The sequence below is a fragment of the Actinomadura miaoliensis genome, from assembly GCF_039536785.1.
In the GTDB taxonomy this organism is placed as follows: Bacteria; Actinomycetota; Actinomycetes; order Streptosporangiales; family Streptosporangiaceae; genus Spirillospora; species Spirillospora miaoliensis.
On record NZ_BAAAZG010000061.1, the window covers coordinates 112,431 to 160,166 of the forward strand.

General features: G+C 67.3%; 47 protein-coding genes and 2 pseudogenes (1 of these 49 cut by a window edge). 24 read left to right on the top strand and 25 right to left on the bottom strand.

Annotation, left to right across the window (positions count from 1 at the left end):
• The 11 genes from ABD811_RS38445 to ABD811_RS38495 all read right to left on the bottom strand — a co-directional run.
• Nucleotides 1-911: the 5' portion of a DUF932 domain-containing protein gene (locus ABD811_RS38445; protein WP_344957670.1), read on the bottom strand. 118 nt of this gene lie to the left of the window's left edge; only the first 911 of its 1,029 coding nucleotides appear in the window; its start codon is at nt 909-911; the stop codon falls past the left edge of the window.
• 259 nt (nt 912-1,170) lie between these two features.
• The gene (locus ABD811_RS38450; protein WP_344957672.1) at nt 1,171-1,440 is read right to left on the bottom strand and encodes a hypothetical protein; all 270 of its coding nucleotides are present in this window, start codon (nt 1,438-1,440) and stop codon (nt 1,171-1,173) included.
• Nucleotides 1,441-1,569: 129 nt separating this feature from the next.
• Complete coding sequence (locus tag ABD811_RS38455; protein WP_344957674.1) at nt 1,570-1,923, bottom strand: ParB N-terminal domain-containing protein; 354 nt, start codon at nt 1,921-1,923, stop codon at nt 1,570-1,572.
• A gap of 31 nt (nt 1,924-1,954) precedes the next feature.
• Nucleotides 1,955-2,341 carry a hypothetical protein gene (locus ABD811_RS38460; protein ID WP_344957676.1) on the bottom strand — a complete coding sequence of 129 codons (387 nt, stop codon included), beginning with the start codon at nt 2,339-2,341 and terminating at the stop codon, nt 1,955-1,957.
• Between the two features lie 130 nt (nt 2,342-2,471).
• A complete protein-coding gene (locus ABD811_RS38465; protein ID WP_344957678.1) occupies nt 2,472-3,092 on the bottom strand; it encodes a hypothetical protein in 621 nt (206 codons plus the stop codon).
• 178 nt (nt 3,093-3,270) lie between these two features.
• Nucleotides 3,271-3,657 carry a hypothetical protein gene (locus ABD811_RS38470; protein ID WP_344957680.1) on the bottom strand — a complete coding sequence of 129 codons (387 nt, stop codon included), beginning with the start codon at nt 3,655-3,657 and terminating at the stop codon, nt 3,271-3,273.
• Nucleotides 3,658-3,813: 156 nt separating this feature from the next.
• A complete protein-coding gene (locus tag ABD811_RS38475; RefSeq protein ID WP_344957682.1) occupies nt 3,814-4,272 on the bottom strand; it encodes a hypothetical protein in 459 nt (152 codons plus the stop codon).
• On the bottom strand, nt 4,269-4,613 hold the full coding sequence (locus ABD811_RS38480) for a DUF8033 domain-containing protein (RefSeq protein ID WP_344957684.1): 345 nt from the start codon (nt 4,611-4,613) through the stop codon (nt 4,269-4,271). Before ABD811_RS38480 ends, ABD811_RS38475 begins: the two co-directional genes overlap by 4 nt.
• A gap of 318 nt (nt 4,614-4,931) precedes the next feature.
• Complete coding sequence (locus tag ABD811_RS38485) at nt 4,932-5,111, bottom strand: hypothetical protein (protein ID WP_344957686.1); 180 nt, start codon at nt 5,109-5,111, stop codon at nt 4,932-4,934.
• Between the two features lie 81 nt (nt 5,112-5,192).
• Nucleotides 5,193-5,531 carry a hypothetical protein gene (locus ABD811_RS38490; RefSeq protein WP_344957688.1) on the bottom strand — a complete coding sequence of 113 codons (339 nt, stop codon included), beginning with the start codon at nt 5,529-5,531 and terminating at the stop codon, nt 5,193-5,195.
• 1,104 nt (nt 5,532-6,635) lie between these two features.
• A complete protein-coding gene (locus ABD811_RS38495) occupies nt 6,636-7,478 on the bottom strand; it encodes a hypothetical protein (protein ID WP_344957689.1) in 843 nt (280 codons plus the stop codon).
• 685 nt (nt 7,479-8,163) lie between these two features.
• Here ABD811_RS38495 and ABD811_RS38500 point away from each other — a divergent pair.
• From ABD811_RS38500 to ABD811_RS38530, 7 genes are all read left to right on the top strand, one after another.
• Complete coding sequence (locus ABD811_RS38500) at nt 8,164-8,574, top strand: HIT family protein (RefSeq protein WP_344957691.1); 411 nt, start codon at nt 8,164-8,166, stop codon at nt 8,572-8,574.
• A 116-nt stretch (nt 8,575-8,690) separates the two neighbouring features.
• Nucleotides 8,691-9,230, top strand: coding sequence for a hypothetical protein (locus tag ABD811_RS38505; RefSeq protein WP_344957693.1), 540 nt, complete (start codon nt 8,691-8,693; stop codon nt 9,228-9,230).
• A gap of 484 nt (nt 9,231-9,714) precedes the next feature.
• Nucleotides 9,715-10,059 carry a VOC family protein gene (locus ABD811_RS38510; protein WP_344957695.1) on the top strand — a complete coding sequence of 115 codons (345 nt, stop codon included), beginning with the start codon at nt 9,715-9,717 and terminating at the stop codon, nt 10,057-10,059.
• Between the two features lie 650 nt (nt 10,060-10,709).
• Entirely contained in the window at nt 10,710-10,943 is a 234-nt protein-coding gene (locus tag ABD811_RS38515) for a hypothetical protein (protein ID WP_344957697.1), read from the top strand.
• A complete protein-coding gene (locus ABD811_RS38520) occupies nt 10,937-11,317 on the top strand; it encodes a hypothetical protein (protein WP_344957699.1) in 381 nt (126 codons plus the stop codon). The genes ABD811_RS38515 and ABD811_RS38520 overlap by 7 nt, the downstream gene beginning before the upstream one ends.
• 138 nt (nt 11,318-11,455) lie before the next feature.
• Nucleotides 11,456-13,894 (top strand): tetratricopeptide repeat protein, encoded by a 2,439-nt coding sequence (locus ABD811_RS38525; RefSeq protein WP_344957701.1) that lies wholly within the window; start codon nt 11,456-11,458, stop codon nt 13,892-13,894.
• A gap of 124 nt (nt 13,895-14,018) precedes the next feature.
• Entirely contained in the window at nt 14,019-14,144 is a 126-nt protein-coding gene (locus ABD811_RS38530) for a hypothetical protein (protein ID WP_344957703.1), read from the top strand.
• A 125-nt stretch (nt 14,145-14,269) separates the two neighbouring features.
• On the opposite strand, the gene ABD811_RS38535 is transcribed toward ABD811_RS38530, so the two are convergent.
• A complete protein-coding gene (locus ABD811_RS38535; RefSeq protein ID WP_344957705.1) occupies nt 14,270-17,290 on the bottom strand; it encodes an OmpA family protein in 3,021 nt (1,006 codons plus the stop codon).
• A 222-nt stretch (nt 17,291-17,512) separates the two neighbouring features.
• Here ABD811_RS38535 and ABD811_RS38540 point away from each other — a divergent pair, with 222 nt between their 5' ends.
• The 13 genes from ABD811_RS38540 (at nt 17,513) to ABD811_RS38600 (ending at nt 29,935) form a co-directional block, all read left to right on the top strand.
• Nucleotides 17,513-18,076 (top strand): hypothetical protein, encoded by a 564-nt coding sequence (locus tag ABD811_RS38540; RefSeq protein ID WP_344957707.1) that lies wholly within the window; start codon nt 17,513-17,515, stop codon nt 18,074-18,076.
• Nucleotides 18,077-18,507: 431 nt separating this feature from the next.
• Entirely contained in the window at nt 18,508-18,897 is a 390-nt protein-coding gene (locus ABD811_RS38545; RefSeq protein ID WP_344957709.1) for a hypothetical protein, read from the top strand.
• A 157-nt stretch (nt 18,898-19,054) separates the two neighbouring features.
• Entirely contained in the window at nt 19,055-19,651 is a 597-nt protein-coding gene (locus ABD811_RS38550) for an SAF domain-containing protein (protein ID WP_344957711.1), read from the top strand.
• Nucleotides 19,648-20,448, top strand: a complete 801-nt coding sequence (locus tag ABD811_RS38555) for a P-loop NTPase family protein (RefSeq protein ID WP_344957713.1) — start codon at nt 19,648-19,650, stop codon at nt 20,446-20,448. Before ABD811_RS38550 ends, ABD811_RS38555 begins: the two co-directional genes overlap by 4 nt.
• 161 nt (nt 20,449-20,609) lie before the next feature.
• Nucleotides 20,610-21,893, top strand: coding sequence for a TadA family conjugal transfer-associated ATPase (locus ABD811_RS38560; RefSeq protein ID WP_344957715.1), 1,284 nt, complete (start codon nt 20,610-20,612; stop codon nt 21,891-21,893).
• Complete coding sequence (locus ABD811_RS38565) at nt 21,890-22,759, top strand: type II secretion system F family protein (protein ID WP_344957717.1); 870 nt, start codon at nt 21,890-21,892, stop codon at nt 22,757-22,759. Before ABD811_RS38560 ends, ABD811_RS38565 begins: the two co-directional genes overlap by 4 nt.
• Nucleotides 22,756-23,634: a hypothetical protein gene (locus ABD811_RS38570; RefSeq protein WP_344957719.1), complete on the top strand. Its 879-nt coding sequence runs from the start codon at nt 22,756-22,758 to the stop codon at nt 23,632-23,634. Before ABD811_RS38565 ends, ABD811_RS38570 begins: the two co-directional genes overlap by 4 nt.
• A gap of 41 nt (nt 23,635-23,675) precedes the next feature.
• On the top strand, nt 23,676-23,870 hold the full coding sequence (locus ABD811_RS38575; RefSeq protein ID WP_344957721.1) for a hypothetical protein: 195 nt from the start codon (nt 23,676-23,678) through the stop codon (nt 23,868-23,870).
• Between the two features lie 48 nt (nt 23,871-23,918).
• The gene (locus ABD811_RS38580; protein WP_344957722.1) at nt 23,919-24,323 is read left to right on the top strand and encodes a TadE family protein; all 405 of its coding nucleotides are present in this window, start codon (nt 23,919-23,921) and stop codon (nt 24,321-24,323) included.
• Between the two features lie 74 nt (nt 24,324-24,397).
• Nucleotides 24,398-24,826 carry a TadE/TadG family type IV pilus assembly protein gene (locus ABD811_RS38585; RefSeq protein WP_344957724.1) on the top strand — a complete coding sequence of 143 codons (429 nt, stop codon included), beginning with the start codon at nt 24,398-24,400 and terminating at the stop codon, nt 24,824-24,826.
• Nucleotides 24,823-25,281, top strand: a complete 459-nt coding sequence (locus ABD811_RS38590; RefSeq protein WP_344957726.1) for a pilus assembly protein TadG-related protein — start codon at nt 24,823-24,825, stop codon at nt 25,279-25,281. The genes ABD811_RS38585 and ABD811_RS38590 overlap by 4 nt, the downstream gene beginning before the upstream one ends.
• 651 nt (nt 25,282-25,932) lie before the next feature.
• On the top strand, nt 25,933-27,948 hold the full coding sequence (locus ABD811_RS38595) for an ATP-dependent nuclease (RefSeq protein WP_344957728.1): 2,016 nt from the start codon (nt 25,933-25,935) through the stop codon (nt 27,946-27,948).
• Nucleotides 27,935-29,935 carry an ATP-dependent helicase gene (locus ABD811_RS38600; RefSeq protein ID WP_344957730.1) on the top strand — a complete coding sequence of 667 codons (2,001 nt, stop codon included), beginning with the start codon at nt 27,935-27,937 and terminating at the stop codon, nt 29,933-29,935. Before ABD811_RS38595 ends, ABD811_RS38600 begins: the two co-directional genes overlap by 14 nt.
• A gap of 28 nt (nt 29,936-29,963) precedes the next feature.
• Here ABD811_RS38600 and ABD811_RS38605 read toward each other — a convergent pair whose 3' ends face one another.
• Both ABD811_RS38605 and ABD811_RS38610 read right to left on the bottom strand, forming a co-directional pair.
• Nucleotides 29,964-30,731: a transposase gene (locus ABD811_RS38605; RefSeq protein WP_344957732.1), complete on the bottom strand. Its 768-nt coding sequence runs from the start codon at nt 30,729-30,731 to the stop codon at nt 29,964-29,966.
• A gap of 3 nt (nt 30,732-30,734) precedes the next feature.
• On the bottom strand, nt 30,735-31,190 hold the full coding sequence (locus ABD811_RS38610) for an ATP-binding protein (RefSeq protein WP_344957734.1): 456 nt from the start codon (nt 31,188-31,190) through the stop codon (nt 30,735-30,737).
• A 583-nt stretch (nt 31,191-31,773) separates the two neighbouring features.
• Here ABD811_RS38610 and ABD811_RS38615 point away from each other — a divergent pair.
• From ABD811_RS38615 to ABD811_RS38625, 3 genes are all read left to right on the top strand, one after another.
• A complete protein-coding gene (locus tag ABD811_RS38615) occupies nt 31,774-32,643 on the top strand; it encodes a helix-turn-helix domain-containing protein (RefSeq protein ID WP_344957736.1) in 870 nt (289 codons plus the stop codon).
• Between the two features lie 24 nt (nt 32,644-32,667).
• Nucleotides 32,668-32,958, top strand: coding sequence for a DUF397 domain-containing protein (locus ABD811_RS38620; RefSeq protein WP_344957738.1), 291 nt, complete (start codon nt 32,668-32,670; stop codon nt 32,956-32,958).
• A gap of 95 nt (nt 32,959-33,053) precedes the next feature.
• Nucleotides 33,054-33,854, top strand: a complete 801-nt coding sequence (locus ABD811_RS38625; protein ID WP_344957770.1) for an SIS domain-containing protein — start codon at nt 33,054-33,056, stop codon at nt 33,852-33,854.
• A gap of 3 nt (nt 33,855-33,857) precedes the next feature.
• On the opposite strand, the gene ABD811_RS38630 is transcribed toward ABD811_RS38625, so the two are convergent.
• The 10 genes and pseudogenes from ABD811_RS38630 to ABD811_RS38675 all read right to left on the bottom strand — a co-directional run.
• The gene (locus ABD811_RS38630) at nt 33,858-34,685 is read right to left on the bottom strand and encodes a phosphotransferase (protein ID WP_344957740.1); all 828 of its coding nucleotides are present in this window, start codon (nt 34,683-34,685) and stop codon (nt 33,858-33,860) included.
• A gap of 38 nt (nt 34,686-34,723) precedes the next feature.
• Nucleotides 34,724-35,800 (bottom strand): thiopeptide-type bacteriocin biosynthesis protein, encoded by a 1,077-nt coding sequence (locus ABD811_RS38635; protein ID WP_344957742.1) that lies wholly within the window; start codon nt 35,798-35,800, stop codon nt 34,724-34,726.
• Nucleotides 35,782-37,020, bottom strand: a complete 1,239-nt coding sequence (locus tag ABD811_RS38640) for a lanthionine synthetase C family protein (RefSeq protein ID WP_344957745.1) — start codon at nt 37,018-37,020, stop codon at nt 35,782-35,784. The genes ABD811_RS38635 and ABD811_RS38640 overlap by 19 nt, the downstream gene beginning before the upstream one ends.
• Complete coding sequence (locus ABD811_RS38645) at nt 37,017-40,148, bottom strand: lantibiotic dehydratase (protein WP_344957747.1); 3,132 nt, start codon at nt 40,146-40,148, stop codon at nt 37,017-37,019. Before ABD811_RS38645 ends, ABD811_RS38640 begins: the two co-directional genes overlap by 4 nt.
• 109 nt (nt 40,149-40,257) lie before the next feature.
• Nucleotides 40,258-40,446 (bottom strand): FxLD family lanthipeptide, encoded by a 189-nt coding sequence (locus ABD811_RS38650; protein ID WP_344957749.1) that lies wholly within the window; start codon nt 40,444-40,446, stop codon nt 40,258-40,260.
• 31 nt (nt 40,447-40,477) lie between these two features.
• Nucleotides 40,478-41,719 carry a methyltransferase, FxLD system gene (gene fxlM, locus ABD811_RS38655; protein WP_344957751.1) on the bottom strand — a complete coding sequence of 414 codons (1,242 nt, stop codon included), beginning with the start codon at nt 41,717-41,719 and terminating at the stop codon, nt 40,478-40,480.
• A gap of 553 nt (nt 41,720-42,272) precedes the next feature.
• Nucleotides 42,273-43,133 carry a helix-turn-helix domain-containing protein gene (locus ABD811_RS38660; protein WP_344957753.1) on the bottom strand — a complete coding sequence of 287 codons (861 nt, stop codon included), beginning with the start codon at nt 43,131-43,133 and terminating at the stop codon, nt 42,273-42,275.
• A gap of 4 nt (nt 43,134-43,137) precedes the next feature.
• The gene (locus ABD811_RS38665) at nt 43,138-43,650 is read right to left on the bottom strand and encodes a DUF6879 family protein (protein ID WP_344957755.1); all 513 of its coding nucleotides are present in this window, start codon (nt 43,648-43,650) and stop codon (nt 43,138-43,140) included.
• On the bottom strand, nt 43,619-43,894 hold the full coding sequence (locus ABD811_RS38670) for a hypothetical protein (protein ID WP_344957758.1): 276 nt from the start codon (nt 43,892-43,894) through the stop codon (nt 43,619-43,621). Before ABD811_RS38670 ends, ABD811_RS38665 begins: the two co-directional genes overlap by 32 nt.
• Before the next feature lie 479 nt (nt 43,895-44,373).
• Nucleotides 44,374-45,153 (bottom strand): annotated as a pseudogene (locus tag ABD811_RS38675) (IS256 family transposase); the annotation flags it as partial.
• Nucleotides 45,154-45,292: 139 nt separating this feature from the next.
• Here ABD811_RS38675 and ABD811_RS38680 point away from each other — a divergent pair.
• The gene (locus ABD811_RS38680; RefSeq protein WP_344957760.1) at nt 45,293-46,795 is read left to right on the top strand and encodes an ISL3 family transposase; all 1,503 of its coding nucleotides are present in this window, start codon (nt 45,293-45,295) and stop codon (nt 46,793-46,795) included.
• Between the two features lie 23 nt (nt 46,796-46,818).
• Here ABD811_RS38680 and ABD811_RS38685 read toward each other — a convergent pair.
• Nucleotides 46,819-47,400, bottom strand: a pseudogene (locus ABD811_RS38685) (transposase); the annotation flags it as partial.
• Between the last annotated feature and the right edge of the window lie 336 nt (nt 47,401-47,736).

A 47,736-nucleotide genomic window follows, 5' to 3' on the forward strand; every position in this document is an offset into this window, starting at 1 on the left:
CCGGCACCACGGACGGTCTGCTCGTGGTGGGTGTAGGTGTTGACCGCCTGGATCACGCCCCAGGCGGTGTTGCGCCAGGGAGAGACCCGGTTGTCGTGATGCCACAGCTTGGTCAGGGTGTCGCGCTTGTTCTCGGCGAGTGTCCGCTTGCGGCCCGGCTCGTCGGGCAGCGGCGCGTGGGCGTCCAGGAAGGCGTTCCATTCGGTGTCGCTGACCGTTGTGCGGCACAGCGCTGCGACCTCGGCGGCGAAGTCGTCGGCGACCTGGTAGATGATGTTGAGCGCCTGGCGGGCCTCGCCGATCCGCACCTTGCTGTTCCGCGAGTGCTTGATCTTGATCTGCTGGCCGGCCTCGGCGAGCCCGGCCGCCATGGTGTTGTCGCACACCACGTTTGTGACCGCTCGCTTGAAGGTCGTGGCCAGCGACCCGTCGAAACTGGTGGCACCGAACAGGTGCGGCCGGAACTCCACGCCTTCAGGGGTGGTGACGTTCTCGGGCACCTCCACCGACACCCAGGCGACCGCTCCGCCGCGCAAAAGCCCGGCCGACCCGATCGACAGATCGTCCTCCAGGAGCGTCGCGATGGTGTTGATCAGCCACTCGACGTAGGGATGCTTCTCGTAGCCATCGGTGAAGATCCCCATCACGTGGCCGTTGTCGCCGCGGAGGATCGCCTGGCGTCCGGGCACCTCGGCCAATCCGCCGGTGACCGGGCTTTCCACATACACCGGGCTGGAGACCGCCTCCCAGCCGAAGAGGCGCCGCTTGACGTCTTCGACCGGGATCGGCCCGGGGTAGTGGTTGGGTTCTTCCGATTGCAGGTCTGCCCGGTAATGCCAGGCCTTGCCGCGCTTCTCGGTGAAGCCGATCAGCGTGTTACGGTTCAGCCATTCCAGCGCCTCTTTGGACATGGCAATGCTCTCCTTCCGTTTGGATGTGAGAGGCAGGCGCCGCGCCCACGTGGCGCGAACATCCCGAAAGTCAGCAGCCTGAAAAACAAGGCCGGGAGGCGTAGATCGCAGCCGAGCGGGAATCGCGTCGAGTCGGCTCTATGGATCCAGAGCGGAACGCCAAGCCCCCCGACTGCGTCGGGACTTCCTGACGTGCTGGTCGTCACCGCTTGCTACTAGCAACCATGACGGTCACTGTCTACCGGACGGGCAGTCCAGGCTAGCCGTCTATGGCTGCGCAGTCCTCACACTCGTCACCCGGCGGGCATATCTTGACTGGCCTTGCTCTGGCTGATTCACCGAGAATGTCCTGCACTTGGCGAACGATGGCTACGGCCCGGTCATCCGAGCCATGCCATTCACTGAAGGCGCCACCTTCGTGATTTTCCTTGTGGGAGATGCGCCAGCGCTCTGCGTCCCACTCTCTGATGTCACCAGCAAGGCCGTTGAGCTGTTCTCTCAGACGATCCAGCCGCATACCTTCGCCCATTGATTCACCTCTTGCTCGTCTGAACAACTCCCCTTTGTTCCGATCTTGCTTTTGCATCTGCGACTGTCCTGGAAGGACAAACCGATCGCTCCCTGATGGAGGATAGGTCTACACGTTTCGGGGACGCCTTCATGACCCGTGCTTGCCAGGCTTGTCGCCGCCGAAGATCCTCACCTGATACTCCTGGTCCTCGCTCAAGACAACGATCGGCAGTGCGGTGACGCCTTCCCGTTGGGCTCGTGCGATCCGGTGCCAGCCATCGATGATCATTGCATTGCCTTCGGCTTCCCGGAGTCTCACCGCGATGATTGGACGGTCCAGGTCGACCGTTGAAATGTGCTCCTCGTTCAGGGCCACCGCATTCAGCCAGCCGAACCAGGGCTGTGGGTCGAAGCGGTGGACCGGCAGGGTCGCGGCGATCTGCTGTGCTTTGGTGACGTCCCACCGGTAGGCCAGGAACTGAAAGAACTCTCGCTGACTCATTCATGCCCTCCGAACCGTGCTGGTCCCGCCCTCAGACACACACAGGCTGTGCGTCCGTCGGCCAGGGCTGCGTCCCCGGCGCGCAGGTCGTGACGACGTTGAGCCGGTCGGGACGCACGAAGGAGAAGCCGACGCTGTCGGCGCACATCGCGACGCGGCCCTCTCCCTCGCCGATCACCACCACGTCACCGACCGACATCGACCGCAGGCGCCGGTCCCGGTATGCGCGAGCGAGGATCGCGCAACGTCCGGTCAGCCACTCGGGGTCGAGGTTGCAGGCGGCCCACAGCGCCTCGGCCAGTGCCGAGACGAAGACGACGCCACCGAGATCGATGTCGGCTTCGAAGACATGCACGAGTGGGTGGCCGGACTCGTACCCCAGGAAGTTGACCATGCGGCCCTCGGGGTCGCGGGCCACGTTGTGATACACGCTTACACGCATGGGCTCCTCCCATGTCCTCCGATTTCTGCTGCTGGATTCGGCGCTCGCTGGCCATCGCCAGGGAATAGCGCTTTTGCCAAGGTCTGGCGAGTCCTGAATCCCCTGACTAGATCCAGACCTCGGCGATCATCCGGTGACCGCACCGGGGGCAGAACAGATCGTCCAGCGCCCATCCGTCGTCGTCTTGGCGGGTCAGGTTCGTCCAGGTGACGCGTTCGTGGGCGGTGTCCACGCAGTATTCGCACGCGGTGCAGCCGATCATGACCCACTGGGAACAGCTCGCGATCACGTACGCCGGTTCCTCGCATTCGACCGAGCGCACGCCTACGGTCGTGTTCATGAATCCGCGGTCACCCGATTCGATCGTCAGGAACCGGCGGCCGTCGGCCGTATCCCACAGGGTTCCGCCGAAGTCCTCCGACAGCACGCTCTCCCAGTCGCCGGTGCAGAACTCGTAGTCGGCCGATACCTCGTCGGTGTCAAGGCCGAGGCTGCTGGCCAGGGCCTCGCGCAGCACCTTGCGGGAGTCGCGTTCGTGCAGCAGGCTGTACCACCGCTCGGAGTGGTAGTAGGCGTGTTCGTCCACATAGGCGTCAAGCGCTTCGTTCAGCGCGTCCTGGACCTTCTTGTCGGTCGGTCCGATGGCGCCCAGGAAAGCGTCGGTGTCCACCGTGAAGGTCACATCATCGGGACGGTGGACGGCGATGGTCGCTTCGATCGCGGTCATGGTCATCTCCCGCGCATGGAAGGTCCCGCAGGTCCCCTCCCCCCCATAGGGGACCTGCGGGACGTCGGAGTTGGTCTATTGCGGGTGCGACTCGGCAGCAGGGAGCAGCTGCCTCAAGAGATCTGGGCCGGGCATGGAGCCAAGGTCGCGAGAGCGCCTATGTCGCACAGCAGGCGGCTCAGTTGGTCAAGTCCGACCTGAGGTCGGCGTAGAGGTCGTGGTCGTATTCGGCGTTGTCGAAGGCGGAAATGAACTCGCCCACCGGCTCAGGCAAGGGAGCGCTGAACCTGCCGGAACCGTCGACGGAGGGTTCGCCGACCTGGACGATCACGCCGCCGCCGGCGACGATCACCTTCACCGGCTCGGTCGGCGCCTGCTCGCGTACGCGGGACGCGACGTAGCGGGCAACCGGGCAGTCCGTCATGGTGCGACGGCCCCGGATCTGCTGTTTGCGCAGGGTCTCGGCGACCTCTTCATGCCAGGTGCCCATGTCGTGTAGCAGCGTGGACAGCCACTGGTCGCTGATCAGACCGCATGGCGTCACGTCATGGGTAAGGGCGGGCATGGAGGATCTCCCTCCTTGTGTGGGGGTGGTCTCTGCGTGAAGGTCAGGCGAGCGGGTGGGGGCCGCTCGTATCGGGTGTCCCGCAGGTCCCCTCCCCCCAGCAGGGACCTGCGGGACGGCTCGGGCAGCGGTCCGTGGCGGGCCGCGATGGTTGGGTCAGTCCAGCCAGGGACACGCGTCGGCGGGCACGTAGGCGGTACCGCAGCACCAGCACCACGGATCGAAGTCAGTGACCGGCACGACGGTGCGGCATTTGTGGCTCGGGCAGTAGCGCAGGCAGTCACGGTCGTCACAGACCGCGATCTCGAACGCCCGCAGCGCGACGATCTCGCACACCTCCTGCCCCTGCTCAAGGTGGGCGAGCGCTCCGTCATGCCCGCCGTGGAAGCCGGACCGCTGGCTTTGGTAGATCGCGGCCCTCTCGGCGGCCTGCACCGCGTCGCTCGGGTCTGCGGTTTCGTCCCGGCCCTCCAGCAGGGAGGCCAGTGCGTCCACGGCCAGGGCCGGATCGTCGGTGACGTAGGGCTCGGCCTCCGGCAGGCAGCCCAGGGTGAACTCGGACACGTGGTAGTGCCGAACCGAGCGCACCGGGCTGGCGGATGTAGTCGTCGTCATGCCGCTGCCGCGTCCTCCCCGACCGCGACGGCGGTCCCCAGCCACGCTCGGCAGAGGTTCTGGTGCCGGGTCGTGGTCGGTGAGTAGGTCACAGGCGGCACCACCATCCGGCCGTCGGCCCGCACCCACGCGATCGGCGTCGCATACGAGCGGACCGTGTAGATGATCCCGGAGGATCGGCGGTCGTCGTCGTAGCGGCGCGCCCACGCCAGTGGCAGCCTCCCGGTCGATCCGGGGGCGTACGGTGTGGCGCTCATGGCGCCGTGGGTGTCGAACGGCTGGAGGTGAGCCAGGGGGCCGTCCGGCCCGCCCACGTCGTAGCGGATGGACAGCTTGGCCATCACGATCACCTCACAGGTGAAGATCGAACGGTCCGCCCGGGTCTTCGGAACATCCAGGCGGGAGGGTTGGTACAGAGCGGGTGCTCTAGCCGTTGCCCGGGTGGTCCCGCAGTGCGGTCCAGATCTCGCGGCCGAACGTGCCGACTGCCAGGGCCACGTGCAGGGTCGCCATCCAGGTGGGCGGTGTGCCGCAAGCCACCCAGAACGGAGCCGGGTTTGAAGCTGCCGAGCACAGGCGAGCAAAGGTGGTCTGATCTCGGCTCAAGCCCCCGCCCCCGGGGGGACGCGCGTTCCCCCGGGTACGGGGCGTCTATGGGATCAGCCGGCCGGTTGCGCTTTCGCTTGCAGGCCGAGCGTTCGGGTGATCTTGCGGGCCTCCCGCCGGGCGCAGCGTTCGCCCCGGTAGATCAGCCCATCGTGGATCAGCAGGCCGGTGGCCGGATCGCGGGTGTAGACCCGCCACGGCGACCGGTCCTTTCCGGTGTGCGGTGCGAACATGGCGATCCTCCAGTCGATCGGGCTGGCTGTCGCGCCGGGTGCCGGGAGACACGCGAATCCCGGCTCCCCTGTGCGGCCCGTTCAGTCGAGGCGAACCGCCTGGGCCTGGGCCTGATAGCGCTGGCCACCGATCTCGACCTTGCCGGTGGCGTAGAAGCCCGTCCGGCCCGTGGAGAACATCTTGGGCGTCAGCCCGTCGGTGAAGGTCGCCAGCGCCGAGACGGCCTCGTCCCGCTTGGCCTGCACCTTGACCTTCGGGTCGGCCTTGGACCCGATCAGCACAGCCTGGGCCTGCGCCTGGTAGCGGACACCGTCCACCGTGATCTTGCCGGTGGTGTGGAATCCCTTGGACCCGCTGGAGAAGGTCTTGGCCACCAGACCGTCCTTGACCATGTTCGCGAGCGCCTGACTCACACTCACTGTCAGCCTCCTGAACGGCAGGGACCCAGGCCGGATGCCCAGGCCACAACCAGGGGGCGTGTCGACATGCCGCTCAGGGAGTCGCACTCGCATCCCGCGGCCAGCCGGCCGGCACCGGGCGGTCTGCTCCTCCAGTGCCGGCGGCCAGGCAGACCGCTTTTCCAACCACGTCCCCGACGCGCGGTCCCTGGCCCCGCCGGACCGCGCGGTCGGGAACGGTGGTGGGCGTCCCGTGATGATGCTGTGCCGCTGGGAGAGACCGGGACGCGTCCTCTCTCCCAGCGGAGGGCCAGAACCACAGCTCGCCCGCCACGGCCACGGCCTCCGACCGTGACCCGCAACGACATCCGCACCTTCACGCGCCATGGCACGTCAAAGTGCGACGCCGCCGCGTCGGGCTTCCACTTAAATACGGGTACCGGAACCGCCGAACCGTCGGCGACATCCAAGATTTTTCGCTCGCGCGACGAAACGGCACGTACCGGCGTCCGCATCGCTCTCCTGCGCATGCGCGCACGAGAGCCCGTCCGCGTCTTAACGAGCGGACGACATCGTGAGCGGGATGCATACCAGCGCGTTGACCGCGCCGTGCACGAAATCCGCTCTCACCCTAATACGGGCACCGGAACCGCTGAACCGTCGGCGCATTTCAAGATTTTTGGACCACTATCTCAGCATCCGCCTCCGGGAGACTGGCCGCGCGTACGCGCCGGACACGCTCTCCGACTCTCGATCGCCATGCGCGGGAATTGCGCCGTCCCCTGCGTTCAGACGCTCTGAGAAGACTGTGAGCCCCCTAGGAGCTTCCTAGGGGGCTCACAGACGGTTCCGAGTCTCAGAGGCTCTCAGCTGCATCATCGCGTGTCGGGTACCCGCCCACACTGGGATCGGTACGCCGATCATTGGTCCAGACTCGGAGGTGAATCCAGTAGGTGACTTCACCGATGAACCGGCCATCGCGCATGACGTCGTATGTCTCCGTAGCGCAAAGCGCGTGATCGCCCGACAGGCACTCATGGTTGAGTTCGTAGGTGATCATTTGCCATGTGCCTTCCATGCAGAGCCCCCTAGGGACGCGCACCCTAGGGGGCTCACCGCTTCCGTCTACTCCGTGTGCTCTGCCCGCTTGGCTGTCTCGCTCGGACGTATGCTGTGATGGATCATTTCGTCGCGCGCTTGGTCCAGACGCTCGGACAGCGTCTCCCACTCCCGACGCGCCTTGTCTCGCGTCCTGCGAACGTTCCAGCGTGAACCGTACGCGCCACCGTGTTCGGCTTGTGCGACGGTTGCGAGGATGCCCTCACGCTTCAGGTTGTCCGCTTCGCTCGCGAGGAACAGGACCTTTGAGAGCGTGGGATACTCGGTTCCGTCTCCCCACGCTTTGCGCATGATCGCTTCGCTGAGCTGTGAGACACCGGTCGCCGTTGCGAGTGCCGTCACGGTTTCGACGTGCGGAACTCCGCGCATGCGCTGAGCGCCTGGCGTTTCCGTGATCTCGTCCGGCGGAACGTCCAGCCGGTATCCGTTTCGGGCCGCCGCGTCCCGCACTGCCCAGCGCAGAAGCGTCTTCCGCGTGATGATCGTCGTCTGGCCGTCCTTACGCCGGTACTGCCAGCCTGCCACTTCTCGGGAGTCCACCCATTGCGAAGCGGTCGGGCAGGACTTGAGCACGTCGCGGAGGCGTGCCGCGAACAGCAGAACGGCGTCTTGCGTGACGTCGTCCGAGATGTCGTCCGTCCCGTAGAGCCCGTGTCCGCTTCGGGTGACCGTGGCGCTTCCGTCCATGCGCTTGCGTGACCGCGTCGCGTCGACCGTACGGCAGTAGCCGCGCGCCAGCGTGCGGAGGTCCGTCCAGTCATCAGCGGTGACTCGGGACATGTCTTCCGGGGCGAGATCACCGCCCGGAACATTGATCGGAATTGCCCTGCCGGGAATCCAGTTGGACATGATCGGTCTCCGATCGTCTTTCTGTGATGCGCGCACGGGAGGCGCACGCTTCACGTCACTTGCTTGACCTACTCATCTTCCATTCAACCTCCATCGACACGAAAAAGCAACACCTTGTACCGCCAATTCCTCAAACAATCAACAGCCTCCAAATGCGCACTTCGGCGACCTTCAACAGCCTTTCACGCCCCCTAAATCCAGCCTCCAGAGAGGGCGTTACAAGAATTCCAAGCAGTCAAATTCTCGAATACCCTGCATAGAAACCATATTTCCCAACTCGAAGACATCAGCCGATTCACGCGCCCATTCAATGACCCCCGACCAGCGCCGCCTCTGGAGAGGCCCCCGGCCTCTATCAGTCGCGGACGCATAGAGACGAGCTGCTACCCCTCCGACCTGGCAAGACACGTCAGCAGTCCCGCCCACTTCTAAGAAGGTGGGCAAATGGGTCCCTTATCGGGTGCGCTGACAAGGTAGGAACCGGCTCCGGCACCGCCGCGGTGACCTCGTTGACCGAGCGGCGGCTCCACCTGTGGCAGCTGCCGCCCGGCATCCGGCCGCTGCCCTAGGTGACGGACTTTGACCAGTGCTGCGCCGCCCGCCACCGGGCACGCGGCGTCCCGGCTGACGCCCTCGGTGCAACCGACCAAGGTGGCTGGGGTTGGCGAATGCGATGATCTGGTGGGTGAGCGACTGCACCTTCTGCAAGATCGTTGCCGGGCGGCTGCCGTCTTATCGTGTCCTTGAGGACGAGTACACGGTGGCGTTCCTCGACATCGCCCCGGCCTCACCAGGCCATACCTTGGTTGTCCCGCGCGAACATGCCGCTGACGTGTGGACGATCTCCGAGACCGCCCATGGGCATGTTGCTCGGATGGTGCATCGGGTCGCTGCGTTGCTGAAGGCGGCGTTGGCTCCCGACGGGGTGAACGTCGTACATTCCACCGGCGAGGCCGCCTGGCAGGAGGTCTTTCACTTCCACACTCATGTGGTCCCGCGCCGGCATGGCGATGATCTGCGGCTGATGTGGAGTTCTCAGCCGGCTCCGAGCCGCGAACTCGAACAGACCTTGGAACTGATCGCTGCAGCCCGCTGATCCCAGCGCTCAGCGCGGTGTGGTGGCAGAGTCTGCTCGCAGCCACCAACATCGTCCCCTGACGGCCTCAAGGCAAGGCAGTCTATGAAGTAAGCGGGCAAGGGAGGTTCCTGGGCGTGGCCGATCACACGGTGGCGTTGAGCGTCGACAACGGGTGCTACCACCTCACCGATCCGGCGACCGCACAGCCGCTGCTCTACCACACGGGCGCCAACGGCCTGGTCGGAGTGCTCGGCGACGGAGCCGCGTGTGTGTGCACCGGCACCCTGACCGGGTACGTCCGCGTCACGGTACTGGCCGCCCAGGAACCACCCGCCGCCCCCGACCCGGCCGCGTGGGACGACATCGTCGAGGTGTCGTTCACCTCACCCAGCGGCCGGTTCGGGCCCGCCTGTCCTGAGGCTGCGCTGCTTCCCAATCTGGCCTCGGCGGGTGTCGGCACCTACCGGCTACGAGTGCACGTCCGCGGCCGTGACACCGCTGCTCGCGCCGAAACTGCCAACAACGCCGATGACGTCACCGAAGAGCACCTGATCATCTCCTGGCCAGACGCAGGCGGAGAACCGGAAACGATCATCCAGGCCACAGACGCCTTCGGTGCGCGGCTCCGCGCACATCCTCCGACCCGTCCACGATGCCGCCGCCCGATCCCATGACCACCGGGGGCGTGGTCATGAAAGACCAAAGAAGCGGCCGGGTCACCGGCATGAATACGGACCCGACCAGGCGCATCCAACTCGACTAACCTCCATCGCCACCGTCGCCCTGTGCTGCTGCTCGGCGCGGGTCCTCGGCGCGGGCACCCGCGACCTCGAGGACGTCCTGCTCAACCTGCGCTACCGCGACCACCTCCACCACCTCGCGTGCGAACGCCGCGAGGTGTTGAGTGATTGCGACCGTGAGAAGCAGCAACGTTTGTTCGTTGGTTTGAGCGACGGTTGTGAGTAGAAGCAAACGGGTGATGTCGATGAGACTTAGCGACGGTCCACTGCGCCTGCTGCCGATGGATCGCCGTTCACCCTGATCCCCGCAGTGAAGCCTGTCCTCACGTTCCTTGTGGAGAACTGGACCGTCCTCCTCAGATGAGTTCTTGTCACGGGAGTGGTCTAAGTTCCCGAAACGGCTGAGGGGGTGGTCCAAGTGGACTTGTACAGCATCATTCCGGTGAGTGACCGGACCAAGGCACTGGGGTGGTTCGAGGTCTTCTTTGGGCGCGCGGCGGACGAGGTCATCGGCGAGGAGTACCTGTGGCAAGTCGGCGAGAACGCATGGATTGTCGTCGATGACCGGGACGTGCGGGCCGAGCGGGTAGGTGGCGCCATGATCACGCTCGGTGTTACCGACCTCGACGACATTCTGGCCCGCCTCGCTGCGCACGGCATCGGCCACGAACCGGTGGAGACCTACAGCAACGGCGTGCGCCACGTCGTCGTACTGGACCCGGACGGGAACAGCCTGTCGCTCGCCGAGGCGCCAGTCCAGTAGGTCGCAGATCGCGGATGCAGGACGGACCGCAGGACGGACCACGGGTGTCGGTGGGCGTTACTCACCCTGGCGCTGCGGCTTGTGCCGCTCTTGCCAGTTCTTCGACTGGACAGCGTTGACCGGCTCGACCTTCTGGTGCCAGAGGGTTTGTTGCTCCAACGGCGGTGTGGTCCAGCATGCCCCACCGCAAGGCCCTGAGTGTTGCTGAAGGTCATCAACACGACAGTTCGATGATCAGAGGTGTTGCGCAAACTCACCGACAAGCGTTGCCGCTTCACGCGGACTTGAGCGCGGAAACTTCGGGCTTTGACCCACTCTCGATGATCGAGGTGACCGAGCGTGACGTACGGGTCAGCGGAGGCTGACGCACCGTCATTGATCGGTGAGGTCTGCGACGGTGCCGTCCTGGTTGATCTCGACAGGGTCGGACCAGGGGTCGCAGATCGGGGAGGCGGGTACCGCCTCAGCGCGTTCTCACGCGAGGTGGAGGTCGTCGCGGTAGCGGAGGCTGAACAGGACGTCCTCGTTGACGCTGACGCGGTGGGGGCCGGTGTCGCTGTAGAGGGTCCCGGCTTCCTTCAGCGCGGCCTCGGCGCGCCGGTAGTACTCGTCGTCGCGTAGCGCGCCGACACCGGCGCCGGTGTCGCCTGGTGCTGCCCAATCAGGCCCTGCTGGCCTTGCTCGCGATCCTGAACCGCCGCTGGGCTGCGCACGTGCTGTCGCTGCTCGGCCAGCGCCCCGCCCGGTTCAGCCCGCTGCAGCAAGCCATCGCTGTTGCGCGCCCGAAAGCGGGGGCGGTTTCCGTGATTGGGCGGTGCGGGTGGCTGGTTTGGGCTAATCGGTGGCAGGGGCTGCCGGTCGTGGTGATGATGGCGGCATGGTGAGGCGTCGATGGGTGTGGGCCGGGGCCGGGTTGACAGTTGGGGCGGTGGCCGGGCTGGGCGTGTACTTCGCGGTGGTGGGGCTGGATCGGGCCGACAAGCTGGCCAGTGTGGTGGGGGCGCTGGTCGCGGTGGTGGGGTTGGCGTTGACCGTGTATGGGCTGGTTGCGGGCTCCGGCGCCGGGAGGCGGGTGCGGCAGGACGCCCGGGCCTCTGGCCGCGGCCGGGTCCACCAGGTGGGCGGGAACCAGACCGCCTCGCCGCCCGCGGGCGGCGGCACAGATGTTCCTGATCGGGTGCGGCAGCGCGCGCGGGTCACCGAGGACGGGGAGGTCTGGCAGGTCGGCGGCGATCAGGACCCGCCCGCCCGGCCATGACCACTCCCCACGGCGGCCCGAAGAAGGTGTCGCAGAACGTCCGCGCCGACGGCCATGCCCAGGTCACCCAGGTGGCCGGGGATCAGCACGTCCATCACCATCACGGGTCCGGGGGCAGGCGGCGCCGCAGGTGGGTCATTGCCGGCGGCTCCGCCGTATCTGGCCGGCCGCGACGCTCAGGTGGAGGAGTTGCTGGAGGTGCTGGCTCCTGGCGAGGGGCCGGGGACGGTGGTGGTGTCGGCGGTGCACGGGCTGGCCGGGGTCGGCAAGACCGCCCTGGCGTTGACGGCCGCCCACCAGGCGGTGGAGCGGGGATGGTTCGGCGGCGCGGCGCTGTTCGTCGAGATGGCCGGGTATGACCCGGCCGGTGGGGTGAGCGGTGAGCGGGCGGTCGGGATGCTGCTGCGGGCTCTGGGCGTCGCCGAGCAGGACTTGCCGCCGACCCCCGAAGAGCAGGCGGGGTTGTATCGGGCGGAGCTGGCCCGCCGCGCCCGGCAGGGGCTGCGGGTGCTGGTGGTGGCCGACAACGTCTCCTCGGCCGGGCAGGTGCGGCTGCTGGTGCCCGGGGCGGGGACGCATCGGCTGCTGGTCACCTCCCGCGACACCCTGGCCTCGCTCACCGAGGTGGGGGCCCGGCTGATCGGGCTGGAGGAACTGACGCCGCAGGCGGCCGCCGACCTGATCGGCCAGACCCTGCTGCGCGCCCGCCCGGCCGACCCGCGTCCGGCGGCCGAGCCGGGGGCGGTGGAGGCGGTGGCCGGGTGGTGCGGGCGGTTGCCGCTGGCGCTGCAGATCGCCGCGGCGTTCCTGGTCGACGACCCCGGCCTGTCGATCGCGCAGCTGGGGGAGCATCTGGCCGATGAACGCACCCGGCTGGACCGGATCCGCCCCCCGGACACCCCCGAGCAGGCCGAGGGGGATTCGGCGCCGGTCCGCGCGGCGTTCGCCCTGTCGTATCGGCGGCTGAACCCTTCCCAGCAGCGGCTGTTTCGGTTGCTGGCGGTCAATCCCGGCCCGCACGTCGGCACCGACGCCGCCGCCGCCCTCACCGCCTGGCTGGCCGATCAGGTGCGGCCGGTGCTGGCCGCCCTGGCCCGTGCCAGCCTGCTGGCCGAAACCCCCGCCGGATCGGGGCGGTGGCGGATGCACGACCTGATCAAGGTATACGCGGCCGAACTCGCCGACACCAGCAACGATGACGACCGGCATGAAGCTCTGGACCGGCTGCTGGAGCACTATGCGACCGCCGCCGACGCCGCCGCCGACCACCTGCGGGCGCTGCCCGGCGACCCGCTCCCCGACCGGTTCCGCGACCGGCAGGACGCGCTGGCCTGGCTGGACGCCGAGCGCTCGAACCTGATCGCCGCCGTCCCCCTGGCCGCCACCACACACCCGCCCACCGCCATCGCCCTCACCGCATCCCTGGCCCAGTACCTGGACTGGCGGCGCCTGTTCCACGACGCCATCACCATCGGCCATCACGCCCTGGCTGCCGCCCGCCAACTCGGCGACCAGCGCTATGAAGGCATGGCGCTGAACAACCTCGGTCTCGCGCTGGTGGAGGTGCGGCGGTTCGAGGAGGCCATCGACGCCCACACCCGGGACTTGAGCATTTGCCGCGAGCTCGGCGACCAGCACCGCGAAGGCACGGCGCTGAACAACCTCGGTACCGCACTGCAGGAGGTGCGGCGGCTCGAGGAGGCCATCGACGCCCACACCCGGGCCGCCACCATCTACCAAGAGCTCAGCGACCGGCACGGCGAAGCCTCGGCGCTGAACAACCTCGGTCTCGCGCTGCGGGAGGTGCGGCGGCTCGAGGAGGCCATCGACGCCCACACCCGGGCCGCCACCATCTACCAAGAGCTCAGCGACCGGCACCGCGAAGGCACGGCGCTGAACAACCTCGGTATCGCACTGCGGGAGGTGCGGCGGTTCGAGGAGGCCATCGACGCCCACACCCGGGACTTGAGCATTTGCCGCGAGCTCGGCGACCAGCACCGCGAAGGCACGGCGCTGAACAACCTCGGTACCGCACTGCAGGAGGTGCGGCGGCTCGAGGAGGCCATCGACGCCTGCACCCGGGCCGCCACCATCTACCAAGAGCTCGGCGACCAGCACCGCGAAGGCATGGCGCTGAACAACCTCAGTATCGCACTGCGGCGGGTGCGGCGGCTCGAGGAGGCCATCGACGCCTGCACCCGGGCCGCCACCATCTTCCGCGAGCTCGGCGACCAGCACGGCGAAGGCTCGGCGCTGACCAGCCTCGGATTCGCGCTGCGGGAGGTGCGGCGGTTCGAGGAGGCCATCGACGCCCACAACCGGGCCGCCACCATCTTCCGCGAGCTCGGCGACCAGCACCGCGAAGGCATGGCGCTGAACAACCTCGGTACCGCACTGCAGGAGGTGCGGCGGTTCGAGGAGGCCATCGACGCCCACAACCGGGCCGCCACCATCTACCAAGAGCTCAGCGACCGGCACCGCGAAGGCACGGCGCTGAACAACCTTCGGGTGACTAGGCAGGCGATGAGGCGTGGGGGCCGAGTGCGGGGGTGGTGGCGGAGGGTGACCGGCAGATAATGGCCCGGTCGTGGTGGGCGGTCTCCCCCGGTGCCCGGCTGTCTCATTCCTCACCAAGCAGCTACGCCAACAGCTCTGGCAAGCGCTGTGGGGGAGCACGCACGTCCCCTACATTATCGATGTGATGAGCACCGGCCAGCTCAGCAAGACTTCCGTCCACGCCTACCTCAAGAGCCAGCAGGACACGGAACACCTGGACCGGATCCGCGCCCAGATCGCAGCGGCCCTACGCGACCAGGCCTCGCCGTAGACGACCGCTGACATTAATTCCGCGCACGGCACTGTCAACATCTTCGTCAGTGTGTGCGCGGGTTTCATATCAGTGGTGACCGTCCCTGCAGCTGTACGTGGCCCAGTCCTGCAGCGTCAGCTTGGTTACGTCGTCTTCTGGCGATGGTCGGGCTGAGGTTGGCGGCCGCGGGGGTGGAGGAGGCGCCATAGGAGTTGCTGTGTCTCCTCGCTGGGGTCGACTGCCAGATCTTCGAGGGAGGTCTCCAAGAGCCGGAAGGTGCGGCGCACGGCGTCTGGCCGGCCGAGCTTGGCTTGCAGGGTCATGATGCGCTGGTAGATCTCTTCGGCGTAGCGGTCAAGGGTTCGGGCGCGTTCGAGCACCACCAGAGCGCGCTCAGAATCCTGACGCTCGTAGAGCGTGGCGAGATGGACTAGCGCTTCGACGGCCTGGCGTCGAAGCGCCTCCCGCTCGGGCTCTATCCACTCGTACGCCTGCTCATAGGACCCTTCGGCGGCGAGGTGGCCCACGTAGGTGTCCGCGGCTTGTTGCAACAACGCCGCCTGAATCTGGTCGTCATCGGCTTGCGACGCCCTGTGCAAGGCGGTGTGGAAGCGCCATAGATCGACGCCGACGAGTTCGGGGTTGAGGCGGTAGCGGTCCGCGGACAGGACGATGAAGTTCTCGTCGACCAACCTGGTGGCGCGCTTCAACGCCCGGCGTGAATCATGCAGCAGGGCGTGGAAACGCATGACCGCGTGCTTGTGGTCGACGTCGGGCCACAGGGCCGCAGTGATCGCGTCGCGGCTGGCGCCGTCGGCGTGGACGGCCAGGTAGGTCAGCAGCTCTCGGCCTTTGCCGCGGATTCCGGTTTCCAGTTCCTGGTCGCCCACCAGCACGGTGGGATGACCGAGCACCCGCAGCTGGACGGGTTGTTCCCCGGCGGCTCCTGCGTCCTGGCGGACCGGCGGGGCTGGCCGTGGCGAGGGCACGTGGATTGGGCCGGTCGCCTCCACACTCTGTTCGGACGTTCTCTCGGGCTCCGGGGCACCGTGGGCGCTGCGGAGAAGGTCCAATACCTGGCGGGTGTCGTCGACGGAGAGGTGGAAGAGCTGCAACCCTTCCCAGAGCTCGGTGTTCGTGCCCCTGGTGGCGGTGACGTGTCCTGAGTCGTCGAGAAGCACGGTCGGCCCGGCCGGATGGTCTCCTAGGGTGATGATGGCCATGTCGTACTCGGAGGCGGCGGTGGCGAGTGCTTGCAGACGGCGCTGCTGATCTTCACTCGGCGTCGCAAGCAGGACAAGGCGTGGCAATGGTTCTGTGGGATCGCCTCCGCGGACGGCGTCCAGGTCCTGCCCATCGGCTGTGGTGTCGAGCAAACGGGCACGGTGGATCCGCTCGGATTCCAGCAGCCGCAGCGCCGCATTCAGGTCAGGAGTGAGGCGTACCGCTGGGACGTGCTGGGCGAGTTCGTCGACGTCCTCAGAGGGCAACGTGAGCAACCGCGAGGCGTCGTCGCGGGACACCACGAGTTCCACGTCGTGGTCGCCCGCATGCATCAGCAGCGTCAGCAGCAGCGCACGGGCCGCCGCCAGGCCACCAGGTCCACTCAGGCCGACGACGAGCCCGCCGATCGGAGCCGAGGTCTCTTGGTCATCGCGTACGCCGAGGACAATCTGGCCGTTGGAGGTCAGAGGGAACAGATGCAGTCGCTGCTGAGCGGACGGCTCCGGCTCGCCGTCGGTGTGACCGCCCTCGCGAGCGGCGAGGGCGACGCGGCGTAGCTTGCGGACGGCCGGGCCGGGCTCTGGTTCCCGCGCATTCAGATCGGGGCCGGAGCGGGGCGTGCGGTGCCGACGTCGCCGGTGCAGCCGGGACACCATCAGCGCGGTGCCGACCCCGGCCGCGAAGGACAAGCCGACCACAGCACCGGACGGCAGCTCTACTGTGATCGGCACACCGACGGGTGAGCTCGGCTCGGAGGACGATGGCCGCGGCGACTCGGAAGCTGCCGGTGTTTGGGTTCTGGATGGCTGGACTCCGGAAAGCGTCACCGCCGGCCGGGAGGGCTTGGCCGAGTGTGGCGCAGCGTTCGGTGTCGCTGGTGGTGTGGGAGCCGATCTGGTCGGCTCGCCGCCGCTGCCGCCCTCGCTGTGGTCTCGGTGCGATGACGGGCGGCTCGTTGGGCTGGTCGGCATCTGCCCTGCGGACTTGAGCGTGTACGTGATCTCGACTCGGCGGTTCCGGGCCCGTGCCGACGCCTTGTCTTTTGCTTCTGGACGGCGGTCATCGACGACGGGATGAGTTTCGCCCTTCCCGCTGCTCTCCAACCGGTAGCTGTCACCGAGCTCGGGCTGGAGAGCGTCTCGAACGGCCTCAGCTCGACGGAGTGAGAGTCTTTGGTTGTAGGGGGCCGGGCCAAGGGAGTCGGTGTGCCCGACGACCCTGATCGGTTCGGCTGGATCGGCACGGTTGCGAATGTCGGCGGCGGCTTGGGCAAGGGTGGACTCTGCAGCAGGCGTCAGCTGCACAGAGTCGAAGGCAAACTGCACCGTGATCGTCCGTCGACCCCGCTCGTCATCCTGCTCACCGGAAGAGTCAACGACACCACGGTCCTCGCCTGGGACGACGCTGGGCGGACCGATGGCTTCCGAGTCGACGGCGCGGACGCCTTGAGCCAACGGTGTGATCGTTTGACGAGGTGCCGCTGAGGCTGCGGCCGTCGTCTCGTCCGCCGCCTCCTGCCCGGGAAGGACGCTTTGGGAAGGTGCGGTGGCGGCTGTCAGGGTTGTCGGCGGCGGAGGGAGAGTGGCAGCTCGGCTGAGGGACACCGAGGTGCCCAGCACTGCCGCCCCCAGGCTCCCGACAAGAAGGCTGGCCATCCTCTGCGGACCCCCGAGGCCGGGGATCCGCGGAGCGGCGCGGCCGGATATCCGCGCGCCGAGCTCCAGCAGCACCAGCAGAGCCCAGACAAGCCAGCCGATCCATGTCAGGTACTTCACCGCGGCAAGCAGCAGGGTTCCGTCATCGCGACGCGACAGGGCCGAGACGATCTCATCCCCGGTGGGCAGGCGGTCAGGAACCGGTGAACCGGCGACCGTGATCAGAAGCCAGGGCAATCCGACGATCAATGCGGCCAACACTGCGGCCGCGACAATCGCACGCATTGCCCCGAGAAGGCGTCGATGCCGCGACTGCACCGGATGATGCTGGCGAGCCACTATGACTCCAAGTGCTTCGTTGGATTCTTACCTTCTATCAGCAGATCAGATGATCTGTTATCACTCTATAACGCTGAGTAAAAAGCTATTGCCTGACCGTGACCCAGCCATCTAGGCTGACTATTTGTCGCGACGCCTGACAAGCCCTCACACAGCCATGCGGACAGAATGATCGATTACAAGAAAGGACGGCACCCGGCCAGCGCCACCTACCCTGTGATCGCCGGTGTGGCTCTGCTGCTTGTGCTCGCGGGGTCATGCAGCAATGGTGACCGCAAGACAGTACTGCCGTCCACGTCCCCTCCAGAAGCACCGACAACCTCGACTGCGACCACTTCGGTAGAAGATGCTGTCAGGCATGCCTACACCCAGTACTGGATGGCTCTTCCCCAGGCCGAGCAGTCGTCCAGCAACGAGCGGCGCCGACAACTCCTCGGAGAATACGCAACTCAGCCGCTACTGGATGACGTCCTGCGCAATATCGATCAGCTGCATGCCAGGAACCTGACCTCCTCGGGACACATTGTCGTCCATATCCAGAAAGTCCAGATTGGCGGCAATCGGGCGACAGTCTGGGACTGCCAGGACAGCACCAATGCACAGGTGAAGAATTCCCGTACCGGGCAGGTCACTAGTCGGGGGACACCAAACGATCACCTACGAGCGACACTTGCGCGAGGTTCTGACGGGCGATGGCGCATCAATCGCATCTCTCCGCTCGGACGCTGCTAGGGCGGCGTCTTCCGCTGGTCCTGGCCGCAGGTCTGGTCGCCGCGGCCGTCGCTTCTCCTTTGGCTGGAGCAGCATCGTCGGCGAAAGAACCGATTCCTCCGAAGCCCTATCCCTGGGGCTGGGGCTACGGAGCTGAACAGCCCGGCCGCAGCGGCGGCAACTCCAGCGGCAACAACGGCGGCTCTGGTGCTGGAGCTCCGACGGCTGGGGGCAGCAGCGGCGCCGCCAGTTCCCAGAACGGCCCGACGTGTGGTCCGTGGGGGTTCGGCATGCAGGGATGCGGGCCTCTCGAACTCGTGGGGGACCCTCCGGCTGGTGCCCCCGCTGCCCCGACGGTGTCGCCTGCCCAGCTGGCGCTAGAGGCATGGGGACGGCTCCCCGTCCCCGCACCAGAGGTGCGGACAGCACCACCACGAGAGTCCGACGGGCTGGTGGGGCTGCCGCAGTGGTTCTGGGTGACCAACTGGAAACCCCTCACAGACCGAGTCCAGGCGGGCGGAGTGTGGGCGGAGGTCACCGCACGACCGACGAGTTTGACGATCAATCCCGGTTCCGGGCTGCCCGCGGTGAAGTGCGACGGCCCCGGCGAAGCCTACGACTCTGGGCGTTCTGCCGAGGCGCAGCGTTCGGACTGTTCCTACACCTATCAGCGTTCATCGGCAGGACTGCCCGGGTCGGCGTATCAGGTGACGGTGACGGTGACCTGGGGTGGTACCTGGCGGGGATCGGATGGTGCCGGGGGCGCGCTGCCAGCGCTGACCCGGTCGACCGCCTTCCCCGTCCGGATCGCCGAAGGGCAGGCAGTGGCGGGAGGAAGGTGAGATGTCGCGCGAACCCGGCAACGCATTCAGACACAAGCACGGAGGCCAGCGGTCGGCCGGCGGACTACCGATCGGCACCGTGCCGCGCAGCCCGGATGGACAGCAACCGCCCGGTGCCGGTGGGTTGCCGCCGCTTCCGCGTCAGCGACGGCGACGCATGTTCTTGCTGGCGATGGTGTTGGTGGGGGCGGGCGCCGCGTTGACCGGATACCTGTTCACCGGCATGAGTGAGCGCACCTCCGTCGTGGTGGTCGCGCGTGATGTGCCGGTCGGGCAGCAGATCACCAATGCCGATGTAGCGACCACCATGGTGGCGGCCGATGGGCGCGTAGCAACGGTCCCGGGGCGCCAGCTGCGGGATGTGGTTGGACGGCTGGCCGCAGTGGATCTACGACGAGGCACGCTCCTTGCCCCCTCTCAGCTGACCACGGCGTTGTCGCCACGTCAGGGGCAGCAGGTGGTCCCGGTCGCGGTCCGAGTCTCGCAGCTGCCGGCGCGAGGCTTGCAGCCTGGTGATCAGGTATTGGTGGTGGCCACCCCCGGCTCCGGCGGGCAGGGGGACGCCGCGTCGGGGAACCAGGCCGCGCCGTTGACACAGGACACGCCTGCGACGGTGGATCTGGTGAGCGCGCCGGATGCCGATGGCGCGGTGCGGGTCGACCTGGTCGTGGATGCACGGGTGGGTCCGGCGATCGCCAGGCAGGCGTCCACGGGCCGGATCGGCTTTGTGCTGACCTGGCGGGGGGTGCGGTGAGCCTGATCGCTCTCACCAGTCCCGGGGATGCTCCCGGCGTCACCACCAGCGGATTCGCACTTGCGTTGACCTGGCCCGAGCGAGTGCTGCTGGCCGAGTGTTCGCCGGGCGGTGGTCGGCTGTTGCGTGGCTACTTCCAGTGCCATACCCCTCCCGACCACGGGTTGTGGAATCTTGGGCTGGCCGCGGTCCACGGTCCCGATATTGCCCTGCGCGCGCTGTGGGAGCAGACGTTGCCGCTGGACGAACAGCGGGAGCGGCTGCTGCTGCCAGGGTTGAACGATCCGTTTGTGGCGGTCCAGCTGACGGCGGCGACCTGGGAGGTGCTGGCGCAGACGTTCACCGAGCTGCCGTTCACGGTGTTGGCCGATGTGGGGCCCATCGTGCCGGAGCTGCCGTTTCCGGTGTTGCGGAGCTCGGATCTGGTGCTGGTGGTAATGCGGCCGACGCTGGCGCAGGTGGCGGCGGCGCGGTCGCGTCTGGCGCGGCTGCGTCAAGCTCTGGGGCCTAGCGTGCCGGTGGGATTGTGCCTGATCGGGGACCGTCCTTACACCGCAGGCGAGGTCCGCGCCCAGCTGGGGGACTTCGCCATTGTTCTCAAGTTGCCGTTTGATCAGCGTGCGGCGCAGGTGTTGTCGGAGGGGCCCGACAGCGAACGGGCACGCCGCCGGATCGAGGCCGGTCTTCTGCTGCGCCAGGCGGGCGCAGTCGGACGCGCCGCGCACCGCTTCGCCACCGCGCAGCGCCGAGCTCTGCATGGCGTGCCCGGTTCTGTCGTGGAGGACAGCAGACCATGACTTCACGGATGCATCAGCCGTTCTGGCCGTCGCGCCGCCCCGGTGGATGGCCAAACCTGCCCGTTCCTGTCTCGCCTGGCGGCCGCGCTGGTAACGGTCAGCCCGGAAGCCCGTCACCCGACGGGCATCGTCGCCAGCCTGAGGCGGGTAACGGTACCGCCGTGTTCCGCGCGGCGGTCGGTGAGATCAACCGGGCGCTGGACGAGCAGATCACCATCGACACCACTCCAGAACAGGCGCGTGAGCTGATCGCTGGTGAGGTGCGCGCCTGGATCGCGGACCAGGCCGGTTCCGGGCGGTATCAGCTGACCGCCGAGCTGGAGGCCGAGCTGGTGCACGCGGTCTACAACGAACGCTTCGGCCTGGGTGCGTTGCAGCCGCTGCTTGAGGACAACGAGATCGAGAACATCGATGTCAACGGCTGCGACGAGGTGTGGATCAGCCGGGCCGACGGCACGAAGGAACAGGGCCTGCCGATCGCCGACTCCGATGAGCAGCTGGTGGAGCTGATCCGCAGGTGGGGCGCCTACCAGGGCCAGACCGCCCGCGACTTCTCCCCCGCCAAACCCAGGCTGCGGTTGGCGTTGCCAGACGGTTCGCGTCTGACCGCGATGATGACCGTCACCCCGCGTCCCTGCCTGAGCATCCGCCGGCACCGGATGCTGGATATCGACCTGGACGAGCTTGTGGAGTACGGCACCCTGGATCCCGGTCTGCGGGAGTTCCTGCGCGCCGCGGTGCGGGCCCGCAAGGACATCGTCGTCACCGGCGGCATGGGCAGCGGAAAGACCACGTTCGTGCGCGCGCTGGCCGCCGACATCCCGCGTGAGGAGCGCATCGTCACCGTCGAGAACGAGTACGAGCTGTTCCTGCACACGCTGCCGCACCGGCACTCCGACATCGTGGCTATGGAGGCCCGGGAACCCAACGCCGAAGGAGTCGGCGGCATCACGGTCCGCCAACTGGTCACCGACGCCCTGCGGCTGAACGCCCGCCGCGTCATCGTCGGTGAGGTCCTGGGCGATGAGCTGGTGGCGATGCTGCAGGCCATGAACACCGGTGGCGAAGGCTCGCTGTGCACCCTGCATGCCGACTCGGCATCTGAGGTGTGGTCACGCATGCTCATCCTGGCCGATTCCGGCGGTCTGTCCTATCCACCCGCCACGCTTTTCCGGTTGGCGGGGATGGCAGTCGACTTCGTCGTCCATCTGAACCACGTCGTCCACCACAGGAGCGGACGCCCAGTCAACATGCGTTTCGTGTCGGAGGTGGTGGAGGTGCTGCCGCCCGCCGACACCGAGGAACCGGCGACGAACCACGTGTACGTACCGGGACCGGACGGCCGCGCCGTCCCCCACACCCTCCCCCAGTGCGCCGCCGACCTGGAGACGGCGGGTTTCGACCTCGCCTGGTTCCACCCATCTCACCAGGTGGCGACGTCATGACCGGCAACGCCACGTTCGCCGTTCTCGCCGGTGCACTCATCACCGGAGGGATGGTCATGGCTGCCTTTGCGCTCGCCGGTGTCGATATGTTCCCGCCCCCACAGGTGCGCCGTTCACGTTGGCGCACCGACCAACTACGGTCGCGCCGTCCCCTCGCCGAGGGGAGTGCCGCCGCGATCGCAGCCGCGGTGACGTGGGCGGTGACCGGCTGGCCGGTGGCCGCGCTCGGCGTCGCAGCCGCCACGGTCGCGCTGCCACGCATGCTGGGCGGCCGGAGCGCGCAACGTCGTCTGGCGCGGCTGGAGGCCTTGGAGGCTTGGACCCGGCAGTTGGCCGATGTGCTCACCGCCGGCCGGGGCATCGAGGACGCCCTGCTCTCCAGCGCTGATGACCCGCCCGCCCCGATCGCCGCCGAGGTCACAGCACTTCGACGGCGGCTGGAGTACCGAACACCCACCGACGCCGCGTTGCGGGCCTACGCCGACGACCTGGCCCACCCGGTGGGTGACACCATCGTCGCCGCACTGCTCATCGCATCCGAGCTGCGCGGCCGCGGCCTGCACCAGGTGCTCACCGCGTTGGCCGATACCGTCGCCAAGCAGGTCGCGATGGAACGTGAGATCGACGCCGAGCGCGCCACCCACCGCACCACCGCCGTGTGGGTCGTGGCCGCGCTCGGCCTGTACACCGCATTCGCCCTGTTCAACCGCGACTACGTCGCCCCGTTCGGCACCTTCACGGGCCAGCTGACGCTCACCGTCGTAGCGCTGCTGTACGCGGCGACGCTGTGGTGGCTTCATCGCCTGGCCTCCCCCGCCCGGAGCTTCCGCTTCCTGCCTCCGTCCGGCAACAGGAGGCGTGGATGAGCCCGTGGATCCTGCTCGGTGGCGGCCTGATCGGTCTTGGCGTGTTCCTCCTCGTCCGGGAAGCGTTCCCGGCTCCGCCCGCGCTGGCCGCCGCGCTTCAGCGCTTCGACACCTCGCCCCGGCGGACGCCTTCTCCTGTCGGCTCGGAGCTGTCGTGGCGGGTCGGGCGTTGGCTGGCCGCGCGCATCACCGGCAGCGCGCTGGACGTGCGCATTCCCCGCAAAGATCTGGCGTTGCTGGGCAAGAGCGTCGAAGGCTACCTGGCGCAAAAGCTCGCCCTGGCCGTGTTCGGTCTGGCAGCGCCCACCTTGGTGTGGACGCTGTTCATGCCCACGGTGCCGTGGGTACTATCCACCGGCTTCACCGCCCTGTACGCGTTGTTCATGTTCCTGGCCCCCGACATCGCCGTCCGCTCTCAGGCACGCGACGCGCGCGAGGAGTTCCGCACCGCCCTGATCGCCTACCTCGACCTGGTCAAGATGGCGCGAGCCGGGGGCGCAGGCCCCGCCGAAGCCTTGGAAGCCCCCGCGAGGATCTGCCACGGATGGGCCTTCGAGCGCCTGGCCGCCGTGCTTGACCCGACCGCGCGCGGCACCCGCGACACCTGGGACGAGCTCACCCGTCTGGCCGAGGAGATCGGCGTGCGCGAACTGGCCGACACCGCGGCCATCGCCCGCCGCGCCGGTCTGCAGGGTGCCCGCATTCTCGATTCCCTAACCGCCAAGGCAGGTTCCCTGCGCGAGCAACAGCTCGCCCGCGCGCTGACGCGGGCCAAATCCCGCACCGAATCAATGACCGTGCCGGTGGCGCTGTCGGTGATCGGCTATCTCATCCTGCTCGGCTATCCCGCCTACGCCCGCATCGTCGGCGGGTGACCCCATTGGTGAAGGCGTCCGATAACAAGGAGGTACTGCCCATGCGGCTACCCGATCCCCCGCCCGAGCTCAACTACTTCCTGGCCCGGGTCGAGTCGCTCCGTCATCAGGCCCGCGACAGGGGCGGCGTCACGCTGGAGTGGATGGTGGTCGCCGGAGCCCTGTTCCTGGCCGCTGTCGCCGCCGCGGCCAAGGTCGTCTCGGCTATCAACCAGCACGCAAGCAAGATCAAGTAAGCGTCGACCGTGGATGCCCGCAGATGCACCGACCGGGGCAGCATCACGTTGGAGACTGTGATCGCCGTCCCGGTGGTGCTGACGGCCGTGCTGGTCACTCTGCACGCCGCGTTGTGGTTTCACGCTCGCAACATCGCCCTGTCGGCGGCGCAGGAGGGCGTGCGAGTGGCCCGTGCCTACGGCGCCAAGAGCGACGGTTCGGCCACCGCACTGGCGTTCGCTCGCAGCAGCGGAGACGGATTTCTTCTCTCTCCCTCCGCCAACGCCAGCGGCAGCAACGCCACCACCGTCGTCGTCCGTGTGCAGGGAAGATCGCTCTCCCTGATCCCATTCGTTCGTAGCAACGTCAGCCAGGTCGCCCGCGGACCACGGGAGAAGTTCACAACACCTTCAGGTGGGTTGCCAAACGCCGCACCTCTGCCTGGCGCCAATCTCGGAGCGGAGGGCCGATGACCTCTCAATGGCCCCATCCACACAGGAAGGCGTACAAGAGCAGGATCGGTGGGAACGCCCAGCCCTCGGTCGTCATGCTCAGCGGGCATCACCGCGATCGTGGGTCGACCACGCTGGAGCTGGCGATCTTCGCCCCGGCGCTGATCGTCGCGTTGCTGTTGGCCATCGCCGCCGGCCGTATCGCCACCACGCACGCGGCGGTCGAAGCCGCCGCCCGCGACGCCGCCCGCCAAGCCTCCATCGCCCGAGATCCCGCCACGGCCCGGGGCAACGCGACCGCCAGCGCACGAGCGGCCCTGGCACGCCAAGGGTTGACCTGTCCGGCCCATGTCCACGTCGATACTTTCCAGTTCGCCCGGCCCGTCGGACAGCCTGGCACCGTCACCGCGGAGGTCACCTGCACCATCCGCCTCGGTGACGTCGCCGCCTCCGGTGTGCCACCCACGACGATCACCGCGCGCTTCAGCAGCCCGATCGACCCCTTCCGCGGACGGCAACCATGAGCTTGGGCTCGACAATCGCCACCGACGTTCAACAACCACGCCCCTCCGACCAAGGGGCGATCAGCCTCTTCGTGGTCGTCTTCTTTGTCGCCCTCCTCGCCGCCGTCGGACTCGTCGTGGACGGCGGCGCCAAGATTCGCGCCGCCCGCCGAGCCTCCGCCGTCGCCGAAGAAGCCGCGCGCGCCGGAGCCGGCCGCATCGACCGCGATCGCGCCTACGCCCACGGCGGCCGCTTCACCGTCGACCGCACCATCGCCGTGCACGCCTCCCGCGCCTATCTCGCCAGCACGGGCACCAGCGGATCTGTCAGCGTGGTCAGTGACCAGAAGATCCGTGTGACCGTGACCATCAGCAAGCCCACCCTCCTGCTTGCGGCCGTCGGCGTCGGTGAGTTGAGCGTGACCAAGACGGCCACAGCAGACCTCTTGCAGGGAGTGGAGGCTCCAGACCGCTAGCTTTTGGCGCTTTTCATGGCGCCGGGTGCCTCCCAACTGACGCCGCTCGTCCGACGGAGTAGAAGCTCGTCAGCCTGCCGTGAACGAGGGATGGCTGGCCGTTCCTGAGCCGTCGGCATACGGCCCCTCCGCGTTCGGCACATGTCCGCGACCGAATATTGAACGTAGTGGCGGCTGGCTGGGCGCCCCGGCGCTGTGGATCCTCAAGACATACAGGGCCGGTACCCGGAACTGCATGTTGACCTCCGGCCGCCAAGACAGCATCCAGGTCGCAGTGGGGCGTCCTACACCGCTTGAAGTTGCTGCCAGGAAGTGCCATCTCAGCGTAGCGCAAGGCGGGCGCCAAGAGCTCACAGCGGGAACGCATGCGGTTGGCGGGGGTAACGGACGTTGCCGTCGTCAAATAGCGGGCCGCAGTTCATGTTGTGCAGCCACCATGCACGGCCGTTCCCATTCAGATATCGTGCACCCATCGCGGGCGGCTAGGTCCGGTCGCGATGGGGGCGGGGGCCACCGGGTGATGTTGGCAGGTGGAGCGTCGGGCTGAGGATCTGGCCGGTCCGAACTACTGCGGTGACCCGCTCTGGAGGCCGCAAAGGTGTGGGCGCTCAGCGTCGCAGCCTGCGAGCAGTGCGCCGATCGACCGGGAGAATGATGCAGCTTCGTCGCCTTTGTATCCGGCACTTCCGTAACTTCGAGCACCTGGTCATCGATCCGTTCCCCACACCAGCTGTGATCGTCGGTGAGAACGGCGTGGGCAAGAGCAACCTGCTGCACGCCCTGCGTTTGGTTCTCGACCCTGACCTGCCAGACCGGCGACGTTATCTGCAGCCGGAGGATATCCACGACCGCTCCCCGTCCCTGGCCGAGGGAGCCGAGGTCACTGTGGAAGTCGAACTCGCCGACTTCGAAGACGATCCCGACGCGCGGAGCGAGCTGGACGGCGCCATCATCAGCCTGTCCCCTCTCGTCGCCCGGCTCACCTACCTGTTCCGGCCCAAGCAGTCCCCCGCCCGGCTGCTGGGCGAGGAGCCTGCCGAGCCGTTGACGCCGAACGACTACGAATGGACCGTCTATGGCGCCATCGACCCAAGCAACACCATGCTCGCCGCCAAGCGCTACGCCGCCATGTCGGTGCTGCCCGCCCTGCGGGACGCCGAGCACGACCTCGCCCGTCCAGACCGCAGCCCCCTGACGAGCCTGCTGCGCGAACGGCCACCGGCTCAGGCGAACATCGACAAGACACTCAAGACGATGCGCACCGCACGCGAGGATCTCGGACGCGACGCCAATGTCCAGCACATCGCCGACCTGATCCGCAGCCGCGTCGCCACCATGGCCGGCCCTCGGATGAACCTAGACCCCTCGCTGGCTTTCGCGGGACGCGACGAAGACCTGCTGCGTAGCATCCGGTTGTTCATAGACGCCTCCGCCACACGGGGTATCGACCGCACCTCCACCGGCACCGCCAACGTGCTGTACCTCGCACTGCTCCTGGAACGGCTGCGGCTACGCCGTAGCGCTACGGACGGCGAGGACACACTTTTGGTAGTGGAGGAACCGGAGGCCCATCTCCACCCCACCTTGCAGAGGCATCTGTTCGCCCACCTGCTCGGTCAGCCCAACCGCCTGGTCCTCACCACTCATAGTCCGCACATCGCCGCCGTCACCCCGTTGCCCAGCATGGTGCTGCTGCTGGACACCACCACAGGGACCCAAGCCCGCGTCATGGCTCCGGGACTACTCGAACAGCACGAGCGCGCGGACTTGGAACGCTATCTCAACGTCAACAGGGCGGAGATCCTCTTCGCCCAGGGGGTCGTCCTCGTCGAAGGCGTTGCCGAGACTTATCTGCTGCCCGCACTCGCGCGGTCGGCAGGCTTCGATCTGGACGCCCACGGCATCGTTGTCGCCAGCATCGACGGCACCGACTTTGCCCCCTACGCCAAGCTCCTGGGGCCCTCCGGCTTCAACAGACCTTTCAGCATTCTGACCGACGGTGATGCCACCGACACCGAGGAGACGGAGATTTACCGGCGTGAGCCAGGCTTGCGGCGCGCCTTGGATGTGCTAAAGATCCTGGCCGATGATTCGGTGGCAGAGCCGTTCCGGGACGCCTTGAACGCCCTGCGGCAGCAGGATCTGCCGACTGCTGGAGGGCCTCGCGACGGGCGCCACAACCTCGTCGTCACCGCCGCCGGGTTCGGAATCTTCGTCGGCCCAGACACGCTGGAGACCGATCTCGCGCCGCTGCTGACGGCGGAGATGACAGCTGCCTTCAACGACCTGGCCACCGGTGCGAGACGACGTCAAAACTTCGCTCAGGCCCTAGAACAGGTTGCCGCGAGCCCTTCCACAGAGGACCAGCGCGCCGGGGTGATCTCCCGCATTGAGCGGGATCCGGTCAGCAAGGGCCGCTTCGCCCAGCGGCTCGCCGACCACGTCGAGCAACTCAATCTGCCCGATCGTATTCGCCAGTTGCTCGGATACCCGTCCGACCGCCCCGTGGCCAGCAGTGACCTGCTCGCCCTGCCCGGATGCGGGCCGGTGCTGGCGCTCCTTGATGACCTACGCCGCCGCTACGAGCACTTGCCCCTCGCGCCCACCCCGATGCAGCTAGGCGCTCGTACGCCGCCTGCCCAGGTTCCGGCCAATGAGCCTGGCTGAGCCCGTACCGGCTCCACCCGCAGCTGTCACCACGAGGCCGCCCGAGGAGCCGAAGAGTATCGATCAGCCGGGACCTGGCTCGGCCGCCCTGCGGCTGCCTCCGGCCCTGGCACAGGAGATCGCGAACCTGCATCCCCAACAACGCCAGGCCGTGCGCCACCAGGGCAACCTGGTTCTCGTGGCAGGCCCGGGAGCGGGCAAGACCCGAACCCTCGTCGCCCGCGTCGGGCACCTCTTGGCGACCACCAGCCCGCACCGGGGTGTCGCCGCCATCACCTACACCGAGGCGGCCGCATCCGAAGTGACCAGCCGTCTGCGGACCTTGGGCATGCGCCCTGGGCGGCGGCTCGCCAGTCGAACCGTGCACTCCTTCTGTCTGCACCACATCCTGCGGCCGTACGCACGTTTCACCAATGTCCCGTTCGCCGACAACCTAACCATCCTGGACGACACCCAGACCAACCAGCTCTGGGCCCACGCCGCGTTCGAGGCCGGGCTGCCTGTGAAGGACAAGCCCGACCCGCTGCTCACCAAAATCCGCCGCCTCATGGCCGCCGGCGAAGGCCTTCAGGACTACCAGCACCAGTACCTCGAAGCCGTCCGCGGCTACGAGCAGGCCCTTATCAACCGCGGCGGGTTGGATTTCGACGCCATGCCGGGCCGCGCCCTAGCCGTGCTCCGTGCCAGCCAGCCCGCCCGTGACATGCTCTCGGCGCGTTTCCGGCACCTGGTGGTCGACGAATACCAGGACCTTAACCCTGTGCTGCACGCTGTGGTCACCGAACTGCTGGCCGCAGGAGTCCAGGTGACCGCCGTCGGCGATCCCGACCAGACCATGTACGCCTTCCAGGGCGCCGACATCCGCTACCTTAAAGAACTCCACGAACGAGATGACTTCACCACCATCCAGCTGACGGTGAACTTCCGCAGCGGCAGCACCCTGGTGGCGGCAGGACGCGGAGTGCTCGGCGTCGACCGCGGCTATCGCGCTGACCCCAACCAGGAAGCACCCGGCACCGTCACCATCGAGGAAGTCCCCGGCGATCTCGACGACCACGCACAGCGCGCCGTCGACGTCGTACGCCAGCGGATCGCGACAGGTGTTCCAGCTGAGGACATCGCGGTGCTCTACCCAGGCAACAGAAATCTCCTTAATCGCCTGACCGCCGCGCTCCGAGCCGCAGACCTGCCGTGCGACATGGAGCGCACCCGCAAGATCCCCAGCAGTCCCCTGGCCGACTTCGTCTCCGCGTGCGCCGCCCGCCGCCTCGCCGGCCCCGTGCCTGGCCCTGCAGACCCGTTTCCTCCAACCTGCGGGAGACCGACCGGAGGTATAACCACCCCGCCCCACGCGCCCGCCCCCCGGCGCCGACCGTCCTCCGCCGTACCGACCCGAACCGTGCGGGAGCTGGCCGCGACGTGGCATCGCCACCGGCAGGCCGTGGGCATCACCCTGGCGGAGGAAACGCCTCGCAGCCTCGCCCGGGAGCTCCTAAAGGTGCTCGACGCCCCCGAACGCGAGGCGCCCGAGGACGACGCTGCGGCTTTCCTCGACCATCTCATCGCACACCTGAACATTGACCACGTGGCAGACCTCAGCTCCGATCTGCGGGACCGGCAGGCTCCCCAAGCACTCCGGACCGCGGCGGAAGACGGCCTGACCATGGCCGAACTCGCTGGCGGCAGGGCCCCCGGCCGCATCATGCTGACCACCTACCACAGCGCGAAGGGACGGGAGTTCTCCGTCGTCGTCCTCCCCGGCCTCGTCGACGGGCTGATGCCGTTCTACTTCGCCACCCGCGGACTCTCCAGCAGAGCGCTAAAGGAGCAACGGCACAACTTCTACGTCGCCGTCACCCGAGCCCAGGACGAGGTCGTCCTCATCGTCGGCGACCTTTTCACCGACCCCTACCACGGCGTACGCCACAGCGGCCGATCCCGCTTCGTGAGCGACATCATCACCCACTTGGATAATGGAAGCGGATGAGCTGCTTCGCTCACCTTGGGCAGCGCAATCAGGCAGGTGGCCGACGAGCTGCGGTGGCGATGCGGGTCACGGTTGCACGAGGCCGGGCAACTGGCGGGGCGTGGGTCTGTCCAATTAACGGCACCTCTCTGTGTGCGGCGGTGAGCAGAGAGGTATCCGTGTCGCGGATCATGGTCCGGTAGACGACGTCGCAGAGCCGTCGTTTCAGGCTGCGCAGGGCTTCCCTGTGACTCTTACCCTCGGCGCGTTTGCGCTGATAGAAGTCCCGCCCCGCGGTCTGGCGGCGGATCTGGGTGATGGCCATGATGTGCAGGGCGGAGTTCAACTGCCGGTCGCCGGCCCGTGACAGCCGATGCCGTTTGACGTCCCCGGAAGAGGCGTCAAGCGGCGCTACGCCGCAGTAGGAGGCGAACGCGGCGGCCGAGCGGAACCGGTCGACGCCCGCGGTGCGGGCCAAAATCTTGGCGGCCAGTAGGTCGCCGATGCCGTGCAGTTCGGTGAGAGTGGAGCCGGACTCGGCGACCGCCGCGGAGATCTGCTCGGCGACAGCGGTGATGCGCAGGTCCCGCCGCCGGGTCTCGAAGACCAGGTCCACCGCCAGTGCGCGTAGTGTGCAGGCCAAGACGGCCTCGGGGCGCACCCACCGCACGGCTGCGGCGGTGTCTGCGGTCAGCTTGCGCGGCAGGCCCGCAGGGACGAGCTTGGTGAGCAGGGCGTGCAGCCGGTTGATGGTCTGGGTGTGCAGGTGCGGCCCAGATCCTCGCAGTGCTCGAGCGCGGGTGTCGTAGTCGCTCATGCCTTACCCGGCGCGGGCAGGACGAGCTGGCCGCTCCAGCAAGAACCAGACGACCTTGCCTCCTGCGGCGGGGTGGTAGTAGTTCCAGTCTTTAGCGAACGTGTCCACTAGGAAGAGTCCGCGTCCTTGCTCGCTGTCCAGCGGCACCATGGAGCCCAACACCGGCGGCTGGTTGATGGGATCCCAGACCTCGACGAGGAGGTGGGTGTAGTCCGTGCTCAACTTGAGCCGGACCGACCTCGCGTGCGCCGCCTCCTTCAGCTCTAGCCCGCCCACCGCGACGACGGCGTTCGTCACCACCTCTGACGTGAGAAGCAGTGCACTCTCGGTAAGGTCGGGCATTCTCCAACGTTCCAATACATCCGCCACCAAGCGGCGTGCCCAGTAGGGAGCGTTCTTGGTGGCCGCGAGTTGGTGACGTTCGATGAAGGGCCAGCCCTCCACGTGCTGCGTGTGCATTGGGGACTCCTCGGGTGCGGAGGTGGCGGGACCAGCGCCGGAGCTGTGCTCTCGGGAACTTCTCCTTGGGGGGAAGAGAGAAGTGATCTACAGCGCTGGTCCCGCGTACATGCATGGGTGCCGCGCCCCTCCTGCGTTCCCACGGCACCCACGCGGACTGTGGACGTGAGGGTTGATCACCACGAGGCGCAAGCGCCGGGGGTGACGCGTGACGGTCTCAAGCGCCTCGTCGCTGAGGTGGAAAGGGCGACCACAGGCCTCCGTCTGCTTCCACGTCTTGACACCGTGCTCCACGCACAGGAAGAACCGGGTCTCGGTGTAGGCGACATTGACCTTGAGTTCAGCGAGCTTGACGCACGAGGCGACATGACAGCGGCGGTCGTCAGCAAGCCATGCACTCATCTTGAAGTGGAACGGTTGCGAACGTGTGGCTTGCATGGCCCAGACCTCTTGCGTCGTTCGACTGCGGATTGTGTACGACCAGTGACACGCTGACGCTGCCAGGATGCACTAGGTTTAAGATCGATGCAATATTGCGAGTGAAATACTGCTATCGATCTCAGCGACCGCAAGGAGGTATGGGATGGTTCGCCGGGAAGGTCAAGAGCACAGCCCCGTGCTCAAGGCTCGACGGCTGGCGCTGGAGCTGACCAAGCTTCGGGAGGCCGCAGGAATGAGCCGAGAGCAGGTGACGCAGCAGCTGGAGTGGTCGGGCTCGACACTCTTTCGGATCGAGACGGGCCGCAGCCGTCCACAGCCGCGCAGCGTGCGCGAGCTGCTGGAGTTGTACGGCGTCGGGGGCTCGGAGAAGGAAGGTCTCATTCAACTGGCCCGGGAGGCCCGACAGCCTGGGTGGTGGCACTCCTTCCGCGACGTCCTACCCGACCCGTACCAGGTGTTCATCGGTATGGAGGCCGGAGCCGAGACCATCCGCACGTTCGAACCGCTGATGGTGCCGGGACTCCTACAGACACCCGACTACGCTCGCGCCACCATCAGGGGTGGTCCACAGGAGCTGGACCCGGACGAGATCGACCGGCGCGTCCAGGTACGCCTGGAGCGTCAGGAAGTCTTGAAGCGTCGGGATCGCCCGCGCCTGTGGGCAGTCCTGGATGAAGCGGTACTACATCGGCAGGTCGGCGGTACGGCTGTCATGAAAACACAGCTCGCCCACCTGGTCGACATGGCCGAGCAAGGCAAGACCACCATCCAAGTCGTCCCATTCACCGCAGGGGCGCACGCTGGAACGACAGGACCGTTCGTCATCCTGGACTTCGCCAACGCCGGTGACCCAACCGTGGTGTACCTGGAGAGCGTCCCTGACGGCATCTACCTGGAGGGGGCGAGCGACGTTGCTCGGTATACGCTTGCATTCGACCGCTTGCTCGCGGCTGCCCTACACCCAGATCGCTCGGTCGCGCTCATCCAGCGTGTAGCAGATGCAATCAATTGAGCATCAACTAGAAGGAGGTGCGGGATGACCAGACCCGACATGTCCCGTGCCAAGTGGCGCAAGAGTTCCTACAGCGGCCAGAACGGCAACTGCGTCGAGGTTGCGGCCGTCAACCCTGTGGCCACCGTCCGTGGCGAGTGGCGGAAGAGTTCCCACAGTGGAGGCAACGGCAACTGCGCCGAGGTTGCCGTCATGCAAGGCGTGGTAGCCGTACGGGACTCGAAGAACCCGAAGACCCAGCCGCTGCTGTTCGGCACGGACGAGTGGGCCGAGTTCATCGCAGCGGTTAAGCGTGGTCGCCTTGATCTGAAATAGGCACCGACCAGCCACGGAGGACCCATCACGGTAGGTGGCGGGTCCTTCGCGTGCGTGATCGTCCGTAAGCACGGCAGGGCTGCCACGACGGTCTGCTGGTGATCGCGATCTCTGCTTCGGGCGAGACGGAGCGTGTCGTCGAAGCCTCGCGTGCCGCTCGCCGGTACGGCGCGCTGACGGTGGCGGTGACCGGGACGCCCGGCAGCCCGCTGACGCGGGTGGCCGACCGTACGCTGATGGTCGACCTGCCCGACACCGAGCCGTCCCCGGGGATCCGGACCTACCAGGCGAGCCTGCTCGGCCTGCTGCTGATCGCGCTTCAGGTGGGCCGGGCGCCCCGTCCGGACATCACGCGCGATGCGGCCCGGGAGGCCGACGCTCTGCGCGAGGAACTGGTCGTACTCGCCGACCATGTGGACGCCACCGCCAAGGCGATCAAACAGGAGTGCCGGCGGGTGGCGGACCTGGTCGCGGACGCCCCGGTGATGGTGATGCTGGGAAGCGGCCCCTCCTACGGCACCGCGCTGTTCACCGCCGCCAAGATGGTGGAGGGAGCGGGCGTTTTCGCCGTCGGACAGGACCTGGAGGAGTGGGGCCACGTCGAACGGCTCGCCTACCCCGATGACATGCCCCTGTTCGTCATCGCCCCGCCCGGCCGCTCGCGTGACAAGGCCACCGAGGTCGCCGCGCGAGCACACGAGCTGGGTCGCCGGGTCGTCGCCGTCATCAGCCGTGGCGACACCTCCGCTGCCGGCCACGCCCACGCCGTGCTGCCCGTGCACGGGCGGGTCCGCGAAGAGTTCTCCCCGCTGCTGTACCACCTGTTCGCCGGGTACGTGGCGTGCTTCGTGGCCCAAGGGCTGGGGCGGCTGCCGTTCCAGACGCATCGCTCTTGAGCGTCAGGGGGCGACACGGGACGGGATGGGCCGTCCCAGGAGGCGGCTGGCGCGCTGGCGTAGGGGTTTTGCGAGTGCGAGGTGGTCACCACGGGTGGTGGCGTGGAGGAGTTCGGTGATGACGGTCAGTTCGGCGTATCGGCCGGACGGGGTGTCGAGTATGTGGGCGAGCTCGCTGCGGATGCGGGCAGCGGCCGATGGCACCAGCAGGCTGTAGCTGTGGAGCATCGCGGCGTCGTAGCCGGCCGGGGCCAGGCCCCAGCCTTCGAAGTCGAAGACGTGCAGGGTGGGCGCGCAGAGGTTGGCGAAGTGAAAGTCGCCGTGGGCTGTGGTCCAGGGGCGCGGTGCGGTGGTTTTGATGGGTGTGCCGAGCAGCCGGGGCATAGCGTGATCGAGAAAGCCTTGGTGGATGGTGACGCGCCGAGTAGGAACCGTGGCCATGTCGTCGAGCATGGCTCGCACCGCCGTCCACCAGTCCGACGGCAACTCAGGGGTCGTCGTCAGCACCGGAGATGTCGCGACGGGGCGCGCGGTCACTCGGTCGTATAGTTCCGCGCGGTACTGCCATCGCTGATCGTTCCAGTCGTGCCAGCAACGCAACCGAGGGCGCGGTATCGCTTCGGGCAGTGATTTTTCGGCTTCGATGGAGCCGTTCCAGAATGTGGCGGCGGCCTTTCCATTCGGGGCGCAGGCCACGCGGAGCCACGCCGGGCCGTGTGATGTCGTGACGGCCTGGCCGAGTGTCCTGCCGCGCCAGCCCCAGCTCTCGTGGGCGTCCTCGTCCGGCTTGACGCCCATGGCGGTTTGGGCACGTGTGTGGGCGGTGCGCATCCGGTGAACGACCTCGGGGTCGTCGGGCTGCGGCCACATTACTTCCCACCCGCGGGATGGCCCTCATGTGACGGGAGCATCGGGTTCAGGACGGTGTCGCGTGCCGCCCGCGCGAGGATGCTCTGGGTTCTGACGCTGAGGCCGAGTCGATTCCAATGGAAGATCACATGGTGAGCGAGAATGTCGCGTAGCCCTCGCGTCAGGCTTCCACTGGTTGCGGCTTCCCCAAGGGCGCGGCCAGCGAGATCGAACGTGGCGATCCAGGACGCGGCGAAGGCCAGTGGCTTGTCTGGAGCGAAGAGCGGTCCGGTAGGACGTGTGTCGGCCCCCATCAGCGAGCGAAGGCCCGTTGCTAGCTCGGGCAGCCGCCAGGTGGGTGCCTCGCGAGGAAGGGGCCGTAGTTGCGCGACCCGATGCCAGACGTCGCCTTGCTCGAACCAGTCCAGCTTCGCGCCGCGCAGCAGGGCGCTGCACAGCAGAATCGATAGTTCCCGCCGTCCGATGGTCGATCCGCTCGCTGTGGTGGGTCGGAGCGCATAGTCGAGGATGCCGCGGCTGTCGGCGTGGAAGAGAGCGTGAGCGAGTTCCATTGCCGCTGGCCCGCCAAACGCGGCCGACTCCGGCTCGTAGATGGTTTCCCACCACTGCTCGATCAGTCCTTCTGCCAGGAGCTTGTCCAGGATGGTGCCGACGCTTGCCTTCATGTCGGTGCGGCTGGCGGGGGCGGGCAGCACGCGCAGTCGCCAGCAGGGGGCTTTACGGATGAACCACCATGCCGTGGCGAGCTGCGCTTCCTGAAGTTCGTCCAGGCCTGAGGCGAGGTGAGTAGCGGCAATGTGCTCGGCGCTGTCCCAGCGAGCGAACTGGATGCGGGTCTGGTACCAGGCGCGGCTTGCCAGTTGTGACTGAAGCGCGGCGTGTCCGGCCGCCTGGTACACCTCGACGGCGTCGGCGAGGTCGACGGGCTGCATGCCGATGCGGTCTGCGGCCTCCTCCAGCGATGCACCGGCCAGGACCGCCAGGACGCTATCGACGATCTGGCCCGGCGTGATGTTCGCTACCGGTTGCCGGTGTGCACGGCTGTCCCAGGGCCGGGTTAGTTGATCATCAGGCATGTGTCCCATCCGGAGTTCGGTGGCTCGGCGCGTGCGGCGGTGTGCAGGGCGAGCGCGGTGCCGGCCCGGCCTTCCAGAAGCCCGGCAGCTTGGCACGGCGCGGCGGTGGCGTGGTGGATCAGCATTTCGGTCAGATACGGCAGGCGTTCGCTGATCAGCGGGCTCAGCGCGTCGCGTGCGGCACGCAGCGCGGTCTGGTACAGCCCGGCCCAGCCGTGGCACAGGCTCGTATCGACAAGCTGGCTGAGTTGGGCGGGGTCGGCCAGGGACGCGGCCAGCGCGTGCTCGGCGATGTGGCGGCGGTGGATGTCGCCGGTGGCGATGGCGGCCAGTTGCTGGGCCCGAGCGATGCCGGGGGTGCCATAACACCAGCTCGGTCGCGCTGGGCCGGGCTGGCTGGGGCGACCGGTGTGCAGGTCGTCCAGGGTGATCCATTGCGGCCACCATGATCCGGTGTCGCCGTCTTGCCGCCAGGCGTCCAGGAAAGCGCAGATGGTGTGAATGGCGTCGGCATGGCGGTCGACGGTGATCCCGGCTCGCATGGCTTGGGCGAGCAGGGCGAGCGGCCCGGTGATGCCGTGGGCCATCCCGAAGTTCGCGTGCCCACCTGGGAAGCCACGTGGGGTCTTGAGGTCGGGGCCGTGGAGGGTCCACCAGCCGGGCAGGGTGTGGCCACCGGCGCGGAGCGGTTCGGTCAAGCGGACCAGGTACGCCAAGATGCGGCCTAGGGCCTCGCTGTCAGGGGTGTGCGCGAGCAGGTGCGCTCCGATTCCGGTGAGGCCGTGCAGCAGGTCGTATTCGGCGAACGCCGGACGTCGACCGTGATTGATGCGGGTCAGGGCAAGGTCGACCCGGCGGTGCGCCAACGCGTCGACGTGGGTGTCGATCTGTGGGAGAGCGGCACCGTAGCGCTCGGTTCCGTCAGCCCTCGCCGTGTGGAGGACGAAGGCGATCGCGGGCACGCCGAAGTACAGCCCCGCGTCGTTGGCGGCACTGATCTCCTCGCGGGTGGCCGCCTTCATCCAGTCGTGCGCGATCTGCCAGCTTCCCGCACTGGTATGGGCGCGTTCGATGTGCAGCAGCGCGATCCCGGCAGCGCCCTTGGCCAGCGACTGGGCCCACCTCGGCTGTTCGGTGGGTATAGCCGAGGGCGCGATCTGTCGAGAGAGCGTCTCGGCGGCTTCGCTGCGGGTCGTCCCGAGGGTGATAGGCGCGGTCATTGCGTGTTCCTGAGGCCGCGGGCGATCTGGCGAAGCGCGGCGGCACGAGCCAGGCGATTACTGACGCGCTCGTGCTCAGGGTCAATGCCCAACGACCGGACGTGGTGAAGGTGAAGCAGGGACCGCATCGCCGAGGAAGGATCTCGCTGCGCGGCGAGGCGAGGACGGTAGGCGGCCAGCGCGGTTCGTCTCCTGGCCCATGCCGCCACCACGTCTCCACCGCCGGGCAGAGCACGCAACGCCGCCCACTGCTGGGAGGAGTCGGCCAGGTCGAGTGTCATCTCGCGCAGCGCGGGGTCCAGCCGCCCCTGCTGCTGGGGGAGCTGGTCGATCAGCCAGCGAAGCCCCTCGAACGGGGTGCAGGCGTAGGAGGAGGCGAGATCGACGAGGCTGGCCACGGTGAGCGCCTGCGCCCGTATGCCGGTGCGGGTTGCCATCGTGATCTGGGCCAGTGCGGCGGCAGAGTCGGCGGCGAAGACCTCCTCGGCCGCGGCCATCGCCGGGCCGTGGCCGAACCGTCCGGTCTCAGGATGGTAGGTGCCCAGTCGCAGTTGCGGGACCAGGCCGCGATCGCGGAGGTCTGCCGCCCACCTGCCGATGCGGGCGGCGGCGGGTCCGTAGTCGGCGGACGCAGGCAGCCGAAGGTACAGCTGAAGGTGTTGCTCTTCTGCGGGGCGCGTCATCTCACGGTGGCGGGAGAACCACCACAGCTCCAGCTCGTCCCAGCCGTCGAACAGGCGGGGCAGGTGGTGGGTGAGTATTTCGTCCTGGCGGGCGGGGTGCCCACAGATCTGCGCATGAAGCCAAGGAGAGATGCCTGGTAGGTGTCCTGCGTCGCGTCGCGTCGTGTGCCCGGCCGTCTGGGGTGGGACGGCATTCGGCACGCCGCTCGGTCGTTGCTCAGCGTCTCTGGGACGGGCTGGGTGAAGGGCGACGAGGAACTCGTGAGCACGGCCGATCCAAGCCAGGTCGCTCGGACCGGGGGCCTCGCGCAACTCGACCTGGTCGGCGCGCTGGAGCCGGGCGCGAAGGACCGCCCGGTGCACATGGTGGTCCAAGTTGAGCGGCAGGCGCCGTTCGCTTTCACACAGCACGATGACCGACGGGACGCCCCAGCGGCGGCGCCAGGCGTGCAGCGCTTTCTCCCACTCGGGCCAGGCGGCGCCATGGCCGGGTAAATCGGCCGCGGCCAGCAGCCAGCGGGCCGCCGACAGCACCGTCCGGCCGTAACGCACCCGGGGTAGATAAGGCAGGCGAGCGGCGGCTCCCCAGTCAAAGCCGGTGTAGACGGCGCATCGGGCGATGGCGACTTCGGCGAGAAACCGCGCGAGCGGCGGGGTCAGCACCCCGCCCTCCAGCGCATGAACAATCCGTGGCTCGATGCGCCTGCCGATCGACAACTGCACCAGGTACAGCTGCCGAGCATCGGCGGTAACCGCCAGGTCGTCCAAGGTGATCAATCCCTCGGAGCCGGGGTGGCGGTGCTCAGCCAGGGAGATCACTTGGGGCAGCAGTTGCGGCGTGCGCACGACGTTCTCGCTGCTGCGCCGCCGTGCCGGAAACGACAATTGCGCCGCCACAGCATCACGGTCGCTGGCCGCACGGTAAGTGTTGGAGAGCCGGTCGCGCTCGGCCTCAGGCAGCAGGTGCGCAAATCGTCCGGCCATGCTGCTGCTGGGTCTGGGGGCGCCGGCCACCACCAGGCGGAACGCCCCGTCCGCGACCGCATCCAGGGACGGGCTATGAAGCTGAAAGGCGAGCTCGACGTGGGGCGGAGGGATCACGTCTGCTTGATCTCCGACGGCGAGGGAATCGATGACGGCGTCGGTCAGGACGATCTCCGCTCGTTCCTCCAGCATCGCCTGCTGGACCAGGGCCAGCAGCGTATGGTCGCGTTCGGTCATCGTTCGCGGGATGCGCGCGTACGGCGAGCCGAGGAAGCCGGCGGGCAGCCCCAGCCCGCTGTCGGCCACGAGATCACGGACGGGCACCACGGCGCCGGTCCCATATCGGGTCTTGAAACGGGCGTGGAAGTCCTTCCAATGCGGGTAGCCGAACGGATACGGCGTCAACCGCAGCAGCGTCGCGGCGGCGGCCTCGGCTTCGCGGATCACCAAGGCGGGAAGCGTGATGTCACAGTCCAGGCTCACGTCCACGTTCAGTGGCTGCTCGACGGCATCGCAGACCGCTCTCATCCGGTCGGCCAGCCGTTCTGGTGCGGGCCTCCCGCCGATGGACGAGGTCGTGGCATCGGTCAGGCGTGAAAGGTCGCGGTGGATCGTTGCCAGCTCCGTCGCCACCTCTGTCAGGTCGCTCAGCTCCTCGGCGCCGATCGCCTGGAGTTGAGCGTTGACGTGCGCCAAGGCGTCGGGTGTGGTCATCGGCGCTCGAAGGGCGGTGAGCAGAACGTTCCGGGCGGTGAGCTTCGTCAGCATCGCGCGGATCTGGTCCGGTGGCACGGACGGGCATTCGGCGTGCAGCCACTTGACCAACTCACCGAACGGTAGGGGTTTTTGAGCGACCTGAACCATGAAGCCCACCGGCCGGATGTTGCGGACGGATACCTCCTCAGGAGCCAGCTGGGCAGGGCTTTCGTCGGGGGGCTGGCCACAGATCACCAGCCAGTCGCCACGCATCACCGCGGTGTTGTTGAGCACCACGGGCAGCCGGTCCAACAGGAGAGGATGCCGTTCCAGGCGGCCGAGGATCGCTCCCAGCCAGGCCGCGTCCGCGCGCGCCACCACCTGGTGGTCGTGTCCCCATCGCAAGACCGGCTTGTCGCCCACCGAGGCGGCGGCCACCCCGGCGAACAGTCCGAACGGAGTTGCCCGGCCCTGCCAGCGCAGCAGGTAGGAGGCCAGCGAGAGCACCACGCGGCGCGTCTGCCGGGCATCCGGCTCACCGGCCAGCGTCTGCTCGATGCGCCGGGACAGCACCGGGCTAGCGAGATGGATCGCCTGCCGGACGTCGCTGCGTTGCCACAGCTGCGCCAACCAGGCGCGGCCCCGTTCCCCTGAGGTGTCGCCGAACAAGTCGAGATCATCAGCCAGCGCCAGCCCACCGAGGTCGGTGGTGGCCCGGAGCACGACCACACCGGCGTGCCGGAGCACCGTCGCTTTCGCCGTCATCGGCCGCTCGCCTCCCTCCGCATCGTCGCTGGGGAACCGATGCTCGCCGGTGCGCCGGGCGGCGTCATGACCCGGCGCACCAGCAGGGCATGCCGGTTCACGTTGGACGTCAGGCGGGGTAGGCCATGGTGGAGGTGCAGGCGGTGCCATCACAGGTGGAGCCGCAGTTGTCGCTGGTACTCAGCAGCAGACCGGCCACCGGCTGCGACGCCTCGACCACGCGCACATCCAGCGCGAACTCTTCATCCAAAGCTGCGGTGTCGGCGATCTCCGTGCCGACGGGGACGCTGGTGCCCATCTCGGATCACTTCTCCTTACTCGGTCGGGGGCTACAAGTCGCCCTGTTCCGCGGCGGCAGGCTGCGTCGACGGCCAGGAGATGGTGACGTGGACGTGCCGCTTGGTGATGACCAGCCCGGCAGGCAACCGCTCGGCGGGGATGTGCCCCGGATACACCGCGAACCGCGGGCCGGGTCCAGCGCGGTGGTCGCGGTCCCACGACTGCACCTGCTCGGCCAGCCTCTTGGCCAGCCCGGAGGCAGCGGGCCCAAACGCGTGCGCGCCGAACTCCACCGTGGTCTCATCCACGCCGCGTACGGTGAGGTAGGCGAAATCGGTGCCCTCGACCACAGCGGGGGCGGCGATGCGGTTGACCGGGCGGACCAGGCCGCTGTCCAAGTCCTTGTCCACCGACAGCAGGCAGAAGCCGTCCAGGGTGGTCGCCAGCCACAGCTGGAGCGTGTCGAACGGCTCCCTGCGTCCGACCGTGACCCCCGACCACACCTGCGCCTGCCCGGCTTCGAATGCGCCGTTGAGCAGATCAGGGTCGGCCGGCCAGTCGTCGTCGAACCTCAGCCCGATCTCCTTGTCGCGCAGCAACAGCAGTCGCTCGCGGTGCTCCCCGGCACCTTGCATCGCGACAAAGCCACAGACCTTCGCTGAGCGGCTCTCCAGGTGGTCACCGACGCGTGTGAAGGTGATCGAGCGGGTGAGGCCACGCATCCGCAGCGGCACCGTGAGGGACCCGCCCTCGGTGAGCTGATCCACCCACGTCGACGGGATGTCCCACGCGCCGACCGTCACCATGATCCGGTCGAAGGGGGCGCGCTCTGCGCAACCCTGCTCGCCGTCAGCCAAGACGACGTTGACGCGTGAATAGCCGGCCTCGTTCAGGCAGCGGCGGGCCCGGTCGACCACATCGGGGTCGATGTCGATGGTGGTGACCTCGCCGTCCGGTCCGACCAGTTCCGCCATCAACGCGGCGTTGTAGCCGCCCGAGCCAATCTCCAGCACCCGCATGCCCGACCCGAGCTCGGCCTGCTCCAACATCATCGCCTGGATCTGGGGCGCCGAGACCGAACTGATCGTGATGCCGTGCTCGTCCCGCTTGGTGACCAGCCGGTCCTGGGCGTACGCCTCCTCCAAGGTCGCCCCTGGAGCGAACAGATGCCGCGGCACCGCACGGAACGCGGTCTCAACCTCCCTGGATGTGATCACGCCATCGGTGACGAGTTCGTCGACAAGCCCGCCGCGCAGTTGCTCGGCACGGGCGGAATCGGCGACTTCAGACACTGAATATTCCTCTCCACACTGCGTTTCGTGAGTGCGACTGTTGCGGTCTCCGAACCTCTCATGCCGTGCAGTAACCGCTATTCCGGCTATCGACCGGACCGGCGACCGGGTCGGCCACAGCATGAACGACGACCGCGACATGGACCTGTTGAATCGCCGTACTGAGCCAGGAGTCGGGCGACGGCTTGGTCAGCTACCGCGTCCATGGGCTGCGGACCTCTTCGCAGCGGCCATCCCCATCTCCGCCTCTACAGGCGTTCGACCGGGCCTAGCCAAGTCTTAGCAGCGCATCACATCTGGGACGGTGCTCAGGTCGACGATGGGTGCCCACCTCCGTGGCGATTCTTCCAACGTGCTGGCCGGGAGCGACGGAGGCGCAGGAGGCAATTGAGCGACGAACGCTTCAGCCGTCAGGGCTCTACCGGGTGCGTCAGACCGGATCACGTCCCGACCGCCAGCAGCGTGTGGAGCGGGCCGACAAGGTTGTTCACGGTGGCCTCCCGGGTCGGGCTGCGGGTTCGCTTCGACCGTAGGAGCGCTCGTTTCGCCAGAGCTAGAAGTTTTCACGAGTTTGCAGGAAGCCCCGTGCTGCTTCGATCAACTCTCGCGCGGCGGCACCATAGACCGCCAAATCCCGCAACATGTCAAAGACCCGCACAAAGTAGGCGATTTGGTCGGCCCGTCGCGTCCGGAACCCTCCTGACCACATCTCGCTGCGCACCAGCTGGTCGTCGAAGATGTAAAAGCCCTCCCCCGGCCGAATGGTCCGGCTGCTCAACGGAGGGATGATCCCGAACGCCACGTTCGGCAGCCGTGTCACGCGTAGCAGGAAGTCGAGCTGCTCATGCATCACCGCATCGCCCCCGAAGCCGTGCTCCAACGCACCCGCCTCGATCACGAAGCTGTACGTGTTGCCGCCCGTCGGCTCCGTCACCAGGTGCTGGCGGGACAGCCGGGCATCGGCCGCTGCCTCCACGTCCTCAAGGGGAAGGCCATGGACGCGGGCGCTGGTCGTCAAGGCGGCCACCACATACCCGCGTGTCTGGAGAATGCCGGGCACGACGTTCGACTCGTAGGCGCGCAGCAAACGGGTGCCCTCATACAGCGGCGTACTGCGCGACTGAATATGCACCATCCCGGCGCGCATCTCGCGCCGGTGCTCGGCCCACATCTGCTCGACCTCGCGATGCGCGGCGATCAGCTCCGGGATCTGCCGGGCCACGCCGCAAGCGATGCACCACGCCCGGATGTCATCTTCTGACGGGTTCTGCTGAGCGTGCTCGATCCGAGAGATCTTGGTGTTGTGCAGGCCGGTAAGCTCTGCCAGCTGCCGTCCCGTCAGGCCCGCGTCCTTACGCAGATCCCGGAGCCGGACGGCGAAGGCTTTGCGGGCGGCGACCGCAGGATCGGTCAAAGGTCTAGGCGGGGTGGTACTCGCGGTGCGGAATCGCCACCGCCCAGGCCGCCTCGAAGGAATCGCGGCACAGCTTCACCACGTCAGCGTCCCGGTAGAGCTGCTGTTCAGCCCGGTCGTTGGTGCCATCGAGCACGTTGAAGATGACGATCTCCTCGTCGAGGACGAAGAAGTCGTTGCCTGGCAGCAACATGGTGGACACCAGCCGCCGGGGAACCCAGCGGATGTCCTCCCCTGCGTCCACGGCGTGCGCGCTGTAGTCGAAGGCGAACCTCTGATACTCCGACAGCGGCTCGGACACCACCTTCACCCGCCGCAGGCTCATTCCCGCCGCGACACGTGCGGCGACCATGTCCCGTGAAGCCTGCGCCCTGCGAGCCACCGCCTCGACGTCGCCTGCCCGCCACGCGGCGAACAGGGCCTGATCAACGGCGTAGTCGTCTCTCAACTCCAGCTTGTCGACGCTTCCGGCGTTCCCGATCAGCTCACCCCGCTGCGCTACCGAGATCAGTTCCATATCGCTCCTTGACGTACCGGCGAACGAACAGCTCCACCAGCGGCTCAGGGATCTCTACGAACGTCTCATCGTCCCCCAGCGCCCGAAGCTGCGCTGCCACCTTGGCACCTCGCCGCTTGCCCTGCACGATCCAGGTACGCCGGTCAGTGCTGTAGAAAGCCGGGCAGTCGTCCATGTCCACGGAGCCGGGGTCCTTGCAGAAGAAGGTCGCCAGCAGGTCGTCGCCACCGTCAGAGGATTGCATGTGTTTGCGCCTCCAGGAGGATTCCCTTCTCATCCGCGACTGTCACCTAGTCCTGATGACAGGTCAAGCTCATCCAGGCCGTCACACTCCGGCGTCGTGGTCACAAACATGTATCAGCACCGCGACACCTCAGCCAGCGGCTGGAGCTCATCATGAGCGGGAGTTGATGCTCTCCCGGGGTGCGGGCCCTCAAGCGGATCCTCTACCGGTGGGCGTTCACCGCGGCCGGCTGCGATCCGGTCCATTGCGCGTACCACGCAAGACGCGCTCCGGCAACAAGACCCATCACTAGGCCGCCCTCGTACTGGCCTGCGGGCGCCTCAGCATCCTGCATGTCCCCTGCATTCGGCGCCCGAACGGGCGGGCCGTGGCAACGTTCGCACGCCAGGCAAGACACGAGAATGATCAGGAACCCCGCGCCCAAATGAGCCTGTAACTCGAAGTGTGTAAAGGTGATCTTGTCGTGGGTCCGGTTGTCTTTACTGGATGCGGCCTGGGTAGGCGGCGGCGAGTTCGTTGAGCGCTTCGGCCCAGCCGTAGGTCTTGGTGCCCTCGATGAGCCGTCCGGGGTAGCCGGTGCGGGCTCCGTCCTGGCGGGTGCGGGCGGCGCGTTGGCGGGCGCGTTTGTCCTCGATGTTGACGATGGCCAGCCACAGCAGCTTGACCACCGCGTCGTCGGTGGGGAAGTGCCCGCGGGCCTTGGTGACTTTCCGGAGCTGGTAGTTGAGGGATTCGATGCTGTTGGTGGTGTAGAGCAGCTTGCGGACCGCGGGAGTGAAGGCCAGGAACGGGATGAACCGTTCCCAGGCCGCCTCCCACGCCCGCACGGCCTGCGGATATCGGCGGCCCAGGTCGGTGCCGGCGAAGGCGGCCAGGGCGTCCAGGGCGGCGTCGGCGTCGGGCGCGGTGTAGATCTTGCGCAGTTCGGCGGCGACGGCGGCGCGGTGCTTGCGCGGGACGGGGCGCAGGCTGTTTCTGATCAGGTGCACCACGCACGACTGGACGGTGGTGCGCGGGAACGCGGTGGTGATGGCGTCCTCGAACCCGGCCAGCCCGTCGCAGCAGGCGATGAGGATGTCGGTCACGCCGCGGTTGCGCAGGTCGGCGACCACGCCGCGCCAGAACGCGGCGCTCTCGCCGGTGGGGCCGTCGGCGGCCTTGGGCACCCAGATGCCCAGCACGTGCTTGTCGCCGTCGGTGTCGATCCCGACCGCCAGGTAGGCGGGTTTGTTGTGCACGACGTGGTTGTCGCGGACCTTGGCTCTGTCGCAAAGTCCGTGATCTCCCCCTTCCGGCCTGGCAAGATGATCTCTGTGTGATTCGGATGTTGTCGGGCTTTTGTTCCCCCATTGGGCCTCGCTGCAGGTTGAGCAGTGTGAGCGTCGTGACGATGCTGTGGTGGTCCGGGCAAGGGTGAAGTCGGTGACCGCGTCGTGTTGCCGTTGTGGTGAGGTGTCGGACCGGCGGCATGGTTGGTATCTGCGTCGCCTTCAGGATGTCGCCGTGTCTGGATGTGCCCTGGTACTTGAGTTGAAGGTCCGCCGCTTCCGGTGCGTGAGTAGCAGTTGCCCGGTGAAAACGTTCACCGAGCAGGTCCAGGGGTTGACTCGGCCACATGCCCGACAAACCACGTCCTTGCGGAACCTGCTCAGCGAGATCGGGCTCGCGCTTGCCGGTCGGCCAGGAGCCCGAATGGCCGCGACCTTGGGAATCGAGGTCGGCAGGGACACGCTCTTGCGGCTGGTCAGAGCGATTCCGGACTTGCCTGCCGGTCAGGTTCGAGTCTTGGGAGTAGACGATTTCGCTATTCGGCGCGGGCATAACTACGGAACAATCATGATTGACCTGGAGACAGGGCGTCCGGTCGATCTCATCGATGGCCGGGACGGTGACGCTTTGGCCGCGTGGTTGCGTTCTCGGCCGCTACCGGAGGTGATCTGCCGGGACAGGGCCGGCGGTTATGCCGAAGGAGCCCGGCAGGGAGCGCCGGATGCGGTGCAGGTCGCTGACCGTTTTCACCTGTGGCGCAATCTCGGCCAAGCGGTGGAGAAAGATGTTTCGGCGGCTCGGACAGGTCTGGCGGCGGCGTTGGCAGCAGCAGCGGAGTCACGACGCGCCAGCGACGCTCCCAAGATGGTCAATCACCGAGAATTAAAGGTCGTGGCGCGGATTCGGCAGCATCATGCCGCCGTTCATGAACTTCTCGATCAGGGATTGAGTAAGGCTGCGATCGGACGGCAACTCGGTCTACATCGGGCGACGGTCCGTAAATTCGCCAACGCGACGGTCGAGGAGGTCACCGCTGCCAACCAGCAGCGAGCCAGCATTCTGGACGGCTATCACGAGCATCTGCACCGGAGATGGAACGAGGGCATTCGCAACGCCACCCAGCTGACCAGGGAGATTACCGCGCTGGGCTATCGGGGAACAGCGCAACAGGTCCAACGCTATCTGCGTCGTTTCCGTCCTGCTGGAACAAGCGAAGTCGAGATTCCTCCTCCCCGGCCACCGGCAGTCCGTGACATCACCCGCTGGATCATGTCTCACCCCGATGACCTCGACCAGGAGGCCACCAGCAGGCTCGAGGAGACACAGCGGCTCAGTCAAGAACTGCGCAGGCTCACCGGACATGTGAAGGACTTCGCGGTGATGCTCACCCAACTCGAAGGCCATCGCCTTGACGGCTGGATCACCCTCGTCGAGAAAGATTCCCTCACCGCGATCGCTGGGTTCGCCCGGAATCTGCGGCGTGACTACAACGCTGTCCGCAACGGACTTAGCATGCCCTATAGCTCTGGCCCGGTCGAAGGTCACGTCAACCGCGTAAAAATGCTAAAGCGCCAAATGTTCGGCCGAGCGAAACTCGACCTTCTCCGAAAGCGGACCCTCCACGCCAGTTGAGATCACGGACTTTGCAACAGAGCCCGGACCTTGACCATAAGGGCGTCCAGGAACACCACCGGGTAGATGGGGTCGAGCGGGCGGCGCTGCCAGGCCTTGACCTCCTCCATCACCTGCTCGGTGATCCGCGACACCGTCTCCGCCGACAGCCGGGTGCCGTAGACCTGGTCGAGGTGGTGGACGATGTCGCGGACTGTCATGCCGTGCGCGTACAGGCTGATGACCATGTCGTCCAGGCCGCCGGAGACACGCCCGGCGCGTTTGGGCACCAGCACCGGCTCGAACGTCCCGGCGCGGTCGCGGGGCACCGCCAGCCGTACGGGGCCGACCCCGGTCTGCACCGTCTTGGAGATCTTGCCGTTGCGGGAGTTGCCCGTCCCGTATCCGGCGGCAGCGTGCTTGTCATAGCCCAGGTGGGCGGTCAGCTCGGCCTCCAAAGCCCGCTCGAGCACGGCTTTGACCAGGTCGCCGAGCATGGATCCCTCACCGGTCAGGCGCAGCCCGCCGGCCTCGTCGCGGGAACGGGCCAGCAGTTCGTCCAGCAGCCGGTCATCGACCAGCTCCCGGATCGGACGGCGCGTGCTCTCACGCTCGGACTCGCTCATCTCCGCCACGGTAGACGCAAGATCACTCACAGTGGCCGAGGTCGGGCTGTCGACACGGTCGATCACGGACATGATGTGTGTTTCTCCCCCCCGAAGAAGTGGGTGTGGTCACCCACTGATCACCTGCTGCCCAGCAAGATCACTTTCCACACCTGGAGAGATACCTCCCACACCTTCCGAGTCACGTACGCGGTGATTGGAATGGCGTGTGATCAGTTGGTTGTCCTGACCGTCCTGCTCGGTGGGCATGGTGCCGCGGGCGACAGTCGTCCGGTGTTGCTAAGTGCGTGTTTGAGAAGGATCTTGTTATTGGTATTCGAGGGATCGTGGGCCTTG

Excerpts from the sequence above, each read along its gene's own strand:
- ABD811_RS38450 (WP_344957672.1), bottom strand. The coding sequence starts at position 1,440 with ATGGGCGAAGGTATGCGGCTGGATCGTCTGAGAGAACAGCTCAACGGC.
- ABD811_RS38455 (WP_344957674.1), bottom strand. The coding sequence starts at position 1,923 with ATGAGTCAGCGAGAGTTCTTTCAGTTCCTGGCCTACCGGTGGGACGTC.
- ABD811_RS38465 (WP_344957678.1), bottom strand. The coding sequence starts at position 3,092 with ATGACCGCGATCGAAGCGACCATCGCCGTCCACCGTCCCGATGATGTG.
- ABD811_RS38470 (WP_344957680.1), bottom strand. The coding sequence starts at position 3,657 with ATGCCCGCCCTTACCCATGACGTGACGCCATGCGGTCTGATCAGCGAC.
- ABD811_RS38475 (WP_344957682.1), bottom strand. The coding sequence starts at position 4,272 with ATGACGACGACTACATCCGCCAGCCCGGTGCGCTCGGTTCGGCACTAC.
- ABD811_RS38480 (WP_344957684.1), bottom strand. The coding sequence starts at position 4,613 with ATGGCCAAGCTGTCCATCCGCTACGACGTGGGCGGGCCGGACGGCCCC.
- ABD811_RS38485 (WP_344957686.1), bottom strand. The coding sequence starts at position 5,111 with ATGTTCGCACCGCACACCGGAAAGGACCGGTCGCCGTGGCGGGTCTAC.
- ABD811_RS38495 (WP_344957689.1), bottom strand. The coding sequence starts at position 7,478 with ATGTCCAACTGGATTCCCGGCAGGGCAATTCCGATCAATGTTCCGGGC.
- ABD811_RS38520 (WP_344957699.1), top strand. The coding sequence starts at position 10,937 with ATGGTGAGGCGTCGATGGGTGTGGGCCGGGGCCGGGTTGACAGTTGGG.
- ABD811_RS38530 (WP_344957703.1), top strand. The coding sequence starts at position 14,019 with ATGAGCACCGGCCAGCTCAGCAAGACTTCCGTCCACGCCTACCTCAAG.
- ABD811_RS38535 (WP_344957705.1), bottom strand. The coding sequence starts at position 17,290 with ATGCGTGCGATTGTCGCGGCCGCAGTGTTGGCCGCATTGATCGTCGGA.
- ABD811_RS38540 (WP_344957707.1), top strand. The coding sequence starts at position 17,513 with ATGATCGATTACAAGAAAGGACGGCACCCGGCCAGCGCCACCTACCCT.
- ABD811_RS38550 (WP_344957711.1), top strand. The coding sequence starts at position 19,055 with ATGTTCTTGCTGGCGATGGTGTTGGTGGGGGCGGGCGCCGCGTTGACC.
- ABD811_RS38565 (WP_344957717.1), top strand. The coding sequence starts at position 21,890 with ATGACCGGCAACGCCACGTTCGCCGTTCTCGCCGGTGCACTCATCACC.
- ABD811_RS38570 (WP_344957719.1), top strand. The coding sequence starts at position 22,756 with ATGAGCCCGTGGATCCTGCTCGGTGGCGGCCTGATCGGTCTTGGCGTG.
- ABD811_RS38575 (WP_344957721.1), top strand. The coding sequence starts at position 23,676 with ATGCGGCTACCCGATCCCCCGCCCGAGCTCAACTACTTCCTGGCCCGG.
- ABD811_RS38585 (WP_344957724.1), top strand. The coding sequence starts at position 24,398 with ATGCTCAGCGGGCATCACCGCGATCGTGGGTCGACCACGCTGGAGCTG.
- ABD811_RS38590 (WP_344957726.1), top strand. The coding sequence starts at position 24,823 with ATGAGCTTGGGCTCGACAATCGCCACCGACGTTCAACAACCACGCCCC.
- ABD811_RS38595 (WP_344957728.1), top strand. The coding sequence starts at position 25,933 with ATGATGCAGCTTCGTCGCCTTTGTATCCGGCACTTCCGTAACTTCGAG.
- ABD811_RS38600 (WP_344957730.1), top strand. The coding sequence starts at position 27,935 with ATGAGCCTGGCTGAGCCCGTACCGGCTCCACCCGCAGCTGTCACCACG.
- ABD811_RS38605 (WP_344957732.1), bottom strand. The coding sequence starts at position 30,731 with ATGAGCGACTACGACACCCGCGCTCGAGCACTGCGAGGATCTGGGCCG.
- ABD811_RS38610 (WP_344957734.1), bottom strand. The coding sequence starts at position 31,190 with ATGCACACGCAGCACGTGGAGGGCTGGCCCTTCATCGAACGTCACCAA.
- ABD811_RS38615 (WP_344957736.1), top strand. The coding sequence starts at position 31,774 with ATGGTTCGCCGGGAAGGTCAAGAGCACAGCCCCGTGCTCAAGGCTCGA.
- ABD811_RS38620 (WP_344957738.1), top strand. The coding sequence starts at position 32,668 with ATGACCAGACCCGACATGTCCCGTGCCAAGTGGCGCAAGAGTTCCTAC.
- ABD811_RS38630 (WP_344957740.1), bottom strand. The coding sequence starts at position 34,685 with ATGCGCACCGCCCACACACGTGCCCAAACCGCCATGGGCGTCAAGCCG.
- ABD811_RS38635 (WP_344957742.1), bottom strand. The coding sequence starts at position 35,800 with ATGCCTGATGATCAACTAACCCGGCCCTGGGACAGCCGTGCACACCGG.
- ABD811_RS38640 (WP_344957745.1), bottom strand. The coding sequence starts at position 37,020 with ATGACCGCGCCTATCACCCTCGGGACGACCCGCAGCGAAGCCGCCGAG.
- ABD811_RS38645 (WP_344957747.1), bottom strand. The coding sequence starts at position 40,148 with ATGACGGCGAAAGCGACGGTGCTCCGGCACGCCGGTGTGGTCGTGCTC.
- ABD811_RS38650 (WP_344957749.1), bottom strand. The coding sequence starts at position 40,446 with ATGGGCACCAGCGTCCCCGTCGGCACGGAGATCGCCGACACCGCAGCT.
- ABD811_RS38665 (WP_344957755.1), bottom strand. The coding sequence starts at position 43,650 with ATGGAACTGATCTCGGTAGCGCAGCGGGGTGAGCTGATCGGGAACGCC.
- ABD811_RS38670 (WP_344957758.1), bottom strand. The coding sequence starts at position 43,894 with ATGCAATCCTCTGACGGTGGCGACGACCTGCTGGCGACCTTCTTCTGC.